We start from the raw sequence: 57,671 nt of genomic DNA on the forward strand, positions 1-57,671 counted from the left end.
GACCGATCTCTTCAGAAATCACAGTACCGCCCGTTAGGGTAGCAATGTCTTGTAGCATCGCTTTACGGCGATCACCAAAACCAGGTGCTTTCACGGCAGCAACTTTTACAATGCCACGCATGTTGTTCACAACCAGCGTCGCCAATGCTTCACCTTCAACATCTTCCGCCACAATCAGTAGTGGACGAGAAGCTTTTGCTACCGCTTCAAGTGCAGGAAGCAGTTCGCGAATGTTAGAAATTTTCTTATCAACCAATAGGATGAATGGGCTATCTAGATCAACACTGCCCGCTTCTTGGTTATTAATGAAGTAAGGAGATAGGTAACCACGATCAAACTGCATACCTTCCACTACATCGAGTTCATCTTGCAGTGCTTGGCCTTCTTCAACAGTGATAACGCCATCTCGGCCCACTTTTTCCATCGCTTCAGCAATGATGTTACCCACGCTTGAATCCGAGTTCGCAGAAATAGTACCCACTTGCGCAATCGCTTTAGTGTCTGAACAAGGTACTGAAAGCTCTTTCAACGCTTCAACCGCCGCCACGACAGCTTTGTCGATGCCACGCTTAAGATCCATTGGGTTCATACCCGCTGCTACAGCTTTCAAGCCTTCAGTGATGATCGCTTGCGCTAATACCGTTGCGGTTGTCGTTCCGTCACCCGCTGCATCGTTAGCTTGAGAAGCAACTTCTTTCACCATTTGTGCACCCATGTTCTGGAATTTGTCTTCCAGTTCAATTTCACGCGCAACAGTGACACCATCTTTGGTGATAATAGGTGAACCAAACGATTTATCTATCACAACGTTACGGCCTTTAGGGCCAAGGGTGACTTTTACTGCATCGGCTAGAATATTAACGCCTTCTAGCATTTTAATACGTGCATCGTTACCAAATTTAACGTCTTTAGCAGCCATCTTTAATTTCCTTTTCTAAATTCTGTTTTAATCAATCGTTTTTGAATCAGAGCAAAAATTACTCAATGCTTACTCGACAATCGCCATGATGTCGTTTTCAGACATAATGAGCACTTCTTTACCGTCGATCTTTTCCGTTTTAGTACCGTAGCTTTCTGCAAAAATAACCGTATCACCTACTTTGACATCCAGCGGTTGTACCGAACCATTTTCAAGGATTCGGCCTTTGCCTACTGCTAAGATGACGCCGCGAGTCGATTTCTCTGCAGCGGAACCTGTTAGAACAATGCCACCAGCAGATTTAGATTCAACTTCTTGGCGTTCAACGATAACTCGGTCGTGTAATGGACGAATGTTCATCGGTCGTCTCTCCTGATTAGATTTTCCGTTAGGTTTATGAAAAGGCTGATTACTCAGCTCGTGAGTGATATGTGGGGGAGCAAGCAAGGGATCCCAAGGGGGGAAAGCGAAAATTTTGTGATCTATTTAACGAATTGATAGCGAATCTTGGTTCTGTGCTGACAAAAGTTACTAGCGGCTCATCCTGTATAGTCAATAATTTGCTTTATTAAGCTGCTTCTTCATAATAGATAAGGCAAACAGAGGAATGCGATGAAAACCATTGACCGAATACTTCAAACCATCAAACGCGATGGAGCGGTAACCGCTAAACGACTGGCCGACGACCTAGGAATTACCACCATGGGGGCTCGCCAGCACCTACAAAGTTTGGAAGATGATGGCATTGTGGCGTTTCATGATGTCAAAGTAAAAGTCGGACGCCCTACTCGACACTGGTCTTTGACACAACAAGGCCACGACCAATTTGCTGATCGGCATGGCGAGTTGATCATCCAAGTGATTGATGCTGTTGAGCACCTTTTTGGTAAAGAAGGACTAGCTAAAGTGGCGGCAGAGCGTGAAGCTCACACATTAGCACAGTATCAACAAGCATTAATTGATTGCCACAGTTTAGAAGAAAAACTAGCTAAGCTAGTGACGCTTCGTGAGCAAGAAGGCTATATGGCAGAGCTCATACCATCACCGAACGGTTACACTTTAATTGAGAACCATTGCCCTATCTGTAAAGCTGCGGCACGCTGCCCTAATCTGTGCCAATCTGAACTTAATATTTTCCAAACGTTGATCGGTGAGCAATATGTAGTTGAACGGAGCGAACACATTATTATGGGTGAGCGTCGCTGCCGTTATCAAATCACACCACGCTAAGATCGTCTCATTAGTAAGAAATGGCGATTTCGTTCCAACTCCTACCTTATTGATCGGTTATGCTTTCATTGTGTTGATAAAATAATCAACAGAGAAATAGTGTAAAGGAGAAAGATATGGAGCCCCCTCAAAAACAGGCCTTACCTTCTTTTGATGAGTTGGTTGAACTTGCCAAACATAATCCAGATGCCTTTACGCAACTGAAAAAAGATATCTGTGAAGAGATGATCCTCTCCTCTTCCAACAACATGCAAGACAGGTTATGGGCTCAGCAAAGTCACATTGACTTGGTGGTGAGCCAATGCAAAAACCCTGTCCATGCTAATGTTATGCTGATGCGTGAGCTCGGCGAACAGATGATGAAATTTAGAAATGCCTTAGATGGCGAATCGGCGCGCACTCAACCGAGCGCGACCATCATTCCATTTGTGCCGCGCCACAGCGACTGGCGTTAACCTCGCTATTTGAAGCTTTTTAAAACAACAGGAGGCATTGGCCTCCTGTTGTTTTATCAATTTGTTTTCTATCAAGTTTACTCAGGTTCAGGTCCGTAGCGGTTGCGGCTTTGCGTTCCCTTCATAAAACCACATTCGACTAAAATCCATGAGCCACAAACCAGTGCGACCAGCGATACCAATGACTCTGTCATACTGGCTTGAGTGGCAATCTCGGCACTAGCAAAAGGCATACTCATACGGCCTATCACCAAGGGGACATTAAGCAATAACCACCAAGCAGACTTATCTCTGTCATGCCAACGTTTTACCGTGATGGCCAAATCAGGCAGTAACACCACTAGCAAAAACAGCGGCAAGATCAGGTGCGTATAGGCAGGAAATATTTGGTTTGCAGCGAGTGCGAAGCCCATAATGGACGCGTAATAACAGAGATTCCACATCCAAAATACTTTGCGCCCGATGCGTCCTTGAAATGAAAATAGCAGTTCTTTAATTGACATCTTGTTACCTAAAATGGTTAATTTACAACCTTTTGGAAGCAATCTTTATCCATATCACGCACATTCACGGTCAGACTCCTGACTTGACTAGCTTGCTGTTGCAATACCGTCATTAATTGACGTGACAACTCTCTTTTTTGTTCAGGTGTCCGCCCTGACAGCAAATCAAAGCTGAGGTGAATAAAATCAACACTGTCGCCCTCTTCACCAATGCACCAATGGTGGCAGCGTAGCGCCCGTGATTTCACTGAGTCAGCGTCAAATAATCCGCAGCGAAGTGCGACTTGGTGAAGATCTTCCAATAACCCTTGAACATTCACACGTTCATCCACAGAGTTCGAGTATTCCATAACAAGGTTGGGCATACGAATTCCTTTTCTTCATTCATGAGCAAATTTCAACACTGGTGAGCCTTATTGGTATCACTAGCTTTTCTTTTAACAGCCACTAATAGCAATTAATCTCGTAAAATCCGAGCCATTATCGGCTATTCTGTCTATCTGATCACTGATAAGGGGTGTCACGCATTGCTTAAGATCCCATAAAGTCATGACTCGAATCATGATCTGACCGATTTTATCTGTTATATTCTTTCGCAATCACGTTTATTTTTGACATTCATTCATTTTAACTTTGATAGATAATGGAGATATTCCTATGCGTCATCCTGTAGTTATGGGTAACTGGAAACTAAACGGCAGCAAAGAGATGGTTGTTGAGCTGCTAAATGGTCTGAATGCAGAGCTTGAAGGCGTAACGGGTGTTGACGTAGCCGTTGCTCCACCAGCACTTTTTATTGACCTAGCAGAGCGCACTCTGACCGATGCGGGTAGCGCGATCATTCTGGGTGCCCAAAACAGCGACGTACACAACAGTGGCGCATTCACTGGCGATATGTCTCCAGCAATGCTGAAAGAATTCGGTGCAACACACATCATCATTGGTCACTCTGAGCGTCGTGAATACCACAACGAATCCGATGAATTTGTGGCGCAAAAATTTGCATTCCTAAAAGAAAATGGCCTAACACCAGTACTTTGTATCGGTGAATCTGAAGCACAAAACGAAGCTGGCGAAACAGTAGCCGTATGTGCACGTCAACTTGACGCTGTGATCAACACTCAAGGTGTTGAAGCGCTAGAAGGTGCGATCATCGCTTACGAACCAATCTGGGCGATCGGCACAGGTAAAGCAGCAACAGCAGATGATGCTCAACGTATTCACGCTGCCATTCGCGCGCACATTGCTGCAAAATCAGAAGCAGTCGCGAAGAATGTCGTTATCCAATACGGCGGTTCTGTAAAACCTGAAAATGCAGCAGCTTACTTCGCACAACCAGACATTGATGGTGCTCTAGTTGGCGGCGCAGCACTTGATGCGAAAAGCTTTGCAGCTATCGCAAAAGCAGCAGCTGAAGCGAAAAAAGCGTAATTATTCACACTAATTATCGTTAAGAAGGTCAGCATTTGCTGGCCTTTTTTGTTTCTTCACTCGCGTCACACTTCCCATCCCAGCAGCTATAGTCGCGATCGCCAGAATCAAGTATCCTAACGTTTTGCTTAACCTACGTTGCCAGTAATGCACGATAAACACGGCCTATTAACCGCCCCAATTCCAAATGTGCTCAGTCAAATGACGATCCCAATGATTTTTGGTTTGATCGCGATTTTGATGTTTAACTTGGTCGACACCTTTTTTATCTCACTGCTGGGCACCGAATCTCTTGCCGCCATCAGTTTTACCTTTCCCGTCACCTTTGCGGTTAACTGCATCACCATGGGAATTGGTATTGGACTTTCGACGAGTATTGGCCGCTTACTCGGTCAAGGTGACGCTAAAAATGCAGCGCGTTTTTCCAGTCACGGCGTGTTACTGGCTGTGGTGCTGGTGACATTTGCTTCAATTCTGGGTTTACTGACCATTAAGCCACTCTTCCTACTGCTTGGTGCCACTGACGATTTAATCCCTTTGATTGAGCAATACATGCAGGTTTGGTATTTGACCATTCCTTTGCTCGTTATTCCCATGGCTGGTAACAGCGCAATTCGAGCCACGGGTGACACCAAAACACCGGCTAAAATTATGATGCTCGCAGGTTGTATTAACGGTCTGCTCGATCCGCTGCTGATTTTTGGTTATGGCCCTTTCCCTGAATTAGGAATCCAAGGTGCTGCTATTGCCAGTGCATTCAGTTGGTTAGGCGCACTGTGTGGATCGCTATATGTCTTAATCAAAAGAGAAAAATTATTGGCATGGCCGTATTTTCCTACTTTATGGCATGATTGGCAGCAGATCTTAAAAGTGGGCACACCAGCGGCACTCTCCAATGCAATGAATCCACTCTCTGGCGCGCTATTAATGATGATGCTGGCCAGTCATGGCACGACTGCAGTAGCCGCTTACGGCGCCGCGCAGCGTATTGAGTCGATACTCATTTTGGTCTTGATGTCACTAACCTCAGCACTGACTCCCTTTATGGCACAAAACATCGGCGCAAAAAATATTGAGCGTAGCTTTGCTGGCCTGTTCCTAAGCATGCGTTTTTCTATCGTATTTCAATTGATGATTTTTGCGATGATGGTACCGCTGAGCATCCCTTTGTCAGCCCTATTTTCTCAAGAGCCCTCGGTGCGCGATCTATTGTGGCACTATTTGCTGGTGGTGCCACTGAGCTATGGCTTTCAAGGCATTGTGATGATGCTTGTATCTGGATTGAATGCATTGCATCAACCCATGCGCGCCTTTCAGTGGAGCGTGATGCGGCTATTTGTGTTCACTCTTCCTGCCGCGTGGTTAGGTTCGTATCTCTATGATGTCGAAGGGCTGTTTATCGGGATTGCCGCAGGCAATACCTTAGGTGGGCTGCTGGGTTATTACTACGCCCTGCGTCTAAAACGAACTTACCTGTTTCGCTAATGCTACCATTTATCTGGTTGAGCACGTCGTGGTGAACTAAATATAAAAAAGCCAGCATTCATGCTGGCTTTATCACTTAGAAGCATCGCCTTTCAGCGCGAGAAACTACTCTTCAATCTCGTCAAGGTCATCATCTAAGTCCATATCCACATTTAAAGGCTCAGGAGATAAAATAATACCCGTATTATCAGCGTACAAATAATCTTCAGGTAGGAAAGTGACGCCACCAAAATTGACAGGCACATCCACTTCACCGATACCTTGATTGGATGCTCCAACAGGAATAGAGGCGAGCGCTTGAATGCCGATGCTCATCTCTTCGAGTTCATCCACTTCGCGGACACAACCGTAAACAACGATGCCTTCCCACTCATTTTCTTCAGCAAGAGCGGCCAATTCTGCATCAATCAGCGCACGGCGCAGTGAACCACCACCATCAATTAACAGCACCCGTTCTAGCCCATCTTGCTCTAATACTTCACGGATTAAGCCATTATCTTCAAAACATTTAATCGTCGTAAGCTGGCCAGCAAAGGATGCGCTTCCACCAAAGTTACTAAACATTGGCTCCACCACATCGACTTGGTCGAGATAAATATCACATAACGCAGAGGTGTTGTATTCCATAATGGTTCTTCTCTTGCCGAAAATTATCTTCACCGAGTATATAGGGTCATTAAGTCATTGCAATGACAAGCGACAATTAACTCGTCAGAGTTTGAGCTATAACAATTCCAACAAACAACAAGTTGGTGATCAGTGAACATTTGACGATAGCGGGCATCATAGGTGCTATCTGCGCAGGTTGATCACTCACCCACACCGCTTTACTGTGTTTTACCACTACCACAATGCTCAACAAAAAGGGCAAACTTATCCACGTTGGGCTGCTTTGCATCACTAAATACCAAGCAAAAGCGGTCACCGCACCCGCCAATAGCATAAAGTGATATTGCTTGGCACGCGTTTGCCCAAGGCGTACGGCAACGGTTTTTTTACCGCAAACTGCATCATTTTCAATATCACGCATATTGTTGACATTGAGCACAGCGACCGCCAATAAGCCACAGCCTAACGCGGGTAAGAACAGGCTCGGTTCCACATGGCCGGTATGCAAGAAATAGGTTCCAGACACCCCAAGTAAACCAAAGAAAATGAATACGGATAAATCACCTAAGCCGACATAGCCGTAGGGTTTGTTACCGACCGTGTAAGCAATCGCGGCCACAATAGCGAGCACGCCCAGCCCGACAAAAGCCAGAATACTTTGCACACTATCCAGTGCATAAAAAATCAACACCAAACCCGAGATAACCGTCAATGTGATGTTAATCAGCATCGCTTGCTTCATATCATCGAGCGTCACCGCACCGGACTGAATCGCTCTGATTGGCCCTAAGCGAGCCTCATTATCCGTACCCTTGACCGCATCACCATAATCATTTGCAAGGTTGGATAAGATTTGTAATAAAGTTGCGGTAAGCAGAGCAAGCAGCGCTACTGGCAACGAAAAATGGCCCGATGAGAAAGCTAACGCGCTGCCCGTTAAAATAGAAACTAGCGCGAGAGGGAGCGTTTTAGGCCTGGCCGCATCAAGCCAGATATGGAGCGAATTCTTCATGCAAGGTCACTGCCGTTCAAAAAAGGGGTCAGTATATACTGTTCTGCTGGCGAGTATAACACGGCAATAAAAAGCCCGTCACTTTGGACGGGCTACAAACAGTGTACTGGCCATTCGATCAGCTAAAGAATAAAGCGGCTCAAATCTTCATTCTCGACTAACTCACCTAGGCGCTGCTTGACGTAGGCGGCATCGATAATCATTGAGGAGCCAGGCTTTTCTGTTGCATCAAATGAGATTTCATCCATCAAACGCTCCATCACGGTATGCAGGCGACGTGCGCCGATATTTTCCGTGGTTTCATTCACTTTCCACGCGGCTTCCGCAATTTGAGTGATGCCATCTTCAGTGAATTCAATGTGCACCTCTTCCGTCTTCATCAGCGCAATATACTGCTCGGTCAGAGAGGCTTTCGGCTCAGTCAAAATACGTTTAAAGTCATGGCTCGATAATGCTTCAAGTTCGACGCGAATCGGCAAGCGGCCTTGCAACTCGGGGATTAAATCAGAGGGCTTCGCCACTTGGAATGCACCCGACGTAATAAAGAGGATATGATCAGTTTTAACCATGCCGTGCTTAGTCGAGACGGTACTGCCCTCAATCAAAGGTAGCAAATCACGTTGTACCCCTTCACGCGACACATCTGGACCTGAGCTTTCGCCGCGTTTACAGATTTTGTCAATCTCATCGATGAAGACAATGCCGTTATTTTCAACATTAAAAATAGCTTGATCTTTCAGCTCTTCCTGATTGACCAATTTTGCCGCTTCTTCCTCAGTCAAAGCTTTGAAGGCCTCTTTGATTTTGAGTTTGCGTTTTTTCTTGGTATCCCCTGCAAGGTTCTGAAACAAACCTTGCAGCTGATTGGTCATCTCTTCCATGCCTGGAGGTGCCATAATTTCAACCCCCATTTGAGGGACAGCGACATTGATTTCAATCTCTTTGTCGTCGAGCTTTCCTTCACGCAACTTTTTACGGAAGATTTGGCGAGTGTTCGAGCTCTCTTCGCCCTTTTCATTCTCTCCCCAAGCATCACGAGCTGGCGGCAATAAAGCATCTAAAATACGCTCTTCTGCTTGCTCTTGCGCACGAAATTGCACTTTTTCCATCGCTTGCTGGTGAGTCATTTTTACCGCGACATCGGTTAAATCGCGAATAATGGTTTCCACTTCTTTACCAACATAACCCACTTCGGTAAATTTGGTCGCTTCCACTTTAATAAATGGTGCGTTGGCAAGTTTGGCGAGACGACGAGCAATTTCCGTTTTTCCCACCCCAGTTGGACCAATCATCAAAATGTTTTTCGGCGTTACTTCGGCGCGCAAGCTCTCTTCGAGCTGCATGCGACGCCAGCGATTACGCAGCGCAATCGCCACCGAACGTTTGGCTTTATCTTGACCAATAATATGGCGATTTAATTCGTGAACAATTTCACGTGGAGTCATTTCAGACATCAGATTTTCCTTAATTCTTTACCCTAACACTGTCTTTATTTTTCGGTGGTCACTGTTTGTTGCAGTAGCAATTCCGCCGGTATTTCTAGTTCTTCGATAGTGTGAAAATGGTTGGTAAACACGCAAATGTCGCCCGCAATTTTCAGTGCTTTTTCAGCGATTTCACGTGCATCTAAATCGGTATTTTCTAATAATGCGGTCGCCGCAGCTTGGGCAAAATTACCCCCCGAACCGATAGCAATCAGGTCGTTTTCTGGTTGAACAACGTCACCATTGCCCGTAATAATGAGTGATGCCGTTTCATCAGCCACCGCTAAAATCGCCTCTAGCTTACGCAGTGCTCGGTCACTACGCCAATCTTTTGCCAGCTCAACCGCGGCCTTAGTAAGATGACCTTGATGTATTTGCAGCTTACTTTCAAAGCGCTCAAACAAGGTAAACGCATCGGCTGTGCCACCTGCAAACCCTGCCAAGACTTGATTATTGTACAGACGGCGAACCTTGCGCGCGTTGCCTTTCATTACGGTATTACCGAGCGATACTTGTCCGTCACCGGCGATGACAACTTTATTATTACGACGTACAGAGACGATGGTAGTCACGACAGGACCTCTTATTTGTTTTCACGATGGAGTTAGCAAATATATGAGGATGGTTGGGGAAGATTTCAAGTCACAAAAAACACTCACCGCGAATCGATTGGATGCGGTGAGTGATCGCTCTTATTGTGGTTCAGTCCAAATGGCGCACGGCTCAATTTTAGCGCGTTGTAATTTATGCTCGTCACGCTGCGCATCACGCTTATATTTGTATGGACCTAATACCACGCGATACCAACTGCTGCCTTCCGTTTTTCGGATTTCACTTTTTAAACCCTGAAACGCGATATCAAGTTTACGGCTTTCAGCCTGTGCCGAGGTTTTGTACGCCCCACACTGCATGATATAAGGGATTTCAGACACTTTTTGTTCTTTGGCTACCACTTCCACTTCACGTTTCGGCAAGCTATCCACGTAATCCCATTTTTCCTCTGGAGGCGGTGGGATCACTTTCTCTGGCTTAGGTTTTGCGACTGGTTTTGTAGGAACCACAACCGCTTGAGGCGGCTCAGGATCACGGCTGAGTAAGAACAGCCCATAACCAAAACCGGAAACGAGCAACAGTGCCAATAAGCCACTACGCCAAGGTTTACGACGTGGAGCTGTTTTTTTCGGGGTCGGCTTTTTCGGACTACGACCGCGCCTTACATAATCTTTATTAGCCACAGAGAATTCAAAAGTTGATGGTTTGCGCCAATGTTAATGCAGTTTCCAACGACTTAATAGTGTTGAAAGAGTTGCAGCGCATCAAAAATGCGCTGCGTGTGGTTAGTTCAAACGAGGAGGTGCTGCGCTTTCTCGAATCACTAACTTGGTTTCTAATAGTCGAGAACCTGCGCCAACCTCTTGACCACGAAGAAGATCGAGCATCATGAGCATCGCTTGACGCCCTATCTCATAGCGCGGCTGTGAGATGGTCGTTAACGGTGGATCGCAGTAGAGCGCAAATTGAATATCATCAAATCCCACCACTGAAATATCTTGTGGAACGCGCAAACCCAATTTTTTGGCTTCCTTAATGACACCGATCGCCATACTGTCATTATGACTAAAAATGGCGGTGGGTGGCTCAGATAACGCCAATAATTGGCGCAGTGCTTTAGCCCCAGCTTCAAAAGTAAAATCACCATAAGTGCAATAATTAGGGTTCATGGTAATTCCTGCGCGGCGTAAAGCTTGTTGATAACCTTGATGGCGGAACTTACACAGCGTGGCCTCTGCTGGCCCCGATATTTGCGCGATGCGTTTGTGCCCGAGCTGCGTCAAATAGTTCACCGCTTCAAACGCTGAAGTAAGGTTATCAATATGTACCGTCGGCAACTCAAGTTCTGGCGCAAATTCACATGCCATGACCATAGGTGGCAGGTTTTTTTGCTCCGGCTTACTAACATCAAACGGCAAATCCGTTCCCAGCAACAACATGCCATCGGCCTGCTTAGTAAATACGAGGTTAACTAACGAACTTTCTCGCTTTTTCTGCTGACCACTATCACCCAACAGTACTAAATAACCATGTTCCATCGCCGCATCTTCGATGCCACGAATGATCTCTGTGAAGTAAGGGTCACAAATATCCGGCACGATAGCGACAATAGTTTTAGATTCATTACGACGTAAGTTGCGAGCGAGAGAATTTGGTGAGTAACCAGCTTCCAAAACAGCATCTTCGACACGCTTTCGCGTTGAAGATGATACTTTTTCAGGGTTCATCAACGCCCTAGATACTGTGGCGGTTGATACACCTGCAAGCTGGGCAACATCCTTCATTGTCGCCATAGAAATTAACCTCTTTAAAAGTTGTTACTGGGCTGAAATCACCCGTTGTTATGTTTATAAAATCCGGTTGTAAAATCTGGTTATCCATTTTGAACGCTGAGCTGTTATTCACAGCGGATATATGAGTGATAGTCTATTCATTTCCACCCAGAAAGTTACGGTCAGATTAACAAATTTTACATAATAAGCGTGAAGCCACTCACATTAGAGAGGATTAAATAGGCTGACAAAAATAACAGTAACCGTTTTAGCACTCGATTGCTTCAATATGTTACATCTCATTTCATCGAAAACGCTACTGAGGTTTAACTGAGATCTTGCGGTTCAATATCTAACGACCAGCGAATTTTCTTGGCTAATGGTAACAGTCCAATCGCAGGCTTAGCACTCATCAATAGTTTTTGCATTTTGGAGCGATGCTGAGTTTGCAGTAATAACTGCCAGCGATATTTGCCCGCTCTTTTCGCCAATGGGGCTGGGGTTGGCCCTAATACTAAGCACGAATCATCAAATAACGGATGCGCTTCTAACGTATGCCGAATTTGGCGTAAAAACTCTTCCACCATCGAAGCTTGGTTGGATTCCGCTTTAAACAGTGTGAGATAGGTGTAAGGTGGCAACATCGCTATTTTCCGCTCTTCTAACGCGGTTTCTGCAAAATGACGATAATCCTTTTGCAACAATGCTTGCAGCAAACTGTGTTCCGGGTGATGCGTTTGTAAAATCACTTCGCCGGGTTTACTCGCGCGCCCTGCTCGACCTGCCACTTGAGTAAATAGCTGCGCCAAGCGTTCGGCGGCGCGAAAATCACTGCTGTATAGCGAACCATCCACATCCAATAACGCTACTAAAGTCACATCGGGAAAATGGTGCCCTTTAGCAAGCATCTGCGTGCCAATTAAAATCTGATACTCACCTTGGCGAATCGATGATAAAGCACTTTCTAAACTGCCTTTACGACGCGTACTATCGCGATCAATACGCACCGTTTTATATTCGGGGAAAAGCTGCGCCAGTTGCGCTTCAAGTTGCTCGGTACCTACTCCAACCGTGACCAACTGAGTTGAACCACAACCTTGACACTGATGAACCACCGGACGTTGCGAGCCACAATGGTGACAACGCATGTCACTGCTGTATTGGTGAAAGGTATAGTACGCATCGCAACGTTTGCACTCGGCAATCCAACCGCATTCATGGCACATCAGCGCGGGCGAGAAGCCGCGCCGATTGAGAAACAGCATCACTTGGTTACCTGCGCTGAGGTGTTTTCTCATCTCAGCAATCAGCGGCGCTGATAAACCACTCTCTAAAAACAGGCCTTTCACATCCAACACTTTGTTTTTAGTAGGAACCGCTACGCCAGCACGCTGAGTTAAGCTTAAGTGATGATATTTGCCGCTCAATGCATTATGCAACGTTTCTAATGCTGGAGTGGCAGAACCGAGCACAATCGGGATCTGCTCAAGATTTGCACGCATTACCGCGACATCTCTTGCATGGTAGCGTAGGCTATCTTGCTGTTTATACGAAGCGTCGTGCTCTTCATCAACAATGATGATACCTAGGTCTGCAAAAGGCGTTAGCAGCGCTGAGCGAGTACCAATAATAATGCCCGCGATATTATCACGCGCCGCTAACCACGCGTTGAGGCGCTCGGTTTCATTGAGCCCCGAGTGGACCACGGCAACTGGCACATTAAATCGCTTACGAAAGCGGTTAATGGTTTGTGGTGTTAGACCAATCTCAGGCACCAGTACCAATGCCTGACGTCCTTTTTCTAAAACGGGCTTGATTAAGTTTAGATAAACTTCGGTTTTCCCTGAACCGGTGACCCCTTCAAGTAAATAGCATGCGAAATGGTGATGGCTATTAATTGAAGCAATCGCGATCGCTTGTTCTTGGTTGAGCTTGGGCTTTTCCACATCCGCTTCAACATTTTGCGGCCAAGCCGTCAGTGTCGGCCGTTTTTCCAGTGATTCTATCCAGCCTTTCTCTTGTAAGGTTTTGAGTACGCTGCTACCTACCTCTTCATCAATAAACAGTTGATGGGGCACAGCGCCAGACTCAAGCATCGTCATCACTTTGGCTTGCTTTACCGCTCGCCCGAATCCTTGTATGAGTTGATCGCGCCCACTGGGCGTCAGTTGCCACTCCACTAAGGTCGAAAAATCGGCCGCTTTCCCTTTGCGTAATGCGCCAGGCAAGGCATTAAATAGCGTGTCGCCTAATGGGTATTGATAAAATTGGCTACACCACAACAGCAATTGATAGAGTTTCTCTGGCCAGACTGGCTGGCTATCGAGCACCGCTTTTAGCGGCTTTAATTGATCGACTGAAAACTCAGACTCACTGACTATAGCGGTGACGATACCCACCAGAGTTTGCCGACCAAATGGCACCGACACTCGTCCACCAACAATCGGAAACAGATGACTTGGGATCTGATAATCAAACTGCTTATCCAATGGGATAGGTAAGGCAACGCGTGCAATGGTGGGGCGCATAATCGACCGTTCGTTCTACAAAAAATGTGAAAAGACAGTCTACTGGATGCGTCACCGAAATTCGAGCTTCGTCATTGGACAAAAATGTGGCGAAAATAGCGGCGAAATGGCTTGATCCACTGAAGAGGATTCATTAATATATCGCGCCTTGATGATATGGCTTCTTGCTTGATGTTAAGCAGTCAGCGGTATCAACATTTTTTTATTAACTACGTGTGGTGTCCGGCATAGATTCGGATAGCGACGCGGCCCAATTTGAGGTTATCCCATGAAAGCTGGTATCCATCCAGAGTACAAAGCAGTTAGCGCGACTTGTTCTTGCGGCAACTCTTTCGAGTTCAGCTCAACGCTAGGCAAAGATTCTATCCACCTAGACGTGTGTGACAAATGTCACCCATTCTACACTGGTAAGCAACGTATCGTTGATACTGGCGGCCGTGTAGATCGCTTCAACAAGCGTTTCGGTGCTCTTTCTAGCAAATAATCTCTTTTTTGCTAGAAAATTAAAAAAGGATGCTTCGGCATCCTTTTTTGTTGGCATTTTTTGTATAGTTGTCAGTACGCACTGGTCTTATCTGCGACATTTTCTCCATTTTTTGATGAAGCACGTCAGGTTCCCGCCTAGGAAGTTTGAGCGACATCCATTAGAATTATGGACCTTTTCCAATCCAACACGAGCACTTATACCTATGTCTGATGACACTCACCAAGAATTAACGGCAGAAGAACAATTTCGCCAACGCGCACTCGATTACCATGCTTACCCAACCGCGGGTAAAATTGCCATTTCATTAACTAAGCCTGCCGACTCGGCTGAAGACCTTGCTCTAGCTTACAGCCCGGGCGTTGCTGAACCGGTTCGTGAAATCGCACAGAACATCGACAACGTTTATAAATACACTGCGAAAGGCAACACCGTCGCTGTGATCTCAAACGGCACGGCTATTCTTGGTTTAGGTAACTTAGGTCCGATGGCTTCCAAGCCCGTCATGGAAGGAAAAGCGCTACTGTTTAAACGCTTTGCTGGGCTTGATTCAATTGATATTGAAGTAAAACACCGCACAATCGATGAATTTGTCGATACGGTTGCCAACATCGCCGACACCTTTGGCGGCATCAACTTAGAAGATATCAAAGCACCAGATTGCTTTGAGATTGAACGCCGTTTGATCGAGCGCTGTAATGTGCCTGTTTTCCATGACGATCAACACGGCACTGCGATTGTTACCGCAGCTGGCATGCTCAATGCGATTGAACTGCAAGGCAAGAAACTCAACGAATGCACTATCGTCTGTCTTGGCGCTGGCGCAGCAGCCACCGCTTGCATGGAACTACTGATTAAGTGCGGCGCAATGCGTGAAAAAATCTACATGCTTGATCGCAAAGGTGTGATTCATACTCGTCGCGATGACATCAATGAATATAAGCAGTTGTTTGCTAATAACACCGACAAACGCACACTGGAAGATGTGATTGAAGGCGCTGACTTATTCCTAGGTGTGTCAGGCCCCAACCTGCTGCCTGCCGAAGCGCTAAAATTAATGGCCGATAAACCGATCGTATTTGCTTGCTCAAACCCGGATCCAGAAATTAAACCGGAACTCGCACGCGCGGTACGTGATGATTTAATTCTAGGCACAGGTCGTAGCGATTATCCAAACCAAGTCAACAACGTGTTGTGCTTCCCATTTATTTTCCGTGGCGCTTTGGATGTCCGTGCTAGTGAAATTAATGACCAAATGAAGCTAGCCGCAGTTGAGGCGATACGTGAACTGGCTAAAGAAGAAGTGCCGGCTGAAGTGTTGAAAGCCGCAGGCGTAAAAGCATTAAGTTTCGGCCCTGAATACATCATTCCAAAACCGATGGACCCACGCCTACTGCCTCGTGTTGCTAAAGCGGTTGCTCAAGCAGCGGTTGACTCTGGCGTCGCTCGAATCGAGATTCCTGTCAATTACATGCAAGAATAATCACAAGCTTGAGCGGCTAAATGCCTCGCTCGAAAAAAAACCGCTGACTTTCAGCGGTTTTTTTATATTCTGAGACACAGAGCCAAAGTCACAATGGCAACTTACCCAGTATCCTCTCTATTTTATCTCGTTGTACCGCAATTACGCGCTACACTTCTTCATCATCATACGCTTCAAATTCAATGCCCATGGCGGTCATTAATGCTTTTGCTTCCGTCGGAATATCGTCTGGACGATCTTTTCTCAAATCTTCGTCGGTCGGTAAAGGTTGACCGGTATAAGCATGCAAGAAGGCTTCACACAGCAGCTCACTGTTCGTTGCGTGGCGTAAGTTATTGATTTGACGGCGAGTGCGCTCATCAGTTAATACTTTCAACACTTTCAATGGGATTGAAACGGTGATTTTTTTGACTTGCTCACTCTTCTTCCCATGTTCAGCATATGGGCTAATGTATTCCCCATTCCAGTCTGCCATTGCGCACCTTCGTTATCGTAATTGGTCGTTAAAAATTTGAAAGTTGGATTTTAGCGGGATTTACCGCCACAAGCAAAGACATATAGACGTCTAGATATATTGACGTCTTCTTTTGAGTTCAGTAAAGTGTGCCATTATCGACAAAGAGATACCCGAAATACTTGAAATTTCAGCAGAGCGGCAAGTCAAGACAGCCAGACTATGTGATTGAAGTAGGCGAATCTAACCAACATCGCAGCAACTTCAAGTTAGAAAGGGGATAGCAATCTCACGCACTATCGGATATAGCTAATACTCGAGACAATGGACGTTGCCCTTTCGTTGTCCCCAGATAAAGCAGGAACCCCTCAATAAAAGTCAGTTTATTGAGTTTAATTAAGTAAGGAAACCGTCATGACCACTCGCAAGCCAGCCACCATCGCCGTTAGAACCGGTATTGAATCCGACTCTCAATATCATGCTGTTGTGCCTCCAATTTATCTTTCGACAAATTATAGCTTTCCTGCGTTTGGTGAAGTGCCTAAATACGATTACACACGCTCTGGCAACCCAAATCGAGGTCTGCTCGAAAAAGCGTTGTTTGAACTCGAATCGGGTCAAGGCGCAGTGGTGACTAACTGTGGCACTTCGGCGCTGAATCTATGGGTTTCCGCCTTTTTAAGTCCTGACGATCTGATCGTGGCCCCGCATGACTGTTACGGTGGCACATATCGCCTGTTTAATACACGCGCCAAAAAAGGCGATTTTAAGACACTCTTTATTGATCAATCCGATCCAAACGCTTTGCAGGCCGCTTTGGCGAAAAAACCCAAATTGGTACTCATTGAAACCCCATCCAACCCATTAGTTCGCGTGGTAGATATTGCTGATATTTGCCAACAAGCACACGCCGTCGGTGCATTAGTGGCGGTTGACAACACCTTCTTAACGCCAGTATTTCAAAAACCATTAGAGTTGGGCGCAGATTTTGTCATCCACTCCACCACCAAATTCATCAACGGCCACTCCGATGTGATTGGCGGAGTTGTTATCACCAAAACAGAGCAGCACGCTGAAGAGCTAGCATGGTGGGGCAACTGCCTTGGCTCAACGGGAACCCCTTTTGATAGCTATATGACGCTGCGTGGCATTCGTACCTTAGGCGCAAGAATGCGCGTCCATGAGGAAAGCTCACGTGCCATTTTGGACTATCTGCAAAGCGAAGCCTTAGTAAAGGTCATTTATCACCCGAGTTTGCCAGAGCATCCTGGCCATGAGATAGCGAAAAAGCAGCAATCTGGCTTTGGCTCTATGCTCAGTTTTGAGTTTGCGGGCAGCTTTGAACAGCTCAAATATTTTGTCTCTCAGTTAACATTATTCTCACTGGCAGAATCATTAGGAGGCGTGGAGAGCTTAATCTGCCACCCCGCTTCGATGACTCACCGAGCGATGGGCGAAGAAGCGTTGGCCGAAGCCGGTGTTTCACAGCAGCTATTACGCCTATCGGTCGGCTTAGAAGATGCCCAAGATTTGATTGACGATCTCGCGCAAGCCTTTGCTAAAGCGAAGGAGGCCTATTAATGACTGCCCTACGTCAATTGCACAAGTTTGGCGGTAGCAGCCTTGCCGATCCTGAATGCTACAAACGGGTCGTTAATATCTTAAAAGAGTATTCTCAAGCTGATGATTTGGTGGTGGTTTCTGCCGCAGGAAAAACCACCAATCGTTTAATCGAATTTCTCGACGCTCTCAATAAAGATGGCCGAGTGGCCCATGAGAACTTGCAATCGGTCCGTCAGTACCAAATCGATTTAATCAACGCGCTGCTCGATGAAGATGCAGCGCAACCGCTCATCACTTTACTCACCAACGAAATTCGCACTTTGGGTCAGCTTTGCGCGCCCCTATCGCCAGCTCAACAAGCGGCGGTACTTGGCCATGGTGAAGTGTGGTCATCACGCTTATTGGCGGCGTTACTCAATCAACATAATCTTGCGGCTGTGGCACAAGACGCCCGCGAATTTCTTCGCGCGCAAGCAGGCACACAACCGGAAGTGGATCGCGCTCGCTCCTACCCTTTGCTGAAAGAAATTTTGGCACAACACGCGCATCACCGAGTGATCATCACAGGCTTTATGGCTCGCAGTGAACACGGTGATACTGTGCTACTTGGGCGCAATGGTTCCGATTACTCCGCCACTATGATCGGTGCACTTGCGGAAGTAAACCGAGTAACGATTTGGAGTGATGTGGCCGGTGTTTATAGCGCCGACCCGCGTATTGTCAGTGATGCCTGTTTACTGCCGCTACTGCGTTTGGACGAAACCAACGAGTTAGCGCGCCTTGCCGCCCCAGTATTACACAGCCGAACTTTGCAGCCCGTGGCGCAAAGCACCATGGATTTGCACTTGCGCTGCAGTTATCAACCCGAAGCAGGATCGACTCGTATTGAGCGTGTATTGGCATCGGGACGCGGTGCCAAAATCATTACTTCACTTGATGATGTGCTGTTGGTTGAGCTTAATTTTGCTCACGGGCATGACTTCCAGCGCCTACAAAACGATGTGCTGCGCAGCTTGCGTCGTGCTCAACTCGAACCGCTAGCTTTCGATACTCAAGCCGATCAACACCAACTGCGCCTTGCCTATACTGCTGAGATTTCAGGTGGAGCCCTAGCCCATCTGCAAGATGCCGCTTTTGAAGCGGAAATTAAACTCAAAGAAGGCTTTTCATTAGTGGGGGCTGTGGGTGCGGGAGTGACGAAAAACCCCAATCACTGCTACGGCTTTTATCAACAGCTACGTTCATCACCGATCGAGTTTATCTGTGAAGCCGAATCTGGGCTGAGTTTAGTCGCGGTACTGCGTAAAACGCCGATCACCCCCTTAGTGGTGGGTATGCATAACCAACTATTTCAGGCGCAAAAACGGGTCGCACTGGCACTGTGTGGCAAAGGCAACATTGGTTCGAGTTGGTTAAAACTCTTTGCTGAACAAAAATCAGAGTTAGAAAAACGCCATGGCATGAACTTCGAGTTGGTCGCGGTGGTCGATAGCCAAACCTATTGGTTTGATGAGCAAGGGATTGATGCAGCATCGGTTTTAAAGCATTTTGACGATGAAGCGATTGCCAGTGAAGGAATGACTTGGCTCCAACGATTAAGCAATATTCAAGGATATGACGAAGCGGTTGTGCTCGATGTAACCGCAAGCAAAGAACTGGCTGATCACTACCTCAACATTGCTGAAAATGGGATGCACCTCATCTCAGCGAATAAAGTCGCGGGCTCTTCCTCTAGCGTCGATTACCACCAAATAAAAGAAGCGTTCGCGAAAATTAGCCGCCATTGGCTCTACAACGCGACGGTTGGCGCAGGCTTACCCATTAACCACACGGTACGTGATTTGCGTGAAAGCGGCGATGAAATCGTCGCCCTCTCTGGTATTTTCTCTGGCACTTTATCTTGGTTATTTCAGCAATTCGACGGCTCAATACCGTTTAGCGAACTGGTCGATTTAGCATGGCAACAAGGACTTACCGAGCCTGACCCGCGCAGCGATCTGGATGGTTCAGACGTAATGCGCAAACTAGTGATCCTAGCCCGTGAAGCGGGATTACATATCGAACCGGAAAATGTCAAAGTTGAATCACTGGTTCCTGATGAGCTCAAGCACCTCTCACTGGATGACTTTTTAGACAAAGGCCAACTGCTGAGTGAAAAATTAGCAGAGAGACTAACCAAAGCACAACGTGAAGATAAAGTGCTACGCTATGTCGCAAGGCTTGAGAAAAATGGCAAAGCAACGGTCGGGGTTGAAGCTTTAGAGCGTGAACACGCTTTGGCTAACCTTTTACCTTGTGACAACATTTTTGCTATCGAGAGTAAATGGTATCGCGATAACCCGTTAGTGATTCGTGGTCCGGGCGCTGGTAGAGAAGTGACAGCAGGAGCTATCCAATCGGACCTCAACTTGCTGTCAAGCTTGCTGTAACACTCCAGCTTATTCCAGATTAAGGGGCCACTAGGCTCCTTAATTTAACTGCGAAAGGATGATATTAGGTCATGCATACCGAGGTTGAGCATGACTTGAAGGTCACTCACAATCAACATGAATAATATTCATAATTACAGTGTTGACATTAAATGCTATTCAATACATTCTGTGGACATATAGACGTCTAAACGTCAACTTAAGGAATGATAGATTGGCGGAAGAACGCCACAGGGAGAAATAAAATGGGATACACGCACGCCGGTCATATTGATGCACTCAACCAGAACGTGGCTGAGCTATCAGATAATATCAATGTCTCATTTGAGTTTTTTCCACCCAGCTCAGCGCAAATGGAAGAGACATTGTGGAATTCCGTTCACCGTTTAAAAACCCTACAACCTAAATTTGTTTCTGTGACTTACGGAGCAAACTCTGGCGAGCGCGACCGCACCCATTCGATCATTAAAGAGATTAAAGATCAAACTGGCCTTATTGCAGCACCGCACCTCACTTGCATCGATGCCTCTCGCGATGAGCTGATTCAGATTGCCGATGACTACTGGCACAACGGCATCCAGAACATAGTTGCACTGCGTGGCGATATCCCCGCTGGTGGCGGCAAACCAGAAATGTATGCTTCCGACTTAGTGACTCTACTCAAATCTCGCCATGATTTTGATATTTCTGTCGCGGCATTTCCAGAAGTCCACCCTGAAGCGAAAAGCGCGCAATCCGATCTGGTCAATCTAAAACGCAAAATTGATGCAGGTGCAAACCGCGCAATTACTCAATTCTTTTTTGATGTTGAAAGCTACTTACGATTTCGCGACCGCTGTGTAGCCGCTGGTATTGATGCTGAAATTGTACCGGGCATTCTACCGGTATCAAACTTTAAACAAGCTTCTCGCTTTGCCGCGCAAAACAACGTTAAAGTCCCCGGATGGATGGCGAAACAATTTAATGGATTAGATGATGACCCAACCACACGCCAGCTCGTGGGTGCAAGCCAAGCAATTGACATGGTTCGCATTTTAAGCCGTGAAGGTGTCAAAGACTTCCATTTCTATACGCTCAATCGCGCTGAAATGACCTACGCATTGTGCCATACGTTGGGCGTAAGACCGAAAGCATAAACTTTCTCTGCACTCATAACGCTATTATTGGTAAATGTTGTTCGTGATAAAACGCGATGATTGATTAAAAGTAACGCCGACTTGATGTCGGCGTTGTGGTATCACTTAAGCGAGCAGATTATTCCACGTCGTCCATTTTACCAAGTAAGCTACGAATACGATCTTGCCATGCACTCTGCTCTTGCTCCATTTGTTGCGCTTTTTGCTCAAGCTCTTCACGCGCTACTTTTAGCTCATTCGCTTCATTCACGAGCTGCTGTTTCTCTTCTTTAAGCTCTTCCACTTCCATTTGTAGAAGTGCGATGGTGTCAACTGCGGTTTGAATTTTTGCTTCTAGTAGTTCTAATACTTCAAAAGACATGGTGCATACCCTTAGTTATTCGGTTGAGGTGAACAAAATTTCACTTATTGGTTCATTCTACTCAGCACAGCGCTCAGAAACACTCACTATATGCAAATTTTCTCGCTATTTGGCTAAAAAATCGGCTCAACTTAACCGTCAACTCACTTAAGCGCCAAGCCTAGGCCGAAAAACACTTTATCTGGCCATGGATTTGCTCAATTTGAGGCTTAGCTTTGATCAAGTGCAATCCTTGTGAACTAAAAAAGCAAACGTTTACTATTTGATATGCTAAAATTCCCGCCGAAATTTCCTATTCCCTTTTCTTTGGAGCTAGCATGAAACGCGATTTAGCAATGGCATTCTCTCGAGTCACTGAAGGTGCCGCACTGGCAGGTTACAAATGGCTTGGCCGAGGCGATAAAAATGCGGCCGATGGCGCAGCGGTAGAAGTCATGCGCAACCTACTCAATAAAACCGACATCCAAGGTGAAATTGTAATCGGTGAAGGCGAAATTGACGATGCTCCAATGCTCTACATTGGCGAGCTTGTTGGCCTTGGTGGCGATGCGGTTGATATCGCAGTGGATCCTATTGAAGGTACACGTATGACGGCAATGGGCCAGTCAAACGCATTGGCTGTTTTGGCGGCTGGCGAAAAAGGCAGCTTCCTTAAAGCACCTGATATGTACATGGAAAAATTGGTGGTTGGCCCCGGCGCTAAAGGGTGCATTGACCTCAATAAGCCTTTAAAAGAGAATTTAGAAAATATCGCCGCCGCGCTGAATAAACCATTAAACACTCTAGTTGTGATCACCTTAGCGAAACCTCGCCATGATGCCACCATAGCGCAGATGCAAGAGATGGGTGTTCGCGTGTTTGCTGTGCCAGATGGCGATGTCGCCGCCTCGATCCTAACTTGTATGCCTGATAGTGAAGTCGACGTGATGTACTGCATCGGCGGTGCACCTGAAGGAGTGGTTTCAGCCGCGGTCATCCGAGCTCTAGATGGTGACATGCATGGCCGTCTACTACCACGTCATGAAGTCAAAGGCGATACGGAAGAAAACCGCATTTACGGTGCAAAAGAGTTAGCTCGCTGCGCGGAAATGGGTGTCGAAGCTGGCATAGTGTTGAAAATGGAAGAGATGGCCCGCAGTGATAACGTCATTTTCTCAGCTACTGGTATCACCAAAGGGGATCTGCTGGAAGGTATTACCCGCAAAGGCAACATCGCCACCACAGAAACGCTATTAATTCGTGGCCGCTGTCGTACCATTCGCCGTATTAAATCAATTCACTACTTAGAGCGTAAAGACCCAGAAGTGCGCGCGATCATTTTGTAATCCGCCAGTGCTTTGCTCTGTTTTATTTTAAAGACAAAGCATAGAGAGACAAAAAAGACCGCAATGCGGTCTTTTTTACTTAATCACTTTATACCGAGATGGAAGAAGTGATTAGAATAACTCTTCAGCCACTTTATACAAATCAGTGCGAACTGGACGCTTCATATTTTCAATTGCGTCGATAATATCGTGGTGAACCAACTGCTCTTTCTGAATACCAACACAACGACCACCGTGGCCATCAAGCAGTAAATGTACTGCAAAATTACCCATGCGTGACGCAAGAACACGGTCAAACGCCGTCGGGCGACCACCGCGTTGAATATGACCCAGCACGGTAGCGCGAGTTTCACGTCCCGTTGCTTTTTCAATTTCTTTCGCCAGTTGGTTAGCATCCATCATCAACTCAGTCAGTGCAATAATGGCGTGTTTCTTACCTTTCTTAATACCGTCTTGAACATTTGCAATCAGTTGCTCCATATTCAGGCCAGTTTCAGGGGTGATGATGTATTCACAACCGCCTGCAATCGCCGACATCAGAGTCAAATCACCGCAATGACGACCCATAATTTCAACAATAGAAATACGTTGATGAGAAGAGGAAGTATCACGTAAACGGTCAATCGCATCGATAACCGTATTTAATGCTGTTAAGTAGCCAATGGTGTAATCGGTACCAGCAATGTCGTTATCAATCGTGCCTGGTAAACCAACGCATGGAAAACCCATTTCGGTCAGCTTTTTCGCACCCATGTAAGAACCGTCACCGCCGATGACAACTAAAGCATCAATACCATGCTTTCTTAGGTTTTCGATCGCTTTTTCACGTACTGCGACTTCACGAAATTCAGGGAAACGCGCAGAACCTAGGAAAGTACCACCTTTATTGATAACGTCAGAAACGCTTGAACGATCCAATTTTTTAATGCGATCTTCATAAAGACCAAGGTAGCCATCGTAAATACCAAATACTTCCAAATCAGCACCGAGTGCCGTACGAACAACACCACGGATTGCTGCGTTCATGCCAGGTGCGTCACCGCCACTAGTCAAAACACCGATCTTCTTAATCATGCTCACCCTCGATTTTTTGGGAACTTAATACTAATTTTTTACGCTGTCCGTTAGCGATAAAACCGACAGCAAAATCTTTCTAATCTGTGCATAATGTTACCTTTCCTAAAGAGGAATACTACTGTTATTTGCACGAAATTATGTAAGTTTGCTACTTATGTAAGAGTATTACAGTTTTGAGTTAATGCTTTGTTGATTCATATCAGAATCAGGCTTATTTATTGTTCTTAAAAAGATAGTTAATAAGCGCGTTTTTGTCGCTACCACCCTTGTGATTTTTGCTTTTTTTCTGGTCCAAACACCACAGAATAAGGATCTTGGTGGATTAATACATCAGCTCCTGGGAAAGCCTCGAGTAGCTTATCTTCCACCTCATCGGAAATGCGATGCGCCTCAATCAAGCGGATATTGTCATCTAGTTCCAGATGTAACTGAATGAATCTTACAGGTCCAGACATGCGAGTTCTTAATTGATGCACACCCAACACACCAGCCACAGAAAGACATTCTGTGCGGATTTTCTTCAATTCCTCATCAGGTAACTTACGATCCAATAAGGTCTGAATGGCCTCTTGTACCATACGAAAAGCACTGTAAAGAATATAAACGCCAATGCCGATCGCAAAGATGGCATCGGCCTGTTTAAAGCCAAACCAGCTCAATATAAGCGCGATCATAATCGCCGCATTCATGAACAGATCGGTTTGGTAATGCAATGAATCCGCGGCAATGGCTTGGCTGCCCGTTTTTTTCACGACATGCTTTTGGAACAACACTAAGCCAAAAGTCACTAGCATTGCAAACAGGCTGACATAAACGCCATATTCAGGAGAAGTTAATTCGTGTGGGCGGAAAAAACGGTCAACCCCATTGAGGATAAGAAAACAGGCCGAGCCTGAAATGAACATCGCTTGGGCAAGAGCCGCAAGCGATTCCGCCTTACCATGACCAAAGGCGTGCTCTTTATCTGCGGGCTGCAGTGCGTAACGCACCACAATTAAATTGACCACGGAAGCGGCAATATCAAGTAAGGAATCAATCAAGGATGCGAGTAGGCTGACCGAGCCAGTAACCCACCAAGCGATCACTTTTACTATCAGCAACAATGAGGCTACAAGGGTTGCTGTCCAGGCAGCAAGCGTAACAAGGCGTGCGTATTCTTGTTTCATATCACTAAAATCAGCTTGAGAATGAGCAGGTAGTATACCTTCTCAAATTAAGAATGAATATGACACAAAAATGAACAGGCCTCACCCGAGGCCTATTATCAATGATTAGCGGTTATCAATGACTAGCTATTTTTTTTCATGTGCTTAGGACCATTTTCCATGCACTTCTGCATGCGATCTTGTTGTAGCGTTTGCAGTTTTGCTTTTTGTTCCGGAGTTAGCACACTCATCATGTCATGACGTTTTTCTAGCATCTTGACACGGTGAGCGACCTGTTGATCGACCATCTCTTTGGCTAGTTCATTTGCCGCTGCCGCATCAAAGTTCTCAGCGAGCACGAGAGCCTGTACTTTGTCATGGTGCGCTTTCATTTTCGCTTGGCGTTGACCTTTGTGCTCACCCTTCATCGCTTCGCGATTCGCCTCACGCATTCCTTTCAACTTTGCTTGTTGATCAGACGTCAAATCAAGCTGCTGCATCATGCCGCGATCAAAACCGCCACACTCATCATTTGGACCTTTATGCTGCTCTTTACCACCAAATGCAAAGACGCTTGCTGTGCTAAGAGTCAGAGGAAGTATCACCGCCGCAAGTACTAATTTTTTTGCCATTTTCATCATCTATTCCTTCACTAAGTGGATTCTAACAAGCTGTATTCACAGCGCTTGAGTGTAGAATAGGGCCTGTACGGTAAAGCAACGTATAGTGAGCGTAAAGAATCGTAAAGAGCTTACCGCTCACTGAATATCTTGCCTATTTCGCAGTAAACTGTACCCATAACTTCCCCAACGACGAGGCGACACATGGCGCATATTCTTCTGATTGATGATGATACTGAGCTCACCAGCTTACTAAAAGAAGTCTTGAGCTATGAAGGCTTCGATGTCTCTGAAGCGAATGATGGAGAGAGCGGGCTCGCGGCCATTCATGATCGCATTGATCTTGTCTTACTCGATGTAATGATGCCTAAGCTTAATGGGATGGAAACGCTGAAAAAGTTACGTGAAAACTGGCATACCCCGGTATTAATGCTCACCGCCAAAGGAGAGGAGATCGATCGCGTCATCGGTCTAGAACTCGGCGCGGATGACTATTTACCGAAGCCTTTCAGTGACCGAGAGCTGCTGGCACGCATTCGCGCGATTTTGCGCCGAACCCAAACCAGCAATGGCACCAAACATAATGAAGTCATTGAGTGCCAAGATATTCAAGTATACCCCAGCAAGCAGGAAGCCTATTGCCAAGGGCAATTGCTGGACCTTACCACCACGGAATTTGCCTTGCTGACTCATTTTGTGCAAAACCCAGGCGAAACCTTAACTAAAGAAGCGCTCAGCCTTGATGTTCTAGGAAAACGGTTGGCGGCCTTTGACCGCGCGATTGATATGCACGTCTCGAATTTACGCAAGAAATTACCTGAGCGTGTCGATGGTAAATCACGGATTAAAACGCTGCGTGGTCGTGGCTACCTCATGATTCTGGAGGATTAATGCGCCTACCTAAAATCAACAGCCTTTATGGCAGAATTTTTGCCATTTTTTGGTTTACGATGCTGCTGGTGCTGATCGCAGTATTAGCACTGCCGCACCTTGATCCTCGCAAAACCCGTGATATACCTAGCGATGAATACCAACGTCTTACACACTTAAAACAGAAAATAGAGAGTATGTTTAAAGATGAGCATGAACTCACACGCATCCTCTTTCGTTTAGAAAGTAGCAGCAACAAGCGTGGTGAAGGGCACATGCGCGAGAAGAATGGCACTCCACAATTCTTTATCACAACGCCAGATGGCACAATTCTCACCACCAAAACTCAAGCCGACTTTAAGTTTAAAGCACTCCAAAATTTCGTGACCAGCATTGAATCCATTGATAAGCCACAACAGAAGCTCTATGGCCGTTATATGATTTCAGGTCCATTGCCAATTACCCTTGCTAAGCAAGATCTACTCATGTTTGTCGGTATTCGCTGGAATGAGCCCCCTCCGTTCTTATTGCAACTATTCGACCGTCCGTTCGGCCTACTGCTTGCCGTGATGCTCGTCAGTACACCACTACTCTTATGGCTCGCATGGGCATTGAGTCAACCCGCCAGCCGCCTCGAGCAAGCCGCCAAACGGGTCGCTCGCGGCGAATTTGTGGTCGACCCAAGCTTAGAAAAAGGCACCAGTGAATTTCGCCAAGCAGGAAAAAGCTTTAACCAAATGGTAGAAGCCGTCAATCAGATGATTTCTGGCCAGCAGCGATTGCTGTCGGATATTTCACACGAGCTGCGCTCCCCTTTAACGCGACTGAGAATGGCCAATGCACTTGCCACTCGTAAACAAGGTAGCAGCTCAGAATTGGAGCGAATCGACACCGAAGCACAGCGTTTAGAGCAGATGATCGGTGAACTGCTGACGCTTTCGCGTATGCAAACCAATAGCCATCTCAGCCGAGAAACTCAACCGCTATCCAGTTTATGGGAGGAATTATTGAGTGATGCCCAATTTGAGGCGGAGCAGATGGAAAAAAGACTCACCTATAATGCGATTCCACCGCACACGATTTCCGGTACACCAAAACTGCTGATGAGCGCATTGGAAAACATTGTGCGTAACGCCATTTACTATGGCAAAGATGAAATCAATATTACCTTTTCGGTCGAAAAAGGCAGACTATCGGTTTGCGTGGAAGACAATGGTGAAGGCGTTCCCGAAAACGAGTTAGACGATATTTTCCGCCCCTTTTATCGTGTTTCCACTGCGCGTGATAGGCACAGTGGTGGTACAGGGTTAGGTTTAGCCATCACCGAAAGTGCCATTCGTCAACACAGCGGTACGATTCACGCAAGTCGCAGCCAATTAGGTGGGTTAAAAGTACAATTCACGCTCCCATTGGATAGTTAAATTCCACTTATGCCTATATTGCCAAATAACGGGTGACTTGTACTCAATAGGCTCGTCACCTTATACTTCCGGCCCACACTCCTTAAGAGCAGCTATACCATGTTTGATATCGCACTTTACGAACCTGAAATCGCCCCTAATACCGGAAATATTATTCGCTTGTGTGCCAATTGCGGCGCTAATTTGCATCTTATTGAACCGCTGGGTTTTGATCTAGAAGAGAAGAAAGTGCGCCGTGCAGGGCTTGATTACCACGATTTAGCGCGCGTAACGCGTCATGCCAACTTGGATGCCTTTATGGACTACCTCAATGCAGAGCGCGAAACGTACCGGATTTTTGCTTGTACCACTAAAACCACGGGGCACCACGTCGATGCGCAGTTTCAAAAAGGGGATGTGTTGATGTTTGGCCCAGAAACTCGTGGATTACCAGCGCAAGTCATCGAAAGCCTACCGATGACACAACGTATTCGTATTCCGATGATGGCAGAAGCTCGCAGTTTAAATCTCTCTAATGCGGTCGCTATTATTGCGTTTGAAGCGTGGCGTCAAATGGGCTTTGAAGGTGCGCAATAACAGCGCTAGTGTTCTAAAACGGTAGGAAGATAAATCACCAAATAGCAAAAAGGCCGCCTAGGCGACCTTTTTATTAATTCTAGATATTAGGCTAGATTACAGAACAGTTACTTGAGCTGCTTGTAGGCCTTTTTGACCGTTTTCTACATTGAAAGACACTTTTTGGCCTTCAATTAGAGTTTTGAAACCGTCAGAAGCGATTGCATTGAAGTGTACGAACACGTCAGCGCCGCCGTTATCTTGAGTAAGGAAGCCGAAACCTTTAGTTTCGTTAAACCATTTTACAGAACCAGTTGTTTTGTTAGACATAATGTGTCCCTTTTATTTAAATTCATAAAGTTATCGCGCTTATGCGCAATGCACTGATAGATTGAATTATTTAATGTTACTAATAAGGTAAGGGAAACACTGAGGACATCAACTTTTACGATGGGATTCTGAGAATTTACTTTTACTTTTATTTTTTGTTTCATTAATAACCCCTGAACAACAGAGCGAGGTAACTATATTCGCTAACGTTGCACTAAGCAATCTATTTCGACATTTAATTTTTACAACTCAAAACAATAGAGTAAGAAACACCATAAAAAGTCTTTTATTTCAACCTATTATGCTCATCATCTTTACGTTCAAATTCACCTTCGAAGGTTTTTCCCGTTTCAGATGGTTCAAAGTCACGATCAAATGGGGCTTTGTTATGACGGCTATCATCAAACTGCGCCTGAAAACGGCCTGATACACCGTTCACCACCACTTTATTCATCAAATAGTTGGCAAGCAAAGCCCGAGGCGCAGGCAATAGCACCACCATACCAAGTGCATCGGTCAAAAAACCCGGTACTAAAAGCAGCACACCCGCCACCGCCAGCATCACGCCCTCAATAATTTGCTGCGCAGGTAGCTCACCTTGATGCAAACGGTGTTGAACGCTAAGTAAAGTTTGTATCCCTTGACTACGAACCAATGATGCACCAACAAATGCCGTAATCAGCACCAAGGCGATAGTTGGCCACATACCTAGCAAACTGCCTACTTGGATAAAGAGACCAATTTCAATGATTGGCACAAAAATAAAAGCCAGAAGTAAGATTGGAAACACACGCCCTCCTTTGTTTATTGCTCTCACCTTACCGTCAACCACAAGCGACTACAACACTCAACGCTCAATCAAAGAGCACCACCTCGCAGCCTAAATGACTAAACAGAGCCAGTATCTATCTTAAAATAGACCAAATATTGGCTCTATCTGAAATCCATTCATTCGTTCATTTTGCTAACAAAACCTGAACAAATCTCATACCACACAGACAAATCCAACCGCCGGCATCACAACTATTTATCAACGCGATAACTGTTTTTAAAACCTAAAAATAACGCATGTGAGTGCGTATCAAATTTTCATAAAATATTGACCTAAAAGGTGATCCACTTACTATTTTTTAAATCTAGGTTGAGTATGATGTGCCACAGAAGTCAGGACGGATTTTCCAGCCTAAAATTCTGACGAATGGATTCTTAAACTGCAGAAATGGCTAATAATTTCACTAATTATCAGAATAATTCTCTAAGGATCCTGTTATGGCTACCCTATCAGAAACGACAGCTGCTACAGCTAACTCGGCCACTCGTATCGAAGAAGATCTATTAGGTCAACGTCACGTTCCTGCTGACGCGTATTACGGCATTCATACACTGCGCGCTATCGAAAACTTTAATATTTCAAAATCAACCATTTCTGATGTGCCTGAATTTGTACGCGGTATGGTGATGACCAAAAAAGCCGCCACGCTAGCCAACAAAGAGCTCGGCGTCATTCCAAGCCAAGTGGCTAATTACATCCTCCAAGCGTGTGACTTGATCCTAGAAACAGGTAAGTGCATGGATCAATTTCCGTCAGACGTATACCAAGGCGGCGCCGGTACTTCTGTCAATATGAACACCAACGAAGTGATCGCAAACCTTGCTCTGGAATTGATGGGTAAAGAAAAGGGTCAATACGAGTTCATCAACCCCAATGACCACGTTAATAAAAGCCAATCAACCAACTGTGCTTACCCTACTGGTTTCCGCATTGCGGTATACAACAGCATCCTGAAACTGATTGATTCTATTGCCTATCTAAAAGGTGCGTTTGAGCTAAAAAGCCAAGAGTTCTCTGGCATTTTGAAAATGGGTCGTACTCAATTGCAAGACGCCGTACCGATGACCGTAGGTCAAGAGTTCCGCGCTTGGGCGGTCACCATTAATGAAGAGATCCGCAACCTAGAGTACACCTCTAAACTGCTGCTTGAGATCAACCTTGGCGCAACAGCGATCGGTACTGGCCTGAATGCGGCGCCGGGATATCAAGCGGCGGCAGTGAAACACCTTGCTGCGGTGACTGGCTTAGCTGTGGTACCAGCGGAAGATTTAATTGAAGCAACCTCTGACTGCGGTGCTTATGTTATGGCGCACGGCGCGCTAAAACGCCTTGCTGTGAAACTCTCTAAAATCTGTAATGACTTACGTCTTCTTTCATCTGGCCCTCGCGCGGGTCTAAACGAGTTGAACCTACCTGAACTGCAAGCTGGGTCTTCCATCATGCCTGCAAAAGTAAACCCTGTGGTGCCTGAAGTGGTCAACCAAGTGTGCTTTAAAGTACTTGGTAACGACAACACTATTTCCTTTGCCGCAGAAGGTGGCCAATTACAGCTAAACGTGATGGAACCTGTGATTGCACAAAGCATGTTTGAGTCAATTGAAATTCTTTCAAACGCCTGCATAAACCTTCGTGACAAGTGTGTTGACGGCATCACTGTCAATAAAGAAGTGTGTGAAGCTTACGTATTCAACTCTATCGGTATCGTGACTTACCTTAACCCATATATTGGCCACCATGAAGGTGACATCGTGGGTAAAATTTGTGCGGAAACGGGTAAGAGCGTACGTGAAGTTGTGCTTGAGCGAGGCTTACTCACCGCCGAAGAGCTCGATGACATCTTGTCCGTCGAAAACTTTATGCGCCCTCAGTACAAAGCGAAACGCTACGAATAATCAAAAAAGGCTCTGATTCAGAGCCTTTTTACTTTCTACAAGTTATTAAGTGAGAAAAAATTGCGTTACATCATGGCGCAAAGCATACCGTTCAATATCGCTGAACCTGTAGAATGACCCTATTTTTCATTATCTTTAGGAGTATAAGATGTTCTTAATTGAGTTCCTTATCGTATTAGGATGTATCCTAATTGGTGCAAGGATTGGTGGTATTGGGCTTGGTGTGATGGGCGGTATTGGCCTTGCTGTACTGAGCTTTGGATTTGGCATGCAACCAACCAGCCCACCGATTGATGTGATGCTAATGATCATGGCCGTGGTTGCAGCAGCAGCCTCAATGCAAGCGGCTGGCGGTTTAGATTATTTGATCAAAATTGCCACTAACATTTTGCATAAAAACCCTCGCCACATCACTTTCATCGCCCCTTTGGTAACTTACTTTTTTACAATGATGGCTGGTACAGGTCACGTGGCCTATTCAGTACTGCCCGTAATTGCTGAAGTGAGCCGTCGCAGTGGTATTCGCCCAGAACGTCCTTTAGGTATGGCGGTGATCGCGTCACAATTTGCGATTGTAGCTAGCCCAATTGCGGCCGCCGTCGTGGCGTTAGTCGCCTTCTTAGAACCACAAGGCATCACGCTAACGGATGTGTTGATGATCACCATCCCAAGTACCATTCTTGGTTTAGCTTGCGCGTGCTTATTCGTCAATAAAATCGGTGTTGAGCTGAAAGACGACCCAGAATATCAACGTCGCTTGCAAGACCCAGAATTTCGCGCAGAGATGGAACAAGAAGTATCGATTGCTGATATTCAAATCACGCCACAAGCGAAAAAATCGGTCGGGCTATTTTTGTTCGGTGCCATTGTGGTGGTGGTGATGGGTGCATTGCCTAGCTTGCGCCCACAATTTAACGGCTCAGCCATGGGGATGGCGCACACGATTGAAATCGTGATGCTGTCTATCGCGGCGCTGATCATTTTACTGTGCAAACCTGACGGCAACGCCATCAGCCAAGGTTCCGTATTCCATGCAGGTATGCGTGCCATCGTGGCGATCTTCGGTATCGCTTGGTTAGGTGACACCTTCATTGCTGGCCATGGTGCCATGGTCAAAGAAGCGGTCTCTGGCTTAGTGGAAGTCGCACCATGGACATTCGCGTTCGCGTTATTTGCTCTATCGGTGATGGTCAATAGCCAAGGCGCAACAACAGCCGTGTTAGTCCCTGTTGCAATAACCTTGGGTTTGCCACCAGCCATTATTATTGCGGTTTTCGTTGCCGTTAACGGTTACTTCTTCATTCCAAACTACGGCCCTATCATCGCATCTATCGACTTTGACCGGACTGGTACCACTCGTATTGGTAAGTATATTTTCAACCACAGCTTTATGCTCCCTGGCTTGTTAAGCATGGTGTTTAGTATTGGTTTTGGTTTGTTGTTCTCCAATATTTTGATGTAATCTCTACTATTGTTATAAGGGAGCTTTGGCTCCCTTTTTATTTGTTACGTATAAAATATTGATACATATCAATAAAGCAATAAATAATTACTTCTCTTCATTCATTCAGCTTAATGAATAAAATTTCAATATATTTACCCTACAACGATTATCCGCCTATCTCCATGTCTTCGAATAAAAAGCGTAAGAATATAATTCCATTATTTACACTCAATTACCCTAAATTAAATTCCCTAAAAAAATGGTGTGTAACTCGGTACTATTTTTTTGTGAAGCAAGACAAAGTTACGCTTTAAAACTCACCTTAGAATTTATAAAGATATCTGAGCAAGTGAGCATTTATGTTCACTTAATAATAATTAAAACTTTTCATTTAACGTATTTAATTGAAGTTCCAATAACTTTTTATTCTTTCACCCCTAATAGATAATATTTTAATGGGCTGGAAGACTGAAGAACATTAGCCGCTGAACACACTCAGAATCTCGTTGTTCTCTGAGTGTAAGGAGATCGCTATGACAACCCAAACTGTATCCACGGAACCTAAAGGTGGCTTCTTTGCTAACTTTAAGTTTCCTTCCGCTTACACCATCCTTTTCATTCTAATTGCTCTTGTGGCCCTTTTAACCTGGATTGTGCCTGCCGGTCAGTATCAGCGCACCATGAATGAAGAACTGGGCAAAGAAGTGCCTATTGCGGGAACTTATCAACACGCAGAAGGTAACCCACAAGGGGTGATCGATGTGTTGATGGCACCGATTGACGGCTTTTATGACCACAACAGCTACGAAGCTGCCGCGATTGACGTGTCTCTGTTCATTTTGGTCATTGGTGGCTTTTTGGGCCTAGTGACCAAAACAGGTGCGATTGATGCGGGCATTGAACGCGTAACAGCGCGGCTTGAAGGGCGTGAAGAGTTGATGATACCCATCCTGATGGCGCTGTTTGCCGCAGGCGGTACGATTTACGGTATGGCGGAAGAATCCTTACCTTTCTACACCTTACTCGTACCTGTGATGATGGCCGCTCGTTTTGACCCACTGGTTGCCGCCGCTACCGTACTGCTTGGCGCGGGTATCGGTACGCTGGGCTCCACTATCAACCCGTTTGCCACCGTAATTGCGGCCAACGCAGCGGGCATTCCGTTTACTGATGGCATCATGTTGCGCTTAGCAATGTTAGCTGTCGGTTGGGTTATCTGTGTACTGTACGTGATGCGCTACGCGAAAATGGTGCAAGCAGATCAAAGCAAATCGATTGTGTACGACAAGTACGAAGAGAACAAAGCTCACTTCCTTGGCAACCAAAGTGGAGAGAAACTCGAATTCACCGCCACCCGCAAAGTTATTTTGACCATTTTCGCGGCCGCTTTTGGCGTGATGATTTATGGGGTATCTGTTGCTGGATGGTGGATGGCTGAGATCTCAGCGATGTTCTTGGGTGCAACCATCATTATCGGTTTAATTGCTCGTATGAGTGAAGAGGAATTCACCACCAGCTTTATTGATGGTGCACGAGACCTATTAGGCGTAGCGCTGATCATTGGTATCGCACGCGGCATTGTGGTGATCATGGACCGCGGGATGATCACCGACACTATTTTGTTCTCAGCCGAGCAAATGGTTACTGGCCTTTCATCCGTCATTTTTATTAACGTAATGTATTTACTGGAAATTCTTCTCTCTTTCCTTGTACCTTCGTCTTCTGGCCTTGCGGTATTAACCATGCCCATCATGGCTCCATTGGCTGACTTTGCAGGCGTTGGTCGCGACCTTGTCGTCACGGCTTACCAATCAGCTTCAGGGATAGTCAACCTCATCACGCCAACCTCTGCGGTAGTGATGGGCGGCTTAGCAATTGCTCGTGTACCTTATGTTCGCTGGGTGAAATGGGTCGCACCACTGTTAGGCATATTGTGCGTATTCATTATGCTATCTCTCAGCCTAGGTGCGATGCTATAGCGCCAAACTGATGAACGATATGTCGTAGGTGAAAACCGCGTCACACCCTTTAAAGGCCGCATGATTGCGGCTTTTTTATTGGCAGGCCGACTTAGGCTCATTGGCTGCGCAGCTACTCAACTCTAAACATGATACGTTAGCCAAATCAGGAAATAATGGCTTTCAACGTCGTTAGATAACCATTAGTTTTGATGGCTATTTTTTTATAGCAATCGGCTGGGATAAATAACCACTTTTGGTGACTAAATAAAACGCGGCCTATATTCCTTTATCACCAAATTCAGATCGCCTGCTATGTCATCTCTCATTTTCCGTCCTCTATTACGCCCATTCAGACAAAACATCTACATTAGAAAGCCTGCGTGAGATCAAGTTTTATTAAGAAAGTTATGTTAACACAGCCCATTTCTTCGACTCACATTCAACTATATACCCTTTTCAAGTGCATATTCTTAACCAATTCGATGAATTATCGATGTGTTTTTGGTGCATAAAATTCCCAACCAAAATACCGAGCCTATATGGAGTAGTGCTGCGTGAGATTTAAATTGAATGAACATCCATAAAAAAAGCAGTAATAAATATGACACTCACAATATAAACACTGCATAAACATTGTTAAAAAACTATTATTTTCGCCGAATTTCAATATAAATCATTCTGTGATGGACCTCTAAGAACATATACAGACCAAGGGTAATATTAATTGCAGAACAAAGAAGTGAATAAATAAATTCATACTGAATTCCCTACAGAAATAATTATGTATTTATCCAGAACAAGTTGAATTTAATGTCAAAAATATAACGGCATAAATGCATATAAATTAAGAGAGATACTATTATGAGTAAGTTATATGTTGGTTCTGAAATTGGTCAATTACGTCGAGTTCTTGTTCACCGCCCAAGACGCTCACTCACTCACTTAACACCATCCAACTGTCACGACCTTTTGTTTGATGATGTATTGGCCGTAGAGCGTGCGGGGAAAGAGCATGATGCGTTCACACAAACGCTACGTGACCAAGGTGTTGAAGTTTTACTGCTGACCGATCTATTAGCCGACACGCTAGCGGTTCCCGTCGCAAAAGAGTGGCTGCTTACTCAACAAGTATCGGATTACCGCCTTGGCAAAACATTTGCGAATGACGTGCGCTGCTACCTCAGCGATCTGCCAAACCTTGAATTGGCAAAAATCCTGACAGGTGGTTTGTCTTACGCTGAAATGCCAATGAAATCCTCTTCAATGATGCAAGGCTTGCATGCACCAACCGATTTCATCATTGAACCACTGCCAAACCATCTATTTACTCGCGATACGTCTTGCTGGGTATACGGTGGCGTGTCAATCAACCCGATGGCAAAACCTGCACGTCAACGTGAAACCAACCATGTGCGTGCGATTTACCGCTGGCATCCAAGCTTTGCGGGCCAAGACTTCATTAAATACTTCGGTGATGACGAGAGCATTAATTACGATAATTCAACCATTGAAGGTGGCGACGTTCTTGTGATTGGCAAAGGTGCAGTACTGATTGGTATGTCTGAGCGCACCACAGCGCAAGGTGTTGAACACTTAGCTGCGGGCCTATTTAAACATGGCCAAGCGAAGCAAATCATTGCGATGGAACTACCAAAACACCGCTCTTGCATGCACTTAGATACCGTCATGACACACATGCGTGAAGACACCTTCTCTGTTTACCCAGAAGTAGTACGCAAAGATGTGAAATGCTGGAGCCTCACAGGCGATGAGTCTGGTGCCGTGAACGTGAAAGAAGAAGGTTACTTCGTTACCGCCATCGAAAAAGCACTTGGCGTTGACAAGCTCAACCTAATCACAACGGGCGGTGACAACTTCAACGCAGAACGTGAACAGTGGAACGATGCAAACAATGTCCTAACCGTCAAACCTGGCGTAGTGATTGGCTATGAAGGCAACACCTATACCAATGAAAAATACGACAAAGCAGGCATCACTGTTCTGTCTATTCCTGGTGACGAATTGGGCCGTGGCCGTGGCGGCGCACGCTGCATGAGCTGCCCAATTGAGCGTGACGGTATCTAGCCCTTAGGTTAATCAAATGGGTTGAGGCAAATTTCCTCTGCACGCCTCAACCCACCTTAGAAGAGATAGAATTATGAGCAAACAAACTGTTGTTGTTGCATTAGGTGGAAACGCGCTACTTCGTCGTGGTCAGCCATTAGAAGCAGATGTTCAACGTCGCAACATTGAAATTGCAGTCAAAACCATTTCCGAAATAGCCAAACACTATAACGTGGTGCTGGTGCATGGCAATGGCCCTCAAGTTGGCCTGCTGGCACTACAAGGTCTCGAATACAAAAAAGTAGCGCCGTACCCACTCGACGTATTGGGCAGTGAAACTCAAGGGATGATTGGCTACATGTTGATGCAAGAGTTCAAAAACATGCTGCCTGAACGCAACATTTCGTGCATGTTGACCCAAATGATGGTCGACCCGAAAGACCCTGCCTTTGCCAACCCAACCAAACCGATTGGCCCAGTTTATCAAGAAGCAGAAGCGCGTGAATTGGCTGAGAAATACCACTGGACAGTCAAGCCCGACGGCCAATACTTCCGCCGTGTGGTTCCGAGCCCTCAACCGATAGGCATCGTCGAACATGATGCGATTTCCCAGCTTATCAGTGCTGGTCATTTAGTGATTTGCACCGGTGGTGGCGGTATTCCAGTCAAACGTGAAAACGGCAAATTAGTCGGTGTAGAAGCAGTGATCGACAAAGACATGTCTGCTGCCTTTCTTGCCAAACAATTGAACGCCGACGCGCTGCTCATTTTGACCGATGCTGACGCCGTTTACCTTGATTGGGGTAAACCAACCCAACATGCGCTGCGCAGCACAACGCCAAGCGAGCTTGCCAACTATCAATTTGATGCTGGTTCTATGGGGCCAAAAATTGAAGCCTCGTGCGAATTCATTCAACAAGGCGGGAAAGTCGTTGGGATCGGCGCGTTAGAAGATGGCCTACGCATCTTAGAAGGCACAGCAGGCACCAACATTACGCGTGACTAAAACATTGTTTTTAAAATCTATTTTATAAACCGAATCTGTTTTTAACTTTAAACAAATAGTAACGCTTTCTTCCACCCTCTCATCAGAAGCAAGCGTTGCAAATGAGGAAAAGATCATGGCTTTTAACTTACGCAATCGTAACTTTCTAAAACTTCTTGATTTCACTCCACGCGAAATCCAGCACCTATTGGATCTATCACTTGAGCTGAAAAAAGCCAAATACAACGGTTATGAGCAGCCTCGTCTCAAAGGCAAAAACATTGCACTTATCTTTGAAAAAACCTCAACTCGCACTCGCTGTGCATTCGAAGTAGCAGCGTTTGACCAAGGTGCTCAAGTCTCCTACTTAGGCCCATCAGGTTCACAAATTGGCCACAAAGAATCGATGAAAGATACTGCGCGCGTCTTAGGCCGCATGTATGACGGCATCGAATATCGCGGCTTTGGTCAAGAGATCGTTGAAGAGCTTGGTGCCTACGCTGGCGTACCAGTATGGAACGGCTTAACTGACGAATTCCACCCAACACAAATTTTGGCTGATTTCCTTACCATGATCGAACATGGCCGTGGCAAACGCCTCCATGAAATGAAATTTGCCTACCTCGGTGATGCACGCAACAACATGGGTAACTCCTTGATGGTGGGCGCTGCGAAAATGGGCATGGACATTCGCCTTGTTGCACCAAAAGCGTTCTGGCCAACCGAAGAATTAGTCGCGGAATGTCGCACTATTGCAAAGCAAACAGGCGCGAAAATTACGCTCACAGATGATGTTCAAGAAGGCGTTCAAGGTTGTGATTTCCTTTACACCGATGTTTGGGTATCGATGGGCGAAGCGAAAGAAGCATGGGCAGAGCGCATTGAATTGATGCTGCCTTACCAAGTGAACATGGCGATGTTAAAAGCCACTGGTAACCCACATGTGAAATTCATGCACTGCTTGCCTGCTTTCCACGGCGAAGATACCACCGTTGGCAAAGAGCTTGCGAAAAACTACCCAGTGCTTGCCAAAGGCGTTGAAGTGACCGATGAAGTGATTGAATCTGAGCATTCCATCGTGTTCGATGAAGCTGAAAACCGCATGCACACCATCAAAGCCGTGATGGTGGCCACCTTAGGTAACTAAATTAGGGTAGCTAACTTAGGTAACGGATAGTAGATAATGAATCGATGCGAGCTTGAATAAAGCTCGCATTTTTTTTCAGTCAATAACACTCACAAATCGCGCTTATTCTTTAGCTGTAAACGCGTAGTAAATAACATCGAAATCAAGCTAATTTCGCATAAAAATCCATTTTCTGGATATTTTCCAAAGAGTATTGCCAGCGTGTTTTTTGTCCGTATAATCCTTCGCAATTTGTCTAAACGGAGCAGAAAATGAACCGCAGCACTCCCCATCAACGCCATCCATTACACCCGGCGCCGGTCGAGTTAGCTGTTTTGTTTTTCTGTTCTGAACGTTATTGAAGCCTCCTATTTTAGGGGGCTTTTTTTTAAGCAAAATTTCGCAAAGGCTAGTAGCCAAAGCGAACCATACAGAGGGAAGACACGTTATGGCGCATTCGTTATTTAACAAGCACATCATTTCCATTCCAGAACTGAGCCGCGCGGAACTGGAGCTGATTGTTGAAACCGCAACAAGGCTTAAAGCGGAACCAAACCCTGAACTTCTCAAAAATAAAGTAGTAGCAAGCTGCTTCTTTGAACCTTCTACACGTACCCGTTTGTCGTTTGAAACGGCAGTGCAGCGCCTAGGCGGCACAGTGATTGGTTTTGATAATGGCGGCAATACGTCACTTGCCAAGAAAGGGGAAACCTTAGCTGACTCGGTGCAAGTTATTTCCTCTTATGTCGATGCATTTGTCATGCGCCACCCACAAGAAGGCGCAGCACGTTTAGCCTCTGAGTTTTCCAACGGCGTCCCCGTAGTCAACGGTGGCGATGGTGCTAACCAGCATCCCACTCAAACCTTGCTCGATCTGTTTTCCATTTATGAAACGCAAGGCAGGCTCGATAACCTTAACGTCGCGTTCGTCGGCGACTTAAAATATGGCCGCACCGTCCATTCGCTCACCCAAGCCTTATCGAAATTCAACAATGTACGTTTCTTTTTTATCGCCCCAGAAGTGCTGGCGATGCCGGATTACATTTGCGAAGAGCTCTCAGAGGCTGGCATTGCGTTTAGTTTGCACGCCAGCATTGAAGAGGTCGTGCCTGAACTGGATGTGCTGTACATGACGCGCGTACAAAAAGAGCGCTTTGATGCATCCGAATACGCACACATGAAATCGGCTTACATCTTAACCGCAGAAACATTAAAAGAAGCGCGCCACAATTTAAAAGTGCTGCACCCACTGCCTCGGGTCGATGAAATCACCACCGATGTCGATAAAACACCTTACGCCTACTATTTCCAACAAGCCGAAAACGGCGTTTATGCGCGTGAAGCTTTATTAGCCCTTGTTCTTAACCCAACCTTATAAGTAGGAGATAACATCATGGTAAAAGAGACCCAATTGCAAGTTGAAGCGATTCGTAACGGTAGCGTGATTGACCATATCCCTGCCAACCTTGGGATCAAAATTCTCTCTTTGTTTAAGTTAAATGAAACCAATCAACGTGTGACGATTGGCCTAAACCTACCCTCTTCTGCGTTAGGTAATAAAGATCTGATTAAAATAGAAAACCTTTATCTCACCAAAGAGCAAGCGAACCAATTAGCACTGTATGCCCCGAAAGCCACCGTCAATCAAATTGAAGAGTATAAAGTGGTCAACAAACTGACCCTCACTTTGCCAGAGAGAATTGACAGCGTATTTCGTTGCCCAAACAGCAACTGCATCTCTCATGGCGAGCCTGTCGAGAGCCGCTTTAAAGTGCAACTCAAACAAGAGAATGTGCATCTCAAATGCCACTATTGTGAGAAAGTATTCTCGCGCGAAATCATGACTGAACGTTGCTAAAACAGCACTAAGCGCGCATCCATCGCGTTTACAGCCCTGCCAGCCTCCAGCGTCCTAACTCGGCGCTGGACCAACTTACGAATCTTGCATATTTCCGTGCATATTATTCCATCAAATCAACATAAAACGCCAAAAATCAATCGGTAATCTAGTTTATTATTTGGTGATCCCCCGCAAAAAGCGGCACATTGATTAATGTTAAGCTACAAGCATCAATAATGATCCCCCACCACTTATAGAGGGGAAAGAGCAATGCTCAACCGTTGCGCCATTGGCGTCAAACATAACGTGAACTCACACTCTATGGCTTTGGGAGTGTGCTGGCATGGTAAGGATCACCGATACCCCAGACGCAGTAGCGTGTATAAAAGGAACCGCCCGTGAACAGAAAAATCCCCCACGGCGCAATGCAAACCGATGACAAAACGTTAGCTTCCGCTTGTAAAAAAATCCTACAACAACAAAGTTTTGCTAACCAAAATGAGCTACGACTCAGGCTAATAGAGCTCGGCTACGAAGGCATTAGCCAATCCACTGTGTCACGCTTGCTTTCCCAACTTGGTGTGGTGAAAGTGCAAAATGCGTGCGGGAAAAAAGTGTACTGCATTACGGTCGAAACCGCGCCAGTGCGTGTTGAGTCATCTATCGCCTCACAAATTGAGTTTATCACTCACAATCAATCCACTGTGGTGGTGAAAACTCATCCTGGAAGTGCTCAATTGGTCGCGCGATTGGTTGATATTGATCCCCACACTGAGATTTTAGGAACGGTCGGTGGTAATGACACTGTGCTTATTATTCCCAAAGACATCAATAATATTGAAGCGTGTGAAGCGGTGGTGAAAACTCGCCTAGGTGTCGCTTAACCCCCATCGCCCAGCCAAGTGAGGTCCACAACCTCACTTGGCTTTTCTCGCTTCACTGCCTCATCAGCGACGATTTTTCCATCACTGTGAAACTTATTGCGCCGAAAAGCGGTCTGATTGGGTTAAGATGACACTCACCTAATGAAGACTCGATTTTTGTATGCGCCTACTCTTTTCCTTTGTACTGCTAGTTCTGCTGACACTTTCCCAACCTGCGTTGGCGGTCTTCGGCAATGACAATCCATTCAATAGTGGTAACAACCTCGGTTTGGCCTCAGCCGACAATCAATTTGTCCCAGTTGACCAAGCGTTTCCTTTTCATGCCGAGCAGCAAGGTAGACAGGTATTCTTAGATTGGCAGGTCAAGCAGGGCTATTACCTCTACCAAGATCGGATCAGTATCAGCGCCGAAAATGCGCAGCTTGGTGAAATCGAGATGCTCGATGGTCAGCCATATCACGATGAATTTTTTGGTGATGTGAAGATTTATACTGAGCCACTGTTTGTCGACGTACCGCTCCTCAGTGCAGCAGCGAACGCCAAATTAATTATCCAGTACCAAGGGTGTGCAAAAGCGGGCTTTTGCTATCCACCAGAAACGCGAATTATCGACCTTCAAGCTGTGGCAAGCGATACTGGCTCTGACAACAACACGGCGGCCAATGTAGCGAAAAGCGAAACAGCTTCACCAAAAGCGCCCGTGGCTGAACAAGACGGGCTAGCAAGCCGCCTCGCCGATTCTTGGTGGACACCGCTGCTCTTTTTAGCACTTGGCGTTGGCCTCGCCTTTACCCCTTGCGTACTCCCGATGTACCCGATCCTCACCAGTATCGTGCTTGGCCGTGGCCAACTTTCACAACAGCGCGCGTTGATTTTATCGTTTATTTACGTGCAAGGTATGGCGCTCACTTATACCGTACTTGGCCTAGTCGTCGCTTCGGCTGGGTTACAATTTCAAGCCGCGATGCAGCACCCTTATGTACTGATTGGCCTCAGTACCCTATTTGTGCTACTCGCCCTGTCGATGTTTGGCGTTTATACCTTGCAACTGCCAAGCAAAGTGCAGACGTGGCTAAACAGCCTGAGTAATAAGCAGCAAGGCGGGAACAGTCTTGGCGTGTTTGCCATGGGCGCGATTTCCGGTTTGGTTTGCTCACCGTGCACCACCGCGCCTCTTTCTGGCGCGCTGCTGTATGTCGCGCAAAGTGGCGACCTATTCACGGGGGCGATTGCACTGTATGCCTTAGCCATGGGTATGGGGATTCCGCTGATTTTGGTCGCCGTGTTTGGTAACAAACTACTCCCTAAAGCCGGTGGCTGGATGGAGAGAGTCAAAACACTATTTGGCTTTATTTTACTGGCTGCGCCGATCTTCTTACTTGAACGCTTATTGCCACCAGTGTGGTCAACGGCGCTCTGGTCCGCGCTTGGGATCGTCGCGTTTGGTTGGCTCTATCATTGTAAAAACAGCTTACCGTTTGGTGGCTGGAAACAGAGCATGGTTGGCATTATTGCGGTATTGGGTCTGTTTGCTTCAGCGCAACCTGCGTTGGATGTGTGGTTTAAGCCAGAACAAACCAACCTAGCAAGCCGTAGCCATGTCGAGTTCATTCGGGTTAATAATATTGCTGAGCTCAACTTGCAGTTGAGCCAAGCCAAATTAGCAGGTAAACCCGTCATGCTCGATTTCTACGCCGACTGGTGCGTGGCGTGTAAAGAGTTTGAAAAATACACTTTCCATCAGCAAGAGGTCGCGCAGAAACTGCAAAACTTTGTGCTATTGCAAGCGGACGTCACCAAAAATCAGCCACAAGATATTGAGCTACTCAAGGCGATGAACGTGCTAGGGTTACCGACGATTGATTTTTGGAATGCGCAAGGTGAACGCGTTTCAAACGCACGTATCAGCGGTTTTATGCCAGCCGATCGCTTTTTAGCGCACCTCACCGCCCACCAGCTTTAAGGTTTACCGATTATTGCCGACTGTTTGAGCAAGCCATTGCAACCGTCGGCAATAATAGCGCGTGAACGCCATCACTTCTTCTCGAACCGCTTGGCATGCACCACTCTCAGATCAGGCTCAGTCACTACTAAGTATCAGACAAAAAGTGGATACAGTTCAGACTTTTAGCGTATAAAGATTGTTCAGTGAGAGATCGCGGTCAATAATCGATTTAACGACATTGCTAAAAGTGTAAAACGTCATGGATTCGACCTACACCATCATCATTGCTGACGACCACCCTCTGTTTCGCAATGCGCTATTTCAATCGGTGCATATGGCGATAAGCGGTGCCAATTTATTGGAAGCGGATTCGCTAGATGCCCTGTTAGCCTTATTAACCAAACAGAGCGATGTGGATTTGCTATTGTTGGATCTCAAAATGCCAGGCGCAAATGGGATGTCAGGGCTGATTCACTTGCGAGCTGAATACCCTGATTTACCGATTGTGGTGATTTCAGCCAGTGAAGAACCTTCGGTGGTGGCGCAAGTAAAAAGCCACGGTGCCTTTGGTTTTATTCCTAAATCGAGTGACATGCGCGCGCTGATCTCGGCGCTCAATCAAGTCCTAGCCGGTGACCCATTTTTCCCTGAAGGGCTAATTGCCAATCACGCCGCATGCAATGATTTAACCAAGAAAATTGCCGCCTTAACCCCGCAACAATACAAAGTATTAGGCATGCTCTCTGATGGGCTACTCAACAAACAAATCGCCTATGAGCTTAATGTTTCTGAGGCAACCATCAAAGCGCACATGACGGCTATTTTCCGTAAACTTGGGGTTAAAAACCGCACTCAAGCAGTAATTTTACTCAATGAGTTGGGCGAGTAGTCGGCTACTCGCTCGCTTCATCTAACGTCTCTTCTAAAGGTAATCGCAAACCGACTTTGGTTGCTTGCCAATCGGCCACGTCCGCCACGACCAGATACAGACCTTGCCATTCAAAATGGTCACCCAGTACTTGTGTGGCTCCGAGCTCTTGGATCAGCAAATCGTTGAGCGTCATCTCTTGATTGAGGTGTTCAATCGTCAAACCATAATAGGCAGCAACGTCAACGAGTTTTGCATCCACATCCAAAAAGAAGTCACCAAAGAAGCGCTCTAACGAGGCTTTTTCTGGCGCTTCACTGAATAGGTTGCTCAGTGATTCGAGATCTTTCTCCTGTGCTAACACGCACAAGACATCGCCCTCTTGCAACTTGGTGCTGCCCGATGGGTGAAGCAGTTGCTCGTCACGAAACACAGCGGTAATACGTGTTCCTTCAGGCATTGAGAGATTGCGTAATGGCTCACCAATACACCATTTATCTTGTTTGAGTTTATAGACCAACATTTCCCATTCGCTGCACGGGTATATCTCAACACCGGTACGTGAAATTGGCTCAGGTTTGGGCGGTAGTTCAACGCGAGCCAAAGCGGCCGCTTTCATCAAGGTTCCCCCTTGTACCACTAGCGACACCATCACAACGAAGAAGGCTAAGTTGAAATAGAGCTGCGCATTCGGCAAACCGGCCATCATTGGGAAAACCGCTAAAATAATGGGTACAGCGCCGCGCAGTCCAACCCAAGAGATAAACCACTTTTCACGCGCAGTAAATGCTTTGAATGGCAATAAACCAATCCATACAGAAATGGGGCGCGCAAACAAAATCATACCAAAAGCGAGCGCAAAGCCCGGCACCGCAATGGTCAGCAATTCAGAAGGAGTGACCAATAACCCAAGCACCAAGAACATGCCAATTTGGCTAAGCCACGTCATCCCATCCAGTACGTTCAAAATGGAATAGCGGCAACGGGTCGGTTTATTGCCCAACAGTAAACCTGTCAAGTAGATGGATAAAATACCACTGCCGCCGAGTGAATTGGACAGCGCAAAGATAATCAAACCGCCACTGATGGCCAAAATGGAGTAGAGCCCTTCTGGAAGTTGATTGCTATTAATCAGCTTCCAGAGCAGCCAACCTCCGGCTAATCCAAATAAAGCCCCGAGGCCAAATTGCTGGATAAAACTCAGCAGCAAGAATCCTGCGCTGAGATCATCGCCTTGGCTACCCAGTACCGCAATTAACGTCACGGTTAAAAACACCGCCATTGGATCGTTAGTGCCCGATTCAATCTCTAACGTTGAACCGACGCGCTCATTCAAGCTTCTCCCTTTAAGCAGGGAAAAAACCGCCGCCGCATCGGTTGAGCCAACAATCGCACCCACCAAAATACCTTGCAGCAATTCCAAATTAAACAGCCACGCCGCCATCAAGCCGGTGAGAATGGTGGTGATCGCCACCCCAAACGTCGCTAACGAAACTGACGGCCAAAAGGCAATCCGAAAACTGGCAACACGGGTACGCATGCCGCCATCCAATAAGATGATGGCAAGCGCTAAGTTACTGACTAAATAAGCAATCGGATAATTATCAAATAAGATGCCACCGGGGCCATCCTCCCCAGCCAACATACCCACCAATAAAAAAACGAGCAGAATAGGAATTCCTAACTTAGAAGACACTGGACTTAACAACACACTTAATGCAATCAGCAAAGCACCTACGAGAAAAAAACCATTGATAGCGATTGCATCCATATTCCTTCCTTATTGATTTAATTATTATTGATTGAATAACCAACATAAATTCGCGTTCCATTGTGCCTTAGTTTAATCCGTTTTTAAGACAACTTTATGTAAACATTGATCGTTTTTATCGCGGCATGAATAACCAACCACATAAAAAATCGTTAACTCGCCATGAGCGATTTTCCAATCAAGAGCTTATGATCTTATACTTTTGGCTAATTTAACATTTATTCAACATAAGAAAGGCCTTCTAAATTGAGGCATTTCATTTAGTTACAATGAATTGGAAAAAACAACCTCCCGACTAAAGTTGCACAGACCCACCACCCTTTCACTGCTATCTTAGTTTTGTAACATTAAATTAACACTACGATATGCAAACCGAAGGAGAAGGTCATGGCGTTCCAATCAACCGAACATGCTCAAGCCTACTGGAAGGAAAACTTGGGAATTATGGGCTCACTGCTGGCAGTGTGGTTCTTGGTATCATATGGTGCAGGCGTTCTTTTCGTCGACGCACTTAATACGATTCATTTAGGCGGGTTCAAACTAGGGTTCTGGTTCGCACAACAAGGGTCCATCTATACCTTTGTCGCCTTGATCTTTATTTACGTTGTGCGCATGAATGCGCTCGACAAGAAATACAACGTGCAGGAAGACTAAGAGGTTTACGAAATGGATATTCAAACTTGGACGTTTATTCTGGTCGGTATTACGTTTGCACTCTATATCGGCATTGCCATTTGGGCCCGTGCAGGATCGACCAGTGAATTCTATGTTGCTGGCGGTGGTGTTCACCCTGTTGCCAACGGCATGGCAACCGCAGCGGACTGGATGTCAGCCGCTTCATTTATCTCAATGGCGGGTATCATCTCGTTCATTGGCTATGATGGTACCGTGTACTTGATGGGCTGGACAGGCGGCTATGTGTTATTGGCACTTTGCCTTGCACCTTATTTGCGTAAATTTGGCCAGTTCACCGTGCCAGATTTTATCGGTGAGCGATACTACTCAAAAACCGCGCGCATGGTGGCGGTATTTTGCGCCATCTTTATCTCGTTTACTTATGTTGCGGGGCAAATGCGCGGCGTCGGCGTGGTATTCTCTCGTTTCCTCGAAGTGGATATTAACGTTGGTATCGTCATCGGTATGGGGATCGTGTTCTTCTATGCGGTACTCGGTGGCATGAAAGGCATCACTTATACGCAAGTTGCACAATTCTGCGTGCTCATTTTCGCCTTCCTTGTTCCCGCCATTTTCACCTCGATCATGATGACAGGTAACCCTCTGCCACAAATTGGTATGGGCTCAACCATTACTGGTACCGATGTTTACCTACTCGATAAACTCGATGGCTTAACTCAAGAGCTCGGCTTCACCGCTTATACCGAAGGCAACAAGAGCACGGTTGACGTGTTCTTTATCTGCGCAGCCTTGATGGTGGGTACTGCTGGTCTTCCTCACGTCATTATTCGCTTCTTCACTGTGCCTAAAGTGCGTGATGCGCGTATCTCAGCGGGTTGGGCATTGCTGTTCATCTCTTTGCTATACACCACGGCGCCAGGTGTTGCCGCTTTTGCTCGCGTGAACATGATTGAGACCATTAATGGCCCAGACATGCAAGGCGTACCCGCAACAGACGCGCCTACTTGGTTTAAGAACTGGGAGAATACTGGCCTTGTAAGCTGGAAAGATAAGAACAACGACGGTCGTATGTTCTACTCTGGCGATGAGCGCAACGAGATGAACATTAACCGTGACATCATCGTATTGGCGTCTCCTGAACTGGCAAAACTGCCAAACTGGGTGGTTGGCTTGCTCGCAGCTGGGGGTTTAGCTGCTGCGCTTTCGACAGCTGCAGGTCTTTTATTGGTTATCTCGACGTCAATTTCTCACGACTTATTGAAGAAAGGCTTCAAACCAAACATGACCGATAAACAAGAGCTGTTAGCCGCACGCTTAGCCGCCATCATTGCGATTGTGGGTGCTGGTTACCTAGGCATTAACCCACCGGGTTTTGTGGCTCAGGTGGTGGCGTTTGCCTTCGGCTTGGCAGCCGCCTCCTTCTTCCCGGCCATTATTTTGGGAATCTTCTACAAGAAGATGAATAAAGAAGGCGCGATCGCGGGCATGGTCGCAGGGATTATCTTTACTGCAACCTACATCATCTACTTCAAATTCATTAACCCGGCAGCCAGCACGCCAGATAACTGGTTGTTTGGTATCAGCCCTGAAGGCATTGGTACGTTAGGTATGTGTTTGAACTTCGTGGTATCGATTGTGGTGAATAAATTTACCGCAGAAGTTCCAACCGAAGTGCAAGAAATGGTGGAGTCAATCCGCTTCCCGAAAGGCGCGGGGCAAGCTCACGACCACTAATCTTCACCTGCGAGCGTCATGCTCGATGTTCGCTCCGCAGTGAAGTGTGATAACAACCATAAAGCCGATGCCCACGCATCGGCTTTATGCTGCATGCTTAATTGACTCGATTCAACAGCGCGCGCAGTTTGAGTGGTTTTATTGGTTTGGGAATAAAGCTAAAGCCATTGGATTTAATCGCATCCATCATCTCTTCAGTGCGATCAGCGCTGATGATGACCCCTTCAAAGCTATCTCCAAGCCGCAAGCGGCACTGCTGCAACACTTCTAAACCAGTGCGACCATTATCTAAGCGGTAATCCGACAAAATAACATCAGGCAACCAATTGTTTTCTAATGCTTTCAGGCTTTGCAGTAAGTCCGCTGCTACTTTGACATCACACCCCCACCTTGCGAGCAGATCGTTCATGCCGACTAAAATATCAGCTTCGTTGTCCACACACAGTACGCGCAGATGATTGAGATCAGATGGCATACCTTGCTCTATCGCCAGGGTCGGAGCCTGTTTGACAGGTTCAGCTCGCGTCAAAGAGAGCGAAAACACGCTGCCTTTTCCATGCCAAGAGCGCATCGAAATTTCATGACCCAGCACATATGCAATGCCTTTTGAAATCGCTAAACCGAGCCCCAAACCTTGGTCAGAACGGACTTGGCTACCACGGTTAAACTCTTCGAAGATTTCTTGCTGCTTATCTTGCTCGATACCAATGCCATTATCCCAAACATCAATCCTGACCTGATCTCGCACTCGACGTACACCCAGCACCACTTTACCTTTAGGGTTGTAGCGAAACGCGTTAGTGAGAAAGTTTTGTACCACGCGACGCAATAATTTAGGGTCAGACATCACATAGAGCGAGGATGGGATCACTTTAAAATCAATCCCTTGCTGCTTAGCTAAGGCGCTAAATTCAGCGTTAAGATTCGAAAATACATCATTAATAGCAAAGCTATGAGAATGCACATCGAGCTTGCCGGACTCTAAACGTGAAATATCCAGCAAATCACCAATCAGATCTTCAGCCGCGCCCAGAGCACTCTCTATATAACCCGCCAACGTTTTCACTTCCGTCTCTTTGGCCACCTCCGAGAGCGAAGAGGCAAACAGGCGCGCAGCGTTCAACGGCTGCATTAAATCGTGGCTGACAGCAGCCAAAAAGCGTGATTTTGATTGCGATTCTTGGTCTGATTTTTGAGTTGCCGCCACCAAGCGTTTGTTGAGGGTTTCAAGCTCTAGGGTTCGTTGGTGCACGCGCTCTTCCAAGGTTTCATTGGCCTCTTTTAATGCCTGCTCCGCCTCGCGAAAAACGGTGATGTCGCTAAAGCTCATCACAAACCCGCCGCCCGGCATCGGGTTGCCTTGCACTTCAATAACTCGTCCATCAGGACGAATACGCGCCGAGGTATGTCTGGTTCCTTGCTCAAGGTGATACACCCGCCGCCGCACGTGATCCTCAGGGTCACCAGGGCCGCATAATCCGTGTTGCGCGTTGTGCCGTATCACATCCGCAATCGGCCGCCCCACTTGAATCAGTCCAGCGGGAAACTCAAACAGTTCGAGATAGCGTTGGTTCCACGCCACCAGCCGTAACTTTTTATCGACCACGGTAATTCCTTGACCAATATGCTCAATGGCCCCTTGCAATAAGCCGCGACTAAAGTCGTACAGCTCAGATGCTTCATCAACAATGGTCGCCACTTCCTCAAGCTGCATGTTGCGCCCTTGCAGTGCGGAAGTGAGCACCAATTTGGCCGAAGAAGCACCAAAAACCCCCGCCAGCACTCTTTCTGTATGGCGGATTAAGGTAGATGGCGCTTGTTGGTTAGGCAGTAACGTCTCTCTCTGCTGGCTCCAATATTGGCGAAAGGCAGTGCGAACGCGAGTGCACCCCACAAAACGAGCGGCCAACATTTCAAGCTCAGCCACTGTCACGCGGCTTTGATACAAGCTGAGATTCTCACTCTCAGGCAGCGGCGTACCGACAAAAGAGGCCGATTGTAAACGCTCACTCAAACTCGGACGAGTCACCATAGAGACAACAACGTAGCAGAATGTGTTAAGCGCAACACTGAGCATCATGCCCCAATCTGAGTTTTTCAGCCCCATCTGCACCAACCAATCCGGCGGGGTGATCATCCATAACAGAACGTTACTTTGTGCATCGCCCGCCAGCATGTCGGTTTGGCTCATTAAGGTTACTAGCCACACAGTAAAACCGACCGCCAATCCAACATAAACGCCTTTGCGGTTGCCTTCACGCCAGTACATGCCACCAATCAATGAAGGGGCAAATTGGGTAATCGCCGCAAATGAAAGAAAACCGATCGCCGATAAAGAACCAATCGCATCCAACGCCTGATAAAAACCCCAAGCGCCAAGCAGCAGCAATAGAATCAACCCGCGACGGATGTTGAGCAACAACCCAGATAAATGACGGTAGTTGCGCTGAGTTAAGCGCATGCGGCGCAACAGAAGCGGCATCACCAAATCATTAGAAACCATGATAGCCAATGCGATGGTCGAGACAATCACCATGCCGCTGGCCGCTGATGTGCCACCTAAAAACGCCAGTAAGGCTATCTGCTCTGCGCCCACCGACATAGGCACGCTGAGTACATAAGTATCGGCAGGGCTGCCACTTAACAAACTTTGCCCAACCCATGCAATAGGTAGAACAAATAACCCCATCAAAGTCAGGTAAAGAGGAAATAACCAGCGCGCCGTGTGTAGATCTTGCGCGCGTTCATTTTCTACCACCATGGTATGAAACTGACGCGGTAAGCAGATGATCGCCATCATGGTTAAGACAGTGTGGATCAACAGCGTTGGCCAGTTGGGCGCTTGATACGTCTGCTGGGCAATCGCACTTAGATCAACCGTTTCACGGCTTGAAGCCAGATAAATGATGAAACCGCCCACAGTTAAAAAAGCGACCAATTTAACAATCGATTCAAATGCAATCGCCATCATCATGCCGCGGTGGTGCTCGGTGTTATCAATATGCCGTGTACCAAACAGCATGGTAAATAGCGCTAAAGCCGCGACCACAAACCACGAGACGTGATAATTCTGATAACCAAATTGAGTAGCGAGGTTGGGGGCGACAATCTCAAGCCCCATAGTGATGCCGCGCAGTTGCAAGGCGATGTAAGGTAAAATGCCCACCACGGCAATCAAAGTTACGGTTACCGCTAATCCTTGCGATTTTCCGTAGCGAGCAGCAATAAAATCGGCGATGGAGGTAATATGTTCGCGCTTCGCTATCAAAATCAGCCGCGCCAACATACGCCAGCCAAGGGTAAACACTAAAATAGGCGCAATGTAGATAGGCAGAAATGACCAAGGGTTGCTAGCCGCTTGACCGACAGTGCCGTAAAAAGTCCAAGAGGTGCAATAAACCGCGATCGATAAGCTGTAGATCCACGGTCGCCATTTCGCCAGCCATTGGCTTTGCCTATCACCATACCAAGCGACGAGAAACAGCACGCCTAAGTAAGCGAGCGAAACGGGAACGACGATCCATCCTTGCATTTGATATCCTTATCGGTTCAAAAAGCCTCTTCTTTGAAGAGGCTTCATTTAACTAAGGATAATTTTTAATCTCAATCAGTTAAGGTTAATTCTGTGCTTCAGGCGCCGCTTTCATTACCTCAGTACCTGACTCATTGGATGATGTGGGTTCGACTTTAATCAACAGCGCCAAGATGCCCATTGCCGCCATCGCCCAAAATACATTCGCGCCCCAGCGTTCATAACCCCAGCCACTCAAGGTGGTCATCAAAGCAATAAATGCCCCAAGTGGAATGGCATTATACAGCGCTTGCATAGCCACCATTTTGCTTTGCGGTGCGTGCTGAATGTATTGAATCGCCGCTATATGCGCCATCGCAAACGTCACCCCATGCAGCAGTTGAATCGTCCCTAGCGCAAGCAGCGCGGTGGTCGACGCCATTAACGTCCAACGCACCACAACCCCAATCGACGCGACAACAAATAATGTGCGTAGTGACCAGCCTGAAAAAAGGCGTTTGCTGAGCGCAAATACCGCAACTTCAGCGGCAACCCCTAAACTCCATAAATAGCCAATCAGCTCTTCCGAATGCCCCGCCGCTTTCCAGTGAATCGAACTGAAACTGTAATACGCCGCGTGACTGCCCTGTATTAGCGCCGCTAAAATCAAGAATTTTATCACTGGCCACTCACGCAATAACTGCGTCAGTTTAGGTCGGACGGCATGTGCATCACCAACCGTCACGGGCATTGGGTTGGGATTGCGCAAGCTAATCAATAGTGAAACAAACACCCCAGCCAAGGCGGTGTAGAGGATCATGTCAGAACCATAACGTGCCACAAGTACGCCAACCACAGTAGAACCAGCGATAAAAGCCACCGACCCCCATAAGCGAGTGCGACCATAATCGAGCATTTTTAAGCGTGCATAATAGTTAGCCATCGCATCGGATAGCGGCACCACGGGGCCACAGCAAAGGTTAAACAACACAGTAGCTAACGCCATCAGCCAGAAACTGCCGCCCGTAAAGAAGTGAAAACCAATAAATAAAAACGCCGCCAAACTTAACCAACGCAGTGCTGGTAGAAGAAGCTCGGCCTTATGGATACGCGGCGTAATCACCAAATTAGCGACGCAACGCGTGGCAAAGCCCATACCGATTAATACGCCAATATCGGTTGCAGACACACCTTGGGTTTCAAACCACAGCGCCCAAAATGGCAAGTAAACGCCATACGCAAAGAAGAAACCAATAAAGTACTGCGATATCCAACCATATGGAGAGGGGTTAAGCATGATTCATCCTGAACAAAACGAGGGAGAGAAAACGGCCGTATTATGCAGGCAGTTTAAGATTCTAAAAAGGGAAGTTTACTGATAAATCTGTTTCCTTATTCACAACCTTGCGGGTCATATCACTCATTAGACCAAAGTCGTCTGGAGGTAGTGGCGATTTTTGTCACACTTAGATAGGAATTTCTTCTGAGTGACGATCGTTATGCCTGACAAATTCAACATGCAGTCACCGCCCTTTGACCGCTTAACATTGCCGCAGCAACATCGACTTCGCTCATCCTTGGATGTGGCGTATTTTCGTAGCAACGATCTGCTGCAGGCCAGTGACAGAGCCAGCTTGTATCTGCACGTACTGATCAAAGGCGCGGTCGAAGAACGCTCGCCAGATGGCAAAGAGATTTTTGCTCACTACGCCAACGATGACATGTTTGATGTACGCGCACTGTTTGAAGAAAAAGCCAAGCATCAGTACGTGGCGCTGGAAGATACCTTAAGCTATCTGCTACCGAAAGCCGTCTTTCTCGAACTGTATAATGACAACGGTCAGTTCGCCGCCTACTTCGACAATAACCTCGCCAAACGCCAAGCTCTGCTTGATGTGGCACACCAGCAAAAGAATTTAGCCGAATTTATTTTAACCAAGGTTGATGACTCAATTTACCATCCACCGATGATTTTAAACCCAGATCAACCGCTCAACCAAGTGACCCAGCAATTACGCGATAACGGAGTTGATGCGGCCTTAGTTCGTCTTGCCGAGCATGATCAACGCTTAATCGAAAACCCCAGTGCGCACCCCTATGCTATCGTCACGCGCACCAATATGCTGCATTCCGTCATGCTCGATAACCACCCGCTCGATACCCCTGTTGGGGTAATTGCTACCTTTCCTGTGCTGCACATCAACGATGGCGACTTTCTGTTTAATGCGATGATCGCCATGACGCGCAACCGCATAAAACGAGTGATGGTGTGTGATGGTCATCAAGCCGTTGGCATGCTGGACATGACACAAATCCTCAGTGCTTTCTCCACTCATTCTCACGTGCTGACATTAAGTATTGCTCGCGCCAACTGCGTGGAAGAGTTAGCTCTCGCCTCCAACAAACAACGGCAACTGGTTGAAAGCCTAATCAACAATGGCATTCGCACTCGTTTTATTATGGAGCTGATTTCAGCAGTCAATGAACAGATCATCGAAAAAGCCTTTCATTTGGTTGTGCCACCCGCGCTGCATGATCACTGCTGCTTGATCGTACTCGGCTCCGAAGGCCGTGGAGAGCAGATCCTCAAAACCGACCAAGATAACGCGCTGATCATCAAAGATGGCTTGCAGTGGCATCAAATGGGGGTGGTCATGGACACGCTCACCCACACCTTACAGCAGCTCGGCTATCCGCTTTGTCCAGGCAATGTGATGGTCAATAATCCCAAATGGGTCAAAAGCCAAAATGAGTGGAAAATCACGCTTAGCCAATGGGTAAAAGCGGCCAAACCCGAGCAAGTGATGGACATTGCGATCATGGCCGACGCACACGCCGTCGCGGGCAACAAACACTTATTGGCCCCTATTAAACAGCACTTGAGCCATTTAATGGCCGACCAAGAATTGATTTTGATGGAGTTTACTCACCCCGCGCTGAGCTTTTCTGTGCCACTCACGCTGTTTGGCACCGTAAAACACTCCAAATCTGGCTTAGATATTAAACAAGGTGGCATTTTCCCGATTGTGCATGGCATTCGCGCCCTAAGCCTTGAACATCAAGTTCAACAAAACAACACCTTTGAACGCATCGAGGCGCTAGTAGAGCAACGGGTTTTGGAAAAAGAAACCGCCGATAATCTCAGTGAAGCGCTCAAACAGTTCTTTAAATTGCGCTTAGCTCAGCAACTGAGCAATCAACACAGCACCAATAAACTCGATTTAAAACAGCTCGACCGAACCGAGCGTGACCTGCTCAGGCACAGTTTACACGTGGTGAAAAAATTCAAGCAGTGGCTTGGCTATCACTATCAAATTCGCGAATAGTGGAGTCTGAAAATTGAATTGGTTTACACGCCATTATTGGTTTCACAAACTAAAAGACTCGCCTTATCAGCCGCTGTTTGCAACGCCGATGCAAGGGGAATATGTATCGCTCGATTGCGAAACCACTAGCCTTGATCCGAATCGCGCCGAGTTAGTAACGATTGCCGCCACCAAAATTATCGACAACCGTATTTTAACCAGCCAGCCATTTGAAGTGCGTTTGAGCGCGCCACAATCGCTCGACTCGGGTTCAGTCAAAATCCACAAAATTCGCCATCAAGATCTGGTCGATGGCATCGACGAGCAAGAGGCCATCACTCACCTATTAGACTTTATCGGCAACCGACCTTTAGTGGGCTATCACATTCGTTATGACAAAAAAATCCTCGACCTCGCTTGCCGACGACATTTAGGCTTTCCACTGCCCAATGCTCTCATCGAAGTAAGTCAGATCTATCATGATCAGTTAGAGAGAATGCTGCCGAACGCGTACATCGACCTCAGCTTAGAGGCGATTTGTCGCCATCTTGACTTGCCGATGCAAGATAAACACGACGCGCTGCAAGATGCCATCGCCGCGGCATTAGTGTTTGTGCGCTTGACCAAAGGTGATCTGCCTCCCTTTGTTGCACCTTACTCGCGCTAGCACTTACCCCACACTCATCCTAAAGTCTAATTGTAGAAAATCGCACTCTGACTGACAGTTACCCACATACAGATTTTCCTTTCAGCGCAATTTGATCGCCAATCAACAGGGAAATTGTTCGAATTCACAAGGAGAAAAGCAATGAGTGAAGCCCACGTTTATCCGGTAAAAGAGAACATCAAAGCCAAAACACATGCGGATAATGACACTTACCTAGCGATGTACCAACAATCAGTGACCGACCCAGAAGGCTTCTGGAGTGAACACGGCAAGATTGTGGATTGGATTAAGCCTTTCACTCAAGTGAAACAAACCTCGTTTGATACTGGCCATGTAGATATTCGCTGGTTTGAAGACGGCACATTAAACGTCTCCGCTAACTGCATCGATCGCCACCTTGCCACTCGTGGTGATGAAGTGGCGATTATCTGGGAAGGTGACGATCCAGCTGACGATAAAACCCTCACCTTTAAAGAACTCCATCAACAAGTGTGTCGCTTTTCTAATGTGTTAAAAGATCAAGGAGTACGCAAAGGAGATGTGGTCTGTCTTTACATGCCAATGGTGCCAGAAGCAGCCGTTGCGATGCTCGCTTGTACTCGAATAGGCGCAGTGCATACTGTGGTGTTTGGTGGCTTTTCACCGGAAGCCCTTTCCGGTCGCATCATTGATTCCGATTCCAAAATAGTCATCACTGCCGACGAAGGTGTACGTGGCGGTCGCGCTGTGCCCTTGAAGAAAAACGTCGATGAAGCCTTGACTCACGCTGAAGTGAAAAACATCAGCAAAGTGATCGTCTTTAAACGCACTGGTGGCCAAATTGACTGGCACGAACATCGCGATGTGTGGTGGCATGAAGCAACCGCAAAAGCTTCCGACCACTGCCCAGCTGAAGCCATGAAAGCCGAAGATCCCCTCTTCATCCTCTACACCTCGGGTTCAACGGGTAAACCCAAAGGTGTGCTACACACAA

The 57,671-nt window shown here is 46.6% G+C and carries 50 protein-coding genes (2 of these 50 running past the window's edge); 29 read left to right on the forward strand and 21 right to left on the reverse strand.

Going from position 1 to position 57,671, the window contains the following annotated elements; all coding sequences use genetic code 11:
• Nucleotides 1-919, reverse strand: the 5' portion of a protein-coding gene (groL, locus tag AACR75_RS14010) for a chaperonin GroEL (RefSeq protein ID WP_013855861.1). It extends 716 nt beyond the left edge of the window; only the first 919 of its 1,635 coding nucleotides appear in the window; its start codon is at nucleotides 917-919; its stop codon lies beyond the left edge, outside the window.
• A 69-nt stretch (nucleotides 920-988) separates the two neighbouring features.
• Nucleotides 989-1,279, reverse strand: coding sequence for a co-chaperone GroES (locus AACR75_RS14015; protein WP_010317634.1), 291 nt, complete (start codon nucleotides 1,277-1,279; stop codon nucleotides 989-991).
• 252 nt (nucleotides 1,280-1,531) lie between these two features.
• Here AACR75_RS14015 and AACR75_RS14020 point away from each other — a divergent pair, with 252 nt between their 5' ends.
• Complete coding sequence (locus AACR75_RS14020; RefSeq protein WP_017049219.1) at nucleotides 1,532-2,149, forward strand: helix-turn-helix transcriptional regulator; 618 nt, start codon at nucleotides 1,532-1,534, stop codon at nucleotides 2,147-2,149.
• Nucleotides 2,150-2,265: 116 nt separating this feature from the next.
• A complete protein-coding gene (locus AACR75_RS14025; protein WP_013855858.1) occupies nucleotides 2,266-2,604 on the forward strand; it encodes a DUF3135 domain-containing protein in 339 nt (112 codons plus the stop codon).
• A 77-nt stretch (nucleotides 2,605-2,681) separates the two neighbouring features.
• Here AACR75_RS14025 and AACR75_RS14030 read toward each other — a convergent pair whose 3' ends face one another.
• Both AACR75_RS14030 and AACR75_RS14035 read right to left on the reverse strand, forming a co-directional pair.
• Complete coding sequence (locus AACR75_RS14030; RefSeq protein WP_026027889.1) at nucleotides 2,682-3,107, reverse strand: DUF805 domain-containing protein; 426 nt, start codon at nucleotides 3,105-3,107, stop codon at nucleotides 2,682-2,684.
• Between the two features lie 17 nt (nucleotides 3,108-3,124).
• Nucleotides 3,125-3,472, reverse strand: coding sequence for a 5-carboxymethyl-2-hydroxymuconate Delta-isomerase (locus tag AACR75_RS14035; protein ID WP_013855856.1), 348 nt, complete (start codon nucleotides 3,470-3,472; stop codon nucleotides 3,125-3,127).
• A gap of 292 nt (nucleotides 3,473-3,764) precedes the next feature.
• Here AACR75_RS14035 and tpiA point away from each other — a divergent pair, with 292 nt between their 5' ends.
• Together tpiA and AACR75_RS14045 are read left to right on the forward strand one after the other, a co-directional pair.
• Nucleotides 3,765-4,538 (forward strand): triose-phosphate isomerase, encoded by a 774-nt coding sequence (gene tpiA / locus AACR75_RS14040; RefSeq protein ID WP_026027419.1) that lies wholly within the window; start codon nucleotides 3,765-3,767, stop codon nucleotides 4,536-4,538.
• A gap of 147 nt (nucleotides 4,539-4,685) precedes the next feature.
• On the forward strand, nucleotides 4,686-6,023 hold the full coding sequence (locus tag AACR75_RS14045) for an MATE family efflux transporter (protein ID WP_156117121.1): 1,338 nt from the start codon (nucleotides 4,686-4,688) through the stop codon (nucleotides 6,021-6,023).
• A 105-nt stretch (nucleotides 6,024-6,128) separates the two neighbouring features.
• Here the strand turns inward: AACR75_RS14045 and rraA are convergent, their stop codons facing one another.
• The 7 genes from rraA to priA form a co-directional block, all read right to left on the reverse strand.
• Nucleotides 6,129-6,650 (reverse strand): ribonuclease E activity regulator RraA, encoded by a 522-nt coding sequence (rraA, locus tag AACR75_RS14050; RefSeq protein ID WP_047690595.1) that lies wholly within the window; start codon nucleotides 6,648-6,650, stop codon nucleotides 6,129-6,131.
• A gap of 76 nt (nucleotides 6,651-6,726) precedes the next feature.
• Nucleotides 6,727-7,644 carry a 1,4-dihydroxy-2-naphthoate polyprenyltransferase gene (locus tag AACR75_RS14055; RefSeq protein WP_047690597.1) on the reverse strand — a complete coding sequence of 306 codons (918 nt, stop codon included), beginning with the start codon at nucleotides 7,642-7,644 and terminating at the stop codon, nucleotides 6,727-6,729.
• A gap of 122 nt (nucleotides 7,645-7,766) precedes the next feature.
• Nucleotides 7,767-9,098: an HslU--HslV peptidase ATPase subunit gene (gene hslU / locus AACR75_RS14060; RefSeq protein WP_013855851.1), complete on the reverse strand. Its 1,332-nt coding sequence runs from the start codon at nucleotides 9,096-9,098 to the stop codon at nucleotides 7,767-7,769.
• Between the two features lie 35 nt (nucleotides 9,099-9,133).
• Nucleotides 9,134-9,700: an ATP-dependent protease subunit HslV gene (gene hslV / locus AACR75_RS14065; protein WP_047690599.1), complete on the reverse strand. Its 567-nt coding sequence runs from the start codon at nucleotides 9,698-9,700 to the stop codon at nucleotides 9,134-9,136.
• 120 nt (nucleotides 9,701-9,820) lie between these two features.
• Nucleotides 9,821-10,363 (reverse strand): SPOR domain-containing protein, encoded by a 543-nt coding sequence (locus tag AACR75_RS14070; RefSeq protein ID WP_013855850.1) that lies wholly within the window; start codon nucleotides 10,361-10,363, stop codon nucleotides 9,821-9,823.
• Nucleotides 10,364-10,465: 102 nt separating this feature from the next.
• A complete protein-coding gene (gene cytR, locus AACR75_RS14075; protein WP_013855849.1) occupies nucleotides 10,466-11,473 on the reverse strand; it encodes a DNA-binding transcriptional regulator CytR in 1,008 nt (335 codons plus the stop codon).
• 305 nt (nucleotides 11,474-11,778) lie between these two features.
• Nucleotides 11,779-13,980, reverse strand: coding sequence for a primosomal protein N' (gene priA, locus AACR75_RS14080; protein ID WP_047690602.1), 2,202 nt, complete (start codon nucleotides 13,978-13,980; stop codon nucleotides 11,779-11,781).
• A gap of 268 nt (nucleotides 13,981-14,248) precedes the next feature.
• On the opposite strand from priA, the gene rpmE reads away from it, so the two are divergent.
• Nucleotides 14,249-14,464 (forward strand): 50S ribosomal protein L31, encoded by a 216-nt coding sequence (rpmE, locus tag AACR75_RS14085; RefSeq protein WP_010318344.1) that lies wholly within the window; start codon nucleotides 14,249-14,251, stop codon nucleotides 14,462-14,464.
• 205 nt (nucleotides 14,465-14,669) lie between these two features.
• Nucleotides 14,670-15,947 (forward strand): malic enzyme-like NAD(P)-binding protein, encoded by a 1,278-nt coding sequence (locus AACR75_RS14090; RefSeq protein WP_047690604.1) that lies wholly within the window; start codon nucleotides 14,670-14,672, stop codon nucleotides 15,945-15,947.
• A 148-nt stretch (nucleotides 15,948-16,095) separates the two neighbouring features.
• Here the strand turns inward: AACR75_RS14090 and metJ are convergent, their stop codons facing one another.
• A complete protein-coding gene (metJ, locus tag AACR75_RS14095) occupies nucleotides 16,096-16,422 on the reverse strand; it encodes a met regulon transcriptional regulator MetJ (protein WP_010318342.1) in 327 nt (108 codons plus the stop codon).
• Nucleotides 16,423-16,815: 393 nt separating this feature from the next.
• On the opposite strand from metJ, the gene AACR75_RS14100 reads away from it, so the two are divergent.
• The 3 genes from AACR75_RS14100 to metF all read left to right on the forward strand — a co-directional run bounded on the left by AACR75_RS14100 (nucleotide 16,816) and on the right by metF (nucleotide 21,529).
• Nucleotides 16,816-17,982 carry an O-succinylhomoserine (thiol)-lyase gene (locus AACR75_RS14100; RefSeq protein WP_017049224.1) on the forward strand — a complete coding sequence of 389 codons (1,167 nt, stop codon included), beginning with the start codon at nucleotides 16,816-16,818 and terminating at the stop codon, nucleotides 17,980-17,982.
• Nucleotides 17,982-20,393, forward strand: a complete 2,412-nt coding sequence (locus AACR75_RS14105; RefSeq protein WP_047690606.1) for a bifunctional aspartate kinase/homoserine dehydrogenase II — start codon at nucleotides 17,982-17,984, stop codon at nucleotides 20,391-20,393. The genes AACR75_RS14100 and AACR75_RS14105 overlap by 1 nt, the downstream gene beginning before the upstream one ends.
• Nucleotides 20,394-20,638: 245 nt before the next feature.
• On the forward strand, nucleotides 20,639-21,529 hold the full coding sequence (gene metF / locus AACR75_RS14110; protein ID WP_017043191.1) for a methylenetetrahydrofolate reductase: 891 nt from the start codon (nucleotides 20,639-20,641) through the stop codon (nucleotides 21,527-21,529).
• Nucleotides 21,530-21,647: 118 nt separating this feature from the next.
• On the opposite strand, the gene zapB is transcribed toward metF, so the two are convergent.
• The gene (gene zapB / locus AACR75_RS14115) at nucleotides 21,648-21,890 is read right to left on the reverse strand and encodes a cell division protein ZapB (RefSeq protein WP_013855843.1); all 243 of its coding nucleotides are present in this window, start codon (nucleotides 21,888-21,890) and stop codon (nucleotides 21,648-21,650) included.
• A 317-nt stretch (nucleotides 21,891-22,207) separates the two neighbouring features.
• Between zapB and glpX the strand changes: the two genes are divergently transcribed.
• Nucleotides 22,208-23,215 (forward strand): class II fructose-bisphosphatase, encoded by a 1,008-nt coding sequence (glpX, locus tag AACR75_RS14120; protein ID WP_047690609.1) that lies wholly within the window; start codon nucleotides 22,208-22,210, stop codon nucleotides 23,213-23,215.
• A 111-nt stretch (nucleotides 23,216-23,326) separates the two neighbouring features.
• On the opposite strand, the gene pfkA is transcribed toward glpX, so the two are convergent.
• The 3 genes from pfkA to AACR75_RS14135 all read right to left on the reverse strand — a co-directional run bounded on the left by pfkA (nucleotide 23,327) and on the right by AACR75_RS14135 (nucleotide 26,078).
• Entirely contained in the window at nucleotides 23,327-24,289 is a 963-nt protein-coding gene (gene pfkA / locus AACR75_RS14125) for a 6-phosphofructokinase (protein WP_026027886.1), read from the reverse strand.
• Nucleotides 24,290-24,549: 260 nt separating this feature from the next.
• Nucleotides 24,550-25,458: a CDF family cation-efflux transporter FieF gene (gene fieF / locus AACR75_RS14130; protein ID WP_017047259.1), complete on the reverse strand. Its 909-nt coding sequence runs from the start codon at nucleotides 25,456-25,458 to the stop codon at nucleotides 24,550-24,552.
• 122 nt (nucleotides 25,459-25,580) lie between these two features.
• Nucleotides 25,581-26,078 carry a CpxP family protein gene (locus AACR75_RS14135; RefSeq protein WP_017049227.1) on the reverse strand — a complete coding sequence of 166 codons (498 nt, stop codon included), beginning with the start codon at nucleotides 26,076-26,078 and terminating at the stop codon, nucleotides 25,581-25,583.
• A gap of 183 nt (nucleotides 26,079-26,261) precedes the next feature.
• Between AACR75_RS14135 and AACR75_RS14140 the strand changes: the two genes are divergently transcribed.
• From AACR75_RS14140 to trmL, 3 genes are all read left to right on the forward strand, one after another.
• Complete coding sequence (locus AACR75_RS14140; RefSeq protein ID WP_013855837.1) at nucleotides 26,262-26,948, forward strand: response regulator; 687 nt, start codon at nucleotides 26,262-26,264, stop codon at nucleotides 26,946-26,948.
• Nucleotides 26,948-28,348, forward strand: coding sequence for an envelope stress sensor histidine kinase CpxA (gene cpxA, locus AACR75_RS14145; protein ID WP_013855836.1), 1,401 nt, complete (start codon nucleotides 26,948-26,950; stop codon nucleotides 28,346-28,348). Before AACR75_RS14140 ends, cpxA begins: the two co-directional genes overlap by 1 nt.
• 99 nt (nucleotides 28,349-28,447) lie before the next feature.
• On the forward strand, nucleotides 28,448-28,924 hold the full coding sequence (gene trmL / locus AACR75_RS14150; RefSeq protein ID WP_013855835.1) for a tRNA (uridine(34)/cytosine(34)/5-carboxymethylaminomethyluridine(34)-2'-O)-methyltransferase TrmL: 477 nt from the start codon (nucleotides 28,448-28,450) through the stop codon (nucleotides 28,922-28,924).
• 96 nt (nucleotides 28,925-29,020) lie between these two features.
• Here trmL and cspE read toward each other — a convergent pair whose 3' ends face one another.
• Together cspE and AACR75_RS14160 are read right to left on the reverse strand one after the other, a co-directional pair.
• Nucleotides 29,021-29,233 carry a transcription antiterminator/RNA stability regulator CspE gene (gene cspE, locus AACR75_RS14155; protein ID WP_013855834.1) on the reverse strand — a complete coding sequence of 71 codons (213 nt, stop codon included), beginning with the start codon at nucleotides 29,231-29,233 and terminating at the stop codon, nucleotides 29,021-29,023.
• A gap of 286 nt (nucleotides 29,234-29,519) precedes the next feature.
• A complete protein-coding gene (locus AACR75_RS14160) occupies nucleotides 29,520-30,023 on the reverse strand; it encodes an FxsA family protein (RefSeq protein WP_038149154.1) in 504 nt (167 codons plus the stop codon).
• Between the two features lie 479 nt (nucleotides 30,024-30,502).
• Here AACR75_RS14160 and aspA point away from each other — a divergent pair, with 479 nt between their 5' ends.
• The 11 genes from aspA to AACR75_RS14215 all read left to right on the forward strand — a co-directional run bounded on the left by aspA (nucleotide 30,503) and on the right by AACR75_RS14215 (nucleotide 45,095).
• Nucleotides 30,503-31,957: an aspartate ammonia-lyase gene (gene aspA / locus AACR75_RS14165; RefSeq protein ID WP_017042195.1), complete on the forward strand. Its 1,455-nt coding sequence runs from the start codon at nucleotides 30,503-30,505 to the stop codon at nucleotides 31,955-31,957.
• Between the two features lie 148 nt (nucleotides 31,958-32,105).
• Nucleotides 32,106-33,419: an anaerobic C4-dicarboxylate transporter family protein gene (locus tag AACR75_RS14170; RefSeq protein ID WP_017042196.1), complete on the forward strand. Its 1,314-nt coding sequence runs from the start codon at nucleotides 32,106-32,108 to the stop codon at nucleotides 33,417-33,419.
• Between the two features lie 515 nt (nucleotides 33,420-33,934).
• Nucleotides 33,935-35,380 (forward strand): YfcC family protein, encoded by a 1,446-nt coding sequence (locus AACR75_RS14175; RefSeq protein ID WP_026027156.1) that lies wholly within the window; start codon nucleotides 33,935-33,937, stop codon nucleotides 35,378-35,380.
• 843 nt (nucleotides 35,381-36,223) lie between these two features.
• Nucleotides 36,224-37,447, forward strand: a complete 1,224-nt coding sequence (gene arcA / locus AACR75_RS14180; RefSeq protein ID WP_017046788.1) for an arginine deiminase — start codon at nucleotides 36,224-36,226, stop codon at nucleotides 37,445-37,447.
• Nucleotides 37,448-37,520: 73 nt separating this feature from the next.
• The gene (arcC, locus tag AACR75_RS14185) at nucleotides 37,521-38,432 is read left to right on the forward strand and encodes a carbamate kinase (RefSeq protein WP_013855827.1); all 912 of its coding nucleotides are present in this window, start codon (nucleotides 37,521-37,523) and stop codon (nucleotides 38,430-38,432) included.
• 115 nt (nucleotides 38,433-38,547) lie between these two features.
• Nucleotides 38,548-39,558 carry an ornithine carbamoyltransferase gene (locus AACR75_RS14190; RefSeq protein WP_013855826.1) on the forward strand — a complete coding sequence of 337 codons (1,011 nt, stop codon included), beginning with the start codon at nucleotides 38,548-38,550 and terminating at the stop codon, nucleotides 39,556-39,558.
• Nucleotides 39,559-39,985: 427 nt separating this feature from the next.
• Nucleotides 39,986-40,915 (forward strand): aspartate carbamoyltransferase, encoded by a 930-nt coding sequence (gene pyrB, locus AACR75_RS14195; protein ID WP_017042200.1) that lies wholly within the window; start codon nucleotides 39,986-39,988, stop codon nucleotides 40,913-40,915.
• A gap of 15 nt (nucleotides 40,916-40,930) precedes the next feature.
• A complete protein-coding gene (pyrI, locus tag AACR75_RS14200; protein ID WP_017042201.1) occupies nucleotides 40,931-41,395 on the forward strand; it encodes an aspartate carbamoyltransferase regulatory subunit in 465 nt (154 codons plus the stop codon).
• A 407-nt stretch (nucleotides 41,396-41,802) separates the two neighbouring features.
• Nucleotides 41,803-42,261 carry an arginine repressor gene (locus AACR75_RS14205; RefSeq protein WP_088718009.1) on the forward strand — a complete coding sequence of 153 codons (459 nt, stop codon included), beginning with the start codon at nucleotides 41,803-41,805 and terminating at the stop codon, nucleotides 42,259-42,261.
• 160 nt (nucleotides 42,262-42,421) lie between these two features.
• The gene (locus AACR75_RS14210) at nucleotides 42,422-44,224 is read left to right on the forward strand and encodes a protein-disulfide reductase DsbD (protein ID WP_047690614.1); all 1,803 of its coding nucleotides are present in this window, start codon (nucleotides 42,422-42,424) and stop codon (nucleotides 44,222-44,224) included.
• A gap of 241 nt (nucleotides 44,225-44,465) precedes the next feature.
• Nucleotides 44,466-45,095, forward strand: a complete 630-nt coding sequence (locus AACR75_RS14215; RefSeq protein WP_013855820.1) for a response regulator transcription factor — start codon at nucleotides 44,466-44,468, stop codon at nucleotides 45,093-45,095.
• A gap of 4 nt (nucleotides 45,096-45,099) precedes the next feature.
• On the opposite strand, the gene AACR75_RS14220 is transcribed toward AACR75_RS14215, so the two are convergent.
• A complete protein-coding gene (locus AACR75_RS14220; protein WP_013855819.1) occupies nucleotides 45,100-46,845 on the reverse strand; it encodes a potassium/proton antiporter in 1,746 nt (581 codons plus the stop codon).
• Nucleotides 46,846-47,232: 387 nt separating this feature from the next.
• Between AACR75_RS14220 and AACR75_RS14225 the strand changes: the two genes are divergently transcribed.
• Together AACR75_RS14225 and AACR75_RS14230 are read left to right on the forward strand one after the other, a co-directional pair.
• Nucleotides 47,233-47,499: a DUF4212 domain-containing protein gene (locus AACR75_RS14225; protein WP_013855818.1), complete on the forward strand. Its 267-nt coding sequence runs from the start codon at nucleotides 47,233-47,235 to the stop codon at nucleotides 47,497-47,499.
• A gap of 12 nt (nucleotides 47,500-47,511) precedes the next feature.
• Complete coding sequence (locus tag AACR75_RS14230) at nucleotides 47,512-49,215, forward strand: sodium:solute symporter family protein (protein ID WP_013855817.1); 1,704 nt, start codon at nucleotides 47,512-47,514, stop codon at nucleotides 49,213-49,215.
• A 97-nt stretch (nucleotides 49,216-49,312) separates the two neighbouring features.
• Here the strand turns inward: AACR75_RS14230 and AACR75_RS14235 are convergent, their stop codons facing one another.
• Both AACR75_RS14235 and AACR75_RS14240 read right to left on the reverse strand, forming a co-directional pair.
• Nucleotides 49,313-52,747 carry a PAS domain-containing hybrid sensor histidine kinase/response regulator gene (locus AACR75_RS14235; RefSeq protein ID WP_047690618.1) on the reverse strand — a complete coding sequence of 1,145 codons (3,435 nt, stop codon included), beginning with the start codon at nucleotides 52,745-52,747 and terminating at the stop codon, nucleotides 49,313-49,315.
• 85 nt (nucleotides 52,748-52,832) lie between these two features.
• Nucleotides 52,833-54,023, reverse strand: coding sequence for a 3-phenylpropionate MFS transporter (locus AACR75_RS14240; protein WP_017048886.1), 1,191 nt, complete (start codon nucleotides 54,021-54,023; stop codon nucleotides 52,833-52,835).
• A gap of 202 nt (nucleotides 54,024-54,225) precedes the next feature.
• Here AACR75_RS14240 and AACR75_RS14245 point away from each other — a divergent pair, with 202 nt between their 5' ends.
• The 3 genes from AACR75_RS14245 to acs all read left to right on the forward strand — a co-directional run.
• Nucleotides 54,226-56,052, forward strand: a complete 1,827-nt coding sequence (locus tag AACR75_RS14245; RefSeq protein WP_047690662.1) for a DUF294 nucleotidyltransferase-like domain-containing protein — start codon at nucleotides 54,226-54,228, stop codon at nucleotides 56,050-56,052.
• A gap of 13 nt (nucleotides 56,053-56,065) precedes the next feature.
• A complete protein-coding gene (locus AACR75_RS14250) occupies nucleotides 56,066-56,698 on the forward strand; it encodes a 3'-5' exonuclease (RefSeq protein ID WP_026027882.1) in 633 nt (210 codons plus the stop codon).
• A gap of 141 nt (nucleotides 56,699-56,839) precedes the next feature.
• Nucleotides 56,840-57,671 carry the beginning of an acetate--CoA ligase gene (gene acs / locus AACR75_RS14255; RefSeq protein ID WP_047690621.1) on the forward strand. Its footprint extends 1,118 nt past the window's final position, so the window shows 832 of its 1,950 coding nt (coding positions 1-832); its start codon is at nucleotides 56,840-56,842; the stop codon falls past the right edge of the window.

Source organism: Vibrio sp. ZOR0018, assembly GCF_963865925.1.
Lineage (GTDB): Bacteria > Pseudomonadota > Gammaproteobacteria > Enterobacterales > Vibrionaceae > Vibrio > Vibrio anguillarum.

Bases quoted from the DNA above. Each gene is read 5' to 3' on its own strand.
- AACR75_RS14100 (WP_017049224.1), top strand. From the start codon at position 16,816: ATGACCACTCGCAAGCCAGCCACCATCGCCGTTAGAACCGGTATTGAA.
- AACR75_RS14220 (WP_013855819.1), bottom strand. From the start codon at position 46,845: ATGGATGCAATCGCTATCAATGGTTTTTTTCTCGTAGGTGCTTTGCTG.
- AACR75_RS14045 (WP_156117121.1), top strand. From the start codon at position 4,686: ATGCACGATAAACACGGCCTATTAACCGCCCCAATTCCAAATGTGCTC.
- AACR75_RS14135 (WP_017049227.1), bottom strand. From the start codon at position 26,078: ATGATGAAAATGGCAAAAAAATTAGTACTTGCGGCGGTGATACTTCCT.
- AACR75_RS14245 (WP_047690662.1), top strand. From the start codon at position 54,226: ATGCCTGACAAATTCAACATGCAGTCACCGCCCTTTGACCGCTTAACA.
- arcC (WP_013855827.1), top strand. From the start codon at position 37,521: ATGAGCAAACAAACTGTTGTTGTTGCATTAGGTGGAAACGCGCTACTT.
- AACR75_RS14170 (WP_017042196.1), top strand. From the start codon at position 32,106: ATGTTCTTAATTGAGTTCCTTATCGTATTAGGATGTATCCTAATTGGT.
- metJ (WP_010318342.1), bottom strand. From the start codon at position 16,422: ATGGCAGACTGGAATGGGGAATACATTAGCCCATATGCTGAACATGGG.
- AACR75_RS14055 (WP_047690597.1), bottom strand. From the start codon at position 7,644: ATGAAGAATTCGCTCCATATCTGGCTTGATGCGGCCAGGCCTAAAACG.
- AACR75_RS14015 (WP_010317634.1), bottom strand. From the start codon at position 1,279: ATGAACATTCGTCCATTACACGACCGAGTTATCGTTGAACGCCAAGAA.
- AACR75_RS14215 (WP_013855820.1), top strand. From the start codon at position 44,466: ATGGATTCGACCTACACCATCATCATTGCTGACGACCACCCTCTGTTT.
- rpmE (WP_010318344.1), top strand. From the start codon at position 14,249: ATGAAAGCTGGTATCCATCCAGAGTACAAAGCAGTTAGCGCGACTTGT.
- cpxA (WP_013855836.1), top strand. From the start codon at position 26,948: ATGCGCCTACCTAAAATCAACAGCCTTTATGGCAGAATTTTTGCCATT.
- AACR75_RS14175 (WP_026027156.1), top strand. From the start codon at position 33,935: ATGACAACCCAAACTGTATCCACGGAACCTAAAGGTGGCTTCTTTGCT.
- cytR (WP_013855849.1), bottom strand. From the start codon at position 11,473: ATGGCGACAATGAAGGATGTTGCCCAGCTTGCAGGTGTATCAACCGCC.
- hslU (WP_013855851.1), bottom strand. From the start codon at position 9,098: ATGTCTGAAATGACTCCACGTGAAATTGTTCACGAATTAAATCGCCAT.
- AACR75_RS14240 (WP_017048886.1), bottom strand. From the start codon at position 54,023: ATGCTTAACCCCTCTCCATATGGTTGGATATCGCAGTACTTTATTGGT.
- aspA (WP_017042195.1), top strand. From the start codon at position 30,503: ATGGCTACCCTATCAGAAACGACAGCTGCTACAGCTAACTCGGCCACT.
- tpiA (WP_026027419.1), top strand. From the start codon at position 3,765: ATGCGTCATCCTGTAGTTATGGGTAACTGGAAACTAAACGGCAGCAAA.
- AACR75_RS14230 (WP_013855817.1), top strand. From the start codon at position 47,512: ATGGATATTCAAACTTGGACGTTTATTCTGGTCGGTATTACGTTTGCA.
- AACR75_RS14035 (WP_013855856.1), bottom strand. From the start codon at position 3,472: ATGCCCAACCTTGTTATGGAATACTCGAACTCTGTGGATGAACGTGTG.
- AACR75_RS14020 (WP_017049219.1), top strand. From the start codon at position 1,532: ATGAAAACCATTGACCGAATACTTCAAACCATCAAACGCGATGGAGCG.
- AACR75_RS14225 (WP_013855818.1), top strand. From the start codon at position 47,233: ATGGCGTTCCAATCAACCGAACATGCTCAAGCCTACTGGAAGGAAAAC.
- zapB (WP_013855843.1), bottom strand. From the start codon at position 21,890: ATGTCTTTTGAAGTATTAGAACTACTAGAAGCAAAAATTCAAACCGCA.
- AACR75_RS14105 (WP_047690606.1), top strand. From the start codon at position 17,982: ATGACTGCCCTACGTCAATTGCACAAGTTTGGCGGTAGCAGCCTTGCC.
- glpX (WP_047690609.1), top strand. From the start codon at position 22,208: ATGAAACGCGATTTAGCAATGGCATTCTCTCGAGTCACTGAAGGTGCC.
- arcA (WP_017046788.1), top strand. From the start codon at position 36,224: ATGAGTAAGTTATATGTTGGTTCTGAAATTGGTCAATTACGTCGAGTT.
- metF (WP_017043191.1), top strand. From the start codon at position 20,639: ATGGGATACACGCACGCCGGTCATATTGATGCACTCAACCAGAACGTG.
- AACR75_RS14140 (WP_013855837.1), top strand. From the start codon at position 26,262: ATGGCGCATATTCTTCTGATTGATGATGATACTGAGCTCACCAGCTTA.
- AACR75_RS14205 (WP_088718009.1), top strand. From the start codon at position 41,803: ATGCAAACCGATGACAAAACGTTAGCTTCCGCTTGTAAAAAAATCCTA.
- fieF (WP_017047259.1), bottom strand. From the start codon at position 25,458: ATGAAACAAGAATACGCACGCCTTGTTACGCTTGCTGCCTGGACAGCA.
- AACR75_RS14190 (WP_013855826.1), top strand. From the start codon at position 38,548: ATGGCTTTTAACTTACGCAATCGTAACTTTCTAAAACTTCTTGATTTC.
- AACR75_RS14030 (WP_026027889.1), bottom strand. From the start codon at position 3,107: ATGTCAATTAAAGAACTGCTATTTTCATTTCAAGGACGCATCGGGCGC.
- AACR75_RS14210 (WP_047690614.1), top strand. From the start codon at position 42,422: ATGCGCCTACTCTTTTCCTTTGTACTGCTAGTTCTGCTGACACTTTCC.
- pyrI (WP_017042201.1), top strand. From the start codon at position 40,931: ATGGTAAAAGAGACCCAATTGCAAGTTGAAGCGATTCGTAACGGTAGC.
- trmL (WP_013855835.1), top strand. From the start codon at position 28,448: ATGTTTGATATCGCACTTTACGAACCTGAAATCGCCCCTAATACCGGA.
- AACR75_RS14235 (WP_047690618.1), bottom strand. From the start codon at position 52,747: ATGCAAGGATGGATCGTCGTTCCCGTTTCGCTCGCTTACTTAGGCGTG.
- pfkA (WP_026027886.1), bottom strand. From the start codon at position 24,289: ATGATTAAGAAGATCGGTGTTTTGACTAGTGGCGGTGACGCACCTGGC.
- priA (WP_047690602.1), bottom strand. From the start codon at position 13,980: ATGCGCCCCACCATTGCACGCGTTGCCTTACCTATCCCATTGGATAAG.
- rraA (WP_047690595.1), bottom strand. From the start codon at position 6,650: ATGGAATACAACACCTCTGCGTTATGTGATATTTATCTCGACCAAGTC.
- cspE (WP_013855834.1), bottom strand. From the start codon at position 29,233: ATGTCTAACAAAACAACTGGTTCTGTAAAATGGTTTAACGAAACTAAA.
- AACR75_RS14090 (WP_047690604.1), top strand. From the start codon at position 14,670: ATGTCTGATGACACTCACCAAGAATTAACGGCAGAAGAACAATTTCGC.
- AACR75_RS14025 (WP_013855858.1), top strand. From the start codon at position 2,266: ATGGAGCCCCCTCAAAAACAGGCCTTACCTTCTTTTGATGAGTTGGTT.
- pyrB (WP_017042200.1), top strand. From the start codon at position 39,986: ATGGCGCATTCGTTATTTAACAAGCACATCATTTCCATTCCAGAACTG.